Below are 56911 nucleotides of genomic sequence, written 5' to 3' on the forward strand. Positions count from 1 at the left end.
CCGGCATCACTTCCTGCCCGAAACAACGGGCAGGAAAACCTCCCTTCTCATGCCCGCCCTCCAGCCCAAGCTGACAATAAGCTGAACTAAACGCGAGGATTTTTCATCCGCTGTTTTTTATCGGCTAAAGTTCGCCTCGCACTTGCCTCAACGATAAAAACGAAACTCCGGGAATAACCTCCCGAAGCCATCTGACGTGCATAACCGGATAACAAAGCAGCGTTCGGGCCAACAACCTGAACAAAGGCTGTCCGGTTTTAAAAGAACTGCCGTCGCCCATTCGTTTTTTTCACATTGCTTTCACTCTTCGCCCACCTGGCCCGACCTAAATTGGCCCCCAGTTGCAGTGCGGGCTCCAGTGGCTGCATGTCGTTCGTCTTCAGCGCACCAGTTCCAACCCGAACAACCAACACTCGGCAAAAACCTACTCAGGTACACCACGTGCTCAACACCGCTGAATCCGGCACTGGCAACAAGCCCCCCCGAACCTGGCGAATCGTCGGCGGCGTCTGTGCGGCGGCCCTGGCAATCCTGGTCAGCGGCTTTGTCCTGTGGCCCGTCACGCCTCGCGACCTGGGGGTCGGCAACCAGATGCAGCAGGCCAACATCTACCGTCACTGGCAAGGGGGCGAAGTGATAGTCCTGGTCCGCCATGCCGAGCGTTGTGACCGCTCCGCCACCCCCTGCCTGGGGCCCGCCGATGGCATTACCCAGCTCGGAAGCCACAGCGCCAGCGACCTGGGACGAGCCTTTCGCACCCTGGGCATGGCCGCCACCGATGTCATCAGCAGCCCCGCAACCCGTACCCGGCAAACGACGGAATTCATGTTCAACGGTGCGGCGCAGACCCAGGACTGGCTGGCCACCTGTGACGAGCATTTCCAGCAGACGATCAAGGCGCACAAATCACTCAAGCGCAATCTGATCCTGATAACCCACAGCGACTGCATCAGCAGCCTGGAACGCCAGCTGGGCTACCCGCACGCCCTGGCCAGCGAATACACCAGCTCGCTGTTTATCACCCTGGATCCGCAAGGCCACATGCAAGTACTGGGAACCCTGGATGCGGGCAGCTGGCAGCACGTACTTGATCAACCCCTTGAGTAACTTGTAACTATTTTTAACAACATGCCAACAGACTTTATTAGGGGAAGCGACACACTTGCCGGCTAATTAATTGACTTAACAAGTTTCTGTACTAATAAGAAACGGACAGCCGCATTTATGAAAAAACTTCTCAAACAAATGAATGCTGCCCGCTGAAACTTCGCGAACTTGGAAAAGCCAGCAGTTCCACAAAATTGACGCTTTGTCAGCAACCCCCAGCAAATAACGAAATCGCTATCGGCCAATGACTTCGAGGATACAAATGCACCGCACTTCGCCGCCTCCCGCTTATGGAACAAGCGCCCCGCCGTCCGGCTTTACCCTCGGCGCAAGTACAACCAGCACTCTCCAGCGCTGGGCACTTCCTCTGTTGCTCGTGGCCTTCGGCCTGTTCTACCTGCTACCTCTGACCAGCCACGGCCTGTGGATTCCCGACGAGACCCGCTACGCCCAGATCAGCCAGGAAATGCTGCTCAGTGGCGACTGGGTGGCGCCACACTTCATGGGCATCCGCTACTTCGAGAAGCCCATCGCCGGCTATTGGTTGATCGCCATCGGCCAGGCGGTCTTTGGCGACAACCTGTTCGGCGTGCGCATTGCCTCGGCCCTGAGCACCGGCCTGAGCGTACTGCTGGCCTACCTGATCACCCGCCGCATGTGGAACGACCCGCGCAAGAGCTTCGCCGCCGCCCTGCTTTATATGAGCTTCGGCCTGATTGCCGGGCAAGCCGGATACTCCAACCTTGATCCGCAGTTCACCTTATGGGTCAACCTGAGTCTGGTAGCCCTGTGGTTCGCCCTGGACGGCCGAACCACCCGCGAACGCCTGCTGGCATGGGCCGGGCTGGGCGTCGCCTGTGGCATGGGCTTCATGACCAAGGGTTTCCTGGCCTGGCTGTTGCCGGTACTCATCGCCCTGCCCTACATGATCTGGCAACGCCGTCTGGGCGAACTGCTGCGCTACGGGCTGGTGGCCGTGCTGGTAGCGATCGGCATCAGCCTGCCCTGGGTATTGAGCATTCACGCCCACGAGCCCGACTTCTGGCGCTTCTTCTTCTGGCACGAGCACATTCGCCGCTTCGCCGCCGACAACGCCCAACATACCCGCCCCTGGTGGTTCTACCTGCCGCTGCTGGTGGCCTCCAGCCTGCCCTGGGCAGCCCTGTTGCCGGGCACATTCATGCAAGCCTGGAAAGACAAGCGCCAGGCCCCGACCGGTTTCCTGCTGCTGTGGCTCCTGCTGCCCCTGGCGTTCTTCAGCCTGAGCCGCGGCAAGCTGCCAACCTACATCATGCCGTGCCTGCTGCCGCTGGCCGTGCTCATGGGCAGCGCCCTGATCGACCGTATCAACGCCAGCCAGGGCCGGAGCATCCGCATCAACAGCCTGCTCAACCTGCTGATCGGCGTGGCGGCCATGGTGGCCCTGCTGTACATCCAGCTCACCCGGCCGGTCTACGGCCACAACGAGATGCTCGGCCTGTCCTTGGTGTTCATCATGCTGATGGGCTGGATCATCGCCAACCTGCTGCCGGCCGCCCGGCCGCTGCAGTACTGGGCGGCCCCGGCCCTGGGCATCTGGTTGCTGGTGGCCCTGCTGCCGGCGGGCATGCCGGGGTTCATCGTGCATAACCAGATGCCGGACCAGTTCATCAAGGAACATCTCGAGGAGCTCAGGCAGACCAAGACGCTGCTGAGCAATGACCTGGGCGCCGCCTCGGCCCTGGCCTGGCGCCTGCAACGCCCGGAGGTGACGCTGTACAACACCGAGGGCGAATTGAAATATGGCCTGGCTTATGCTGATTCGGCGCAGCGCAAGGTAAGCATGGCCGAGGTCGGGCAGTGGGTCAGCGAGGCCCGCAAACAGGGTTCGGTGGGTGTGGTGATGCGGGTCAAGGACGTGGTGGAAAGCGAGGAAGTGGCGCTGCTGCCGCCCGGAGGCAAGCGCTATGAGGAAGGCAATATGCTGGTCCTGATCCTGCCACAAATCCAACCCTGACCCTGGGTACCCTTGTAACGACAGCGCCGACCAAGGTTGGCGCTGGCTTTTCTTCACGCTTCGATGCCCTGGATGGCTGCGACTTTTCCCACCGCCGCTCTGGAAATCCATCTATGAATCTGTTTCGCAGCGAACGCAGGGCCCTGGCCCTGCTGCTCGGCGTGTCTGCCTTGATCCTGCTGCTGGGCCTGGGCTCCCGTGAACTCTGGGGGCCGGAGACCCGCTGGGCCAACATCGCCTTGCAGATGTTGCAGAGTGGCGACTATTTCGACCCTTACCTCAAGGGCGCTCCCTACTACGACAAGCCGCTGCCCTCCTACTGGCTGATTACCGCCAGCGCCTGGCTGATGGGGGGCCTGGGGCACTGGTCGCTGCGCCTGTCCTCGGTGATCGCCGCATGGCTGAGCATCTGGCTGGTTTACCTGATCGGCGAACGGCTGTTCCACAAAGGCACTGGGCTGATCGCCGGCTGGATGCTGGCCACCACCTTCTATTTCGCCTTCTGGGCGCGGGTGGCCACGGCCGACATCCTGACCGTCTGTGGCGTATTGGCTGCAGTGTGGTGGTACTGGCGCGGCCCGGAAGATACCCGCCTGGGCCGCTATACGGTGTTCTTCCTGATACTGGCGGCGACCTCGCTGCTCAAGGGGCTGATCGGCTTCGTCCTGCCGGGGCTGATCCTGTTGCCACACCTGCTGAGCCAGGGGCGCTGGAAACGCCACCTCAACCTGCGCCTGTTGCTGGCCTTGAGCATCGCCGCGCTGTTCTACATGGTGCCCTTCGTTCTCTCGCACCTGTACGGCGCTCCCAGCTACGGGGAAAGCGGCCTGAGCCTGGTGTTTCGCGAGAATGTGGTGCGTTTCTTCAACCCCTTCGACCATGTCGGGCCGATCTACACCTACCTGATCTACCTGCCGGCCTATACCTTGCCCTGGGCGCCCTGCTGGATCCTCGGCCTATGGCTGGCGGCCCGGCACTGGCGCCAGTTGCAACCCAATGAACGCTGGCTGGTGTGGGCCCTGGGGCTGCTGTTCCTGTTCTTCACCGCCAGTGGCAGCCGGCGCAGCTATTACGTTCTGCCCCTGGTGCCCTTCGCTCAGTTGCTCGGTGCCTGGTGGCTCAACCGTCGGCTACAGCTACGCCAGGCCGCCGGCAAACCCGTTTCCCGTGGCTGGCCCCTCGGCTTCTCCTATGCGGCCCTGGTCATGCTGCTGGTGCTGGGGGTTGCCTACCCCTGGAGCAACAGCGGCGGGGGGGTGATGCAGTTCAGCGCCGATACCCGGGCCGCCGCGAGCCGGATCGCTCCCTGGAATCAATGGCGGATGGTCATGGTGGAAATCGATAACAAACTGCCGATGTACCTGCAGAACCAGGGCGCACCCTTCTACTACGTGGCAGAAACCGCGGATTTCCCGCGTAACGGCAGCAGCGCGGACTTCATGGCCTGGCTGGACAAGACCAGTGGCCAGCACTGGGACCCGCAGCGCACCCTGATCTTCGTCCAGCAGAGGCACGATGAACCGCTGATGCTGGGGTATCTGGGCGAGGATCATCAACTGGTCCGCACCACCCCGACCAACGGTGAGCGCCTGGCCAAGAAACCGGCGCAAGGCAGCGTGGCCTTCATTCCTCGCATGCCGGGGAACTGAATGACCGGGCTGCGCAAGCGCAGCCCGGATTCACCAGGATCGGATCAGAGGTTCACCACATTGACGAAACGCGGCGTGGCGCTGTCGTCGATGCGCAGACTGGTGAAGTCGAACAGATTGCGGTCCGCCAGTTGCGAGGGGATCACGTTCTGCAGGCCGCGGAAGATGCTTTCGGTACGCCCTGGAGTCTTGCGCTCCCATTCCTGAAGCATCTCCTTGACCACCTGGCGTTGCAGGTTCTCCTGGGAACCGCAGAGGTTGCACGGGATGATCGGGAACTGCTTGAGGTCGGAATAGGCCTGGATGTCCTTCTCGCTGCAGTAGGCCAGCGGGCGGATTACCACGTTGCGCCCATCATCGGCCAGCAGCTTGGGCGGCATGGCCTTGAGCGAACCGTTGTAGAACATGTTGAGGAAGAAGGTCTCGACGATATCGTCGCGGTGGTGACCCAAGGCCATCTTGGTGGCGCCTATTTCGTCGGCGAAGGTGTACAGGGTGCCGCGACGCAGGCGCGAGCACAGCGAGCAGGTGGTCTTGCCTTCCGGGATCAGCTCCTTGACCACCGAATAGGTGTCCTTCTCGACAATGTGGTACTCGATCCCCAGTTCCTTGAGGTAGGCCGGCAGCACGTGCTCGGGAAAGCCTGGCTGTTTCTGGTCCATGTTCACCGCGACGATCTCGAACTTGATCGGCGCCACCTTCTGCAGGTGCAGCAGCACGTCGAGCATGGTGTAGCTGTCCTTGCCGCCGGACAGGCAGACCATGACCTTGTCGCCCTCTTCGATCATGTTGAAATCGGCGACCGCCTCGCCCGCCTGGCGGCGAAGACGTTTCTGCAGTTTGTTCTGGTTGACCGTAAGAGTGCCCATGGCTCTTGAAATCCGCGAGGTATGTGACGAAAAGCCGGACATTTTACGCAAAAACCCCAGCCCCGTGAAAGCGCCGCAGAGCAGCGGTGCCGGGGCTGCAATGACAGATGCAGCAGCGATTAGCCCGGGGGTTTACAGCGCAATTTGCTCTAAAGGTGCGCACATCTGCGGAAAACTCCTCCCTATACTGCGACATAAGGTCGCATGCACATATAGACCTATACTGACTGTGCCACTTGGCTGTAAGCGCTCCGTTGGGGGGCGATGGCAACAATAAAGGAGTGACTGACCATGATTCATCATGTCGTAGGACTCTTCACCCACCCCGATCAGGAATGGCGAGACATCCGTGGCGATGCCGAGGAAAGCATCAGCCACATGTACCTCACCCATACGCTGATCCTCGCGGCAATCCCCGCCATTTCGGCTTTTATCGGCACCACCCAGGTCGGCTGGGTCATCGGCAATCGCGCGCCGGTGATGCTGACCATGGAAAGCGCCCTGTGGATGACCATCATGTCGTACCTGGCCATGCTCGGCGGCGTGGCGGTGATGGGCGCGTTCATCCACTGGATGGCCCGGACCTATGACGCCAGCCCGAGCCTGGCACGCTGCGTGGCCTTTGCCACCTACACCGCCACACCGCTGTTCGTCGGTGGCTTGGCGGCGCTGTACCCGCACATGTGGCTGGGCATGATCGTCGGCACTGCCGCCATCTGCTACACGGTCTACCTGCTGTATGTCGGGCTGCCGACCTTCATGAATATCCCGTCTGACGAGGGGTTCCTGTTTTCCAGCTCGGTGCTGGCAGTAGGCCTGGTGGTACTGGTCGCGATCATGGCCTTCACCGTGATTGTCTGGGGCCTGGGCGTCGGCCCCGTGTACACCAACTGACGCCGCACCAATAATAATCCTCTGTCTGCCAGCACAGGCCGCCGCAAGGCGGCCTTCTTATGGGCGCGGGGTGGATGACCATTCGGCGCCTGGGCGATTCGGAATCCCCCCTGTTTGCGGCATACTCACTCCCTCTGGAGAGCCGTTAAGCATGCCCGAGCAACTCAATACCCGCGTCGAAGATTGTTTCCAACTCGCTGAATCCTTTTTCAAACGTCCTTTCAAACGCCCGGTGGTCAGCCTCAAGTTGCGTGGCCAGAAAGCCGGTGTCGCCCATTTGCACGAGAACCTGCTGCGCTTCAACCCGCAGCTGTACCGGGAAAACACCGAGGACTTCCTCAAGCAGACCGTGGCCCACGAAGTGGCACACCTGATCGCCCACCAACTGTTTGGCGAACGTATCCAGCCCCACGGTGAAGAGTGGCAACTGATCATGCGCGGGGTGTACGAACTGCCGCCCAATCGTTGTCATACCTACGACGTCAAGCGTCGCAGCGTGACCCGTTATATCTACCGCTGCCCCTGCGCCGAGAGCGATTTCCCGTTCTCCGCCCAACGCCACAAACTGGTGGCCCAGGGGCGTCGCTATCTGTGCCGGCGTTGTCGGCAAACCCTGGTCTACAGCGGGGAAACCAGGGTCGAGTGACAGTTTTAAAGCACTGCCTCAGCAAACCCGCAGCTACGCGATGACCCGCTCGCGCCGCAGTGCCTCGATGCGCTCGGCGCTGTAGCCCAGTTCCTCCAGCACCTGATCGGAATGCGCCCCCAACCTGGCGCCAATATGCCGCGGCTCTGGCAGCCCCTCGGAAAACTTCAACGGGCAGGCCATCTGCGCCTGCCGGCTGCCGTCTTCACGGGGCACCTGGCTGACCAGTTGCCTGGCCTGCAACTGCGGATGTTCCAGGGCCTCGCCCAGGCTCAGCACCGGCTCGACGCAGGCATCGAAACCAGCGAACAGCTGGCACAACTCGGCGAAATCGTGTTTCTCGAATTCGACCTGCAAGGCCTGCTTCAGTGCCTGTTGCTGTTCGGGCAAGGGAGACAGGCCCTGGGCCGCCAGTTCCGGGCGGCCCAGGGCCTGACACAACTGCTGCATGAACACCGGCTCCAGACTGCCCACCGACAGCCAGCGCCCGTCCCGGCTGCGGTAGTAGTCATAAAAGCTGCCACCATTGAGCACCTGCTGCTCCATTCCGGGCTCGACCCCACAGGCCAGGTAGCCGGCACCGGCCATGGCGTTCAGACTGAACACGCAGTCGGTCATGCTCACGTCCAGGTACTGTCCCTGGCCGCTGTGCTGGCGCGCGATCACCGCCGCCAACAGGCCGATCACCCCATGCAGCGAGCCCCCGGCGATATCCGCGGCCTGGATGCCCAGGGGTAATGGTCCCTGATCGCGGCGGCCGGTCTGGCTGGCCAGCCCGGCCAGGGCCAGGTAGTTGATGTCATGCCCGGCGCGGTCCCGGTAGGGGCCGGTCTGGCCATAGCCGGTAATGGAGACGTAGATCAGCCGCGGGTTGATCGCCTTCAAGGCCTGGTAACCCAGCCCCAGGCGCTCCATCACGCCCGGGCGGAACTGTTCGAGAACAATGTCGTAGTCCTGCACCAGTTGCCGCACCACCTCCAGCGCTTCGGGACGCTTGAGGTCCAGGGCCAGGCTGCGCTTGTTGCGGTTGAGATAAGCGTGGCTGGCGGAAACCCCGGCATCGTGGGGCGGCAACACCCGCAACAGATCCATGCGGGTCGGCGACTCGATGCGCAGGACCTCGGCGCCCATGTCCGCCAGCAGCAACGAGGCGAAGGGCCCCGGCAGCAGGGTGGAGAAATCCAGTACCTTGAGTGACGCCAACGGCCCTTGCATAGCCCTCTCCTCTTGATCGGCAGCCCACAGAGTAGGCAGCCGCGACGCCCGCAACAATCACCGCAACAGTCAGCCGGGCTGACCGTTGCGCTCAATCGCCAGGCAATAAAAAACCCGCCGAAGCGGGTTCCTTATATAGCTCAAGGCTTACTTGATGCTCGGTGCCGGGCCTTCGGCCACACCCAGGTCATCGGTTTCACGGGTGTCGGTAATCGGCCGGCCACCGGAAGCCAGCTCGGATTGCAGCTTGTCTTCGTCCAGCTCCTTGACCCACTTGGCAACCACTACGGTAGCCACGGCGTTGCCCACCAGGTTGGTCAGGGCGCGAGCTTCGGACATGAAGCGGTCGATACCCAGGATCAGCGCCAGGCCGGCCACCGGCAGGTGACCCACGGCCGACAGGGTCGCGGCCAGGACGATGAAGCCACTGCCCGTCACACCGGCAGCGCCTTTGGAAGACAGCAGCAGCACCAGCAGCAGGGTGATCTGGTGAGTGATGTCCATGTGGGTATCAGTGGCCTGGGCAATGAACACCGCAGCCATGGTCAGGTAGATCGAAGTACCGTCGAGGTTGAACGAATAACCGGTAGGGATCACCAGGCCGACCACCGACTTCTTGGCGCCCAGGCGTTCCATCTTGATCAGCATGCGCGGCAGGGCCGATTCCGAGGAGGAAGTTCCCAGCACGATCAGCAGTTCTTCACGGATGTAGCGGATCAGCTTGATCACGCTGAAGCCGTGGGCGCGGCAGATTGCCCCCAGGACCACCAGCACGAACACCACGCAGGTGATGTAGAAGCAGATCATCAGTTGGCCCAGTTGCACCAGGGAACCCACACCGTAGGCACCGATGGTGAACGCCATGGCGCCCAGCGCACCCAGGGGCGCGAGCTTCATGATCATGTTGATGATGTTGAACATCACATGGGCGAAACGGTCGATGAAATCCAGCACCGGCTTGCCGTAGGCGCCCAGGCGATGCAGGGCGAAACCGAACACCACGGAGAACATCAGCACCTGCAGGATATCGCCATTGGCGAAGGCGCCGACGATGGTGGCCGGGATGATGTTGAGGATGAAGCCGACGATGCTCTGGTCATTACCGGCAGTCACGTAGGCTGCAACTTTCGAGGCGTCCAGGGTCGAAGCGTCGATGTGCATGCCGGCCCCCGGCTGCACCACGTTGACCACGATCAGACCGATCAGCAGGGCGATGGTGGAGACGATTTCGAAGTACAGCAGCGCATAGCCGCCGGTCTTGCCCACCGACTTCATGTTCTGCATGCCGGCGATACCACTCACCACGGTACAGAAAATGATCGGAGCGATGACCATCTTGATCAGTTTGATGAAGCCGTCACCCAGGGGCTTGAGAGCCACGCCGGTCTGAGGGTAGAAGTGGCCGAGCAGGATGCCGATGGCGATGGCAACGATCACCTGGAAATACAGGGATTTGTACAGTGGCTGACGAGTCGTCATTGCAAGTTTCCTCAAGAGCCCCGGCATGCACTTTCCGTCGATGCATGCGGTGCCTAAAGTGCGAACCCTCCTGCGCTGGAGGGATTTGTTGTGTCGAGCTGCGTGCTGGCAGATCTTCCGGCTCTATCGCAAAGCCCGTGCCACCTTGTGAAAAAGCCTTGCAGGCCTTTAGACATCAGGGGTGCGGGCTGATCCTTGCATCCGTTGCGCAGGCTGAAGCTGGCGGATTTCCGCCCACTCACCCTCTCTCGTCCTACAATTTGGCGGATATCCGCCTTGTTCCCTTCCTGGGGGCTGGCTAAGATCCGCCACTCAATGGACGGACCTGCCTGCATGCGCGAACGCACCATCGCCAGCCACTTTGCCCGTGCCGCCTTGGGCGGAGCACGCCGGCACGGCTATGACTACGCGCCCCTGCTGCATCAGTTGGGCATCAGCCCCGAACTGCTGAACCAGCCCAAGGCCCGTATCGCCCCCGAGCAATTCACCCGTCTGTTGCAGCAACTGTGGCTGGAGCTGGATGACGAGTACCTCGGGTTCGGCCATGGCCCCAGCAAGCGCGGGACCTTCGCCATGATGTGCCACGCGCTGATCCACTGCCGTACCTTGGAAAAAGCACTCAATCGCGGCTTATTATTTTATAGCCTGTTTCCGGAAGCCCCGCGTCTGAGTCTGACGCGTGAAGGAGAAATGGCCCGGCTGAGCCTGGATGATTCCGAGCTATGGGATCCCGAGCACTTTCTCAGCGAGAGCCTGCTGGTGATCTGGCATCGCCTCGGCAGTTGGTTGATCGGCCAGCGCATCCGCCTGGAGCAGGCCTGCTTCAGCTACCCCAAGCCCGATCACGGCGCGGAATACGACCTGCTTTTCCCTTGCCCGCTGCAATTCACCCAGGAGCGCAGCAGCCTGCTGTTCCACAGTCGCTACCTGGGCATGCCGCTGCTGCAGGACGAACGCACCCTCAAGCACTTCCTCGAACGCTCTCCCGCCGACCTGTTGTCGCGCCCGGATGAAGGCGACAGCCTCAGCAGCCAGCTGCGCCGCCTGCTCAGTCGCGACCGCGAGCACTGGCCCGACCTGGAAAGCGTCGCCCAGCACCTGCACGTCAGCCCGCAGACCCTGCGCCGGCATCTACGCGAAGAAGGTTCGAGCTTTCAGGAGCTGAAGGATGAGCTGCGCCGCGACATTGCCATCTACCACCTCGGCCGGGCCGACCTGTCATTGCAACAGATCGCCGAACAACTGGGTTTTTCCGAGCCCTCGGCCTTTCACCGGGCGTTCAAGAAATGGACCGGCCTGACCCCGGGCGCCTACCGCGCCCGGGAACAGTAGCCCCCTACAGGGCCGGAAAGTGAATCCGGAAGGCCGCCCCCCCCAGGGCCGAATCCCCCAGGGTCAGTTGCGCGCCGTAGCTCTCGATGATGTCCTTGACCACCGCCAGGCCGATGCCCTGCCCCGGGTGCTGGCGATCCAGGCGCTCACCGCGCTGCAGAATCCGCGCCCGCTGATCGGGTGGCACGCCGGGGCCGTCGTCTTCCACACACAACTCGGAGCCTTCCAGGGTCTCACGCACGCTGATGCGCACTGAGCTCAGGCACAGGCGATAAGCGTTCTCCAACAGGTTGCCGAGCAACTCCAGCAAAGCGCCGTGCTCGATCGGCAGGTAGCAGCGTTCCGGCAAGTCGAAGGACACCCGTACCTGCTTGTCGCGATAGACCTTGTCCAGGGTGTCGCAGAGGCTTTGCAGCACCGGCCGCAGCCGCACCTGGTGGCGCACCAGGCCGCTCTTGCGCAGGCTGGCGCGCTGCAACTGGTAACTGATCTGCTGGCTCATGCGCTCGATCTGCGCCTGCAGCACCCAGGCCTGCTCACGATCCTGGGGGCGTTGCGCCATGTCCTCGCTCACGCCCTGCAACACCGTCAACGGGGTTTTCAGGCTGTGGGCCAGGTCATCCAGGGAGTCACGATAGCGGCTGCGCTGCTCACGCTCGCTTTGCAGCAGGCGGTTCAACGAGCCCGTCAGGCGCAACAGCTCGCGCGGGTGCTCCTCACTAAGGCTCTGGCGGGTGCCGCTTTCGATCTGGTCCAGCTCCTGGCTCAAGCGTCGCAAGGCTTGCAAACCCCAGGTCAGGCCGAGCCAGAGCAGTGCCAGGAGCACCAGCAAGGCCGCGCCGAACCCCAGGTAGAGGTTTTCCCGAACGCCTTCCAGGGTTTGCTGGTACTCACGCACCGGCTGCAGCGCGACGATACTGAAGGCCGCGCTCTTGCCCCCCAGCAGCTTGATCTCGACGTCGTAGACGAAGAACTCCTGGCCGTTGGCTTCGCGGATCCTGGCGAACTCATTGCCACGCCCGTCGTACCGCGGCCGGTAGTTGATGTTCTCTTCCTGGGTCGCCCGCGAGCGCCAGACCAGGTGCCCTTCGCGATCGTAGATGTAGCCCAGCAGGCGGCTGTCGGCGAGGTTGAAGCGCTCGTCGGGCAATTGCGCCGGCATCTGCAGGCGGTTGTTCTCGATCCGCGCCGCACTGATCAGGGTGGTGACATCAGAAGCCAGGCGCTGCTCGATAGAGTCCTGCAACGCCAGGCTGAACGCCCCCTGCATGGCTGGCAGCAGGGCCAGCATGAACAGCACCGCCAGGGTCGTGGCGGCCAGCATCAGGCGCAGGCGCAGCGATCGAATCATCGGCAACGCTCGTTGAACAGGTAGCCCAGGCCACGCACCGTATCGATCGGCTTGAAGCCCGACGGCCCCTCAAGCTTGCGCCGCAAGCGGCCCACCAGCACTTCGATGACATTCGGATCGCGCTCGTCGTCGTCCGGGTACAACTGCTCCATGAGCCGGTCCTTGGCCACCACTTGCTGATGATGACGCATCAGGTATTCGAGAATCCGGTACTCATAGGCCGTCAGGGCCAGGGGCTGCTCATCCAGGGAGGCCTGCTTGCGATTCAGGTCCAGCAGCAGCGGCCCGGCAATGATGGTGGACTGGGTGAAGCCACTGGAGCGCCGCAGCAACGCATTCAGGCGCGCATCCAGCTCTTCGAACTGGAATGGCTTGACCACATAATCGTCCGCACCGGCCGCCAGGCCCTCGACCTTGTCCTGCCAGTTGCCACGGGCCGTGAGGATGAGGATCGGGAACGTCTTGCCACGGTTGCGCAACTGGCGGATCAGGTCAAGCCCGCCCATGCCGGGCAGGCCCAGGTCGATCACCGCCAGATCGTGGTTGAACTGCTCGGTCTGATACAGCGCCTCCTCGGCGTTGGCCACGGACTCGACGACATGACCGCTGTCGGTGAGGCGGGTTTGCAAATGATGACGCAACAGCGCCTCATCTTCGACGACCAGCAACTTCATAACGCTCTCCCAGGCAAAATTCGACATCTCCAGGGGCGCCCCTGCGCCCTGATGATTAATGCGCCAACGCCGGACCGTGCCCAAGGCACGATCCGGCGCGGTCCAGGCCAGGCCGCTTATCAGAAAGCGTAGTTGGCCGACAGGTAGGTCTGGGCGCTGCTGGTAAGGCTCAGCGAACCCTGCTTGCTGCCACCGCGCTCGCTCATCTCGGTCCCGGCATTGCTGCGCAGGTAACGGTAGCCGAGCTCCACCGAGGTGTTCTGTGAAACCTGTTGCAGGACGCCGGCCTGTACGCCCACCGCGTAACCAATGTCGCTGTCACGGCTGAAGCCCGGAGACTCCTGAGTCAGCTTGGTCAGGCCGGCCGTACCGCCGCCAAAGAGTTTGGTGCTGCTGGTCACCGGCAGGAACATATCGTAGCTGCCCAGCAGGTTCTGCTGGCGCAGTTTAATGCCGTTGTGGGAGCCAGACACATAATCGTAGGTAGCGTAGTAGCGACCCTGGTCATTCTGTTGACCGGCGCGTACACCCCAGGTGTTGTCCTTGCCGATCACGCCATCGGCGTTCGGATGGCCCAGGTTGCTGTTGAGCTGGCTGGACTTGTTGATCTTGTCGCTGGTCTGGCCGAAGGACAACCCAACGAAGTTGCTGTCAGCGGCTTGGGCGGCGGCGCTGGCGCCGAAGACGGTAAAGGCCAGGAACAGTTTTTTCAATGAAGTCATAGGAAGTTTCCTTTGCGCTATTGGCTTTTTGGGTACGGGGCTAGAGTAAACAGCCCGCCCTGAACTCCCCCTGAACACACCCTTAACCTCGCCTGAACCAGATCGACTAGGCTGTGCTGACATCTTTTCAACCGGAGTGCCCCTCATGCGCATGCTCGTCGCATTGGTCCTGTTAACCCTCGGCGGCCTCAGCCAGGCCGCCATCAAGACTCAGGAAATTCCCTATCGCAGTACCGACGGCACTCAGTTGATCGGCTACTACGCCTACGACGACGCCCTACAGGGCCCGCGCCCGGGCATCGTGGTGGTGCATGAATGGTGGGGCCTCAACGACTACGCCAAGCGCCGGGCCCGGGACCTTGCCGCCCTTGGCTACAGTGCCCTGGCCATCGACATGTACGGCCAGGGCAAGCACACCGAACACCCGGCGGACGCCATGGCCTTCATGCAGGCCGCGCTGAAGGACAGTGCCGCTGCCAGTGCACGTTTCAACGCCGGCCTTGAGCTGTTGAGACAGCAACCGCAGACCGATCCGCAGAAACTCGCCGCCATCGGCTACTGCTTTGGCGGCAAGATTGTCCTGGACGCCGCGCGCCAGGGCCTGCCCCTGGCCGGCGTGGTGAGTTTCCACGGTGCCCTGGCCACCGCCACACCGGCTACCCCCGGCAGCGTCAAGGCCAAGATCCTGGTGGAACATGGGGCCCAGGACAGCATGGTGACGGCGGACAACGTCACCACCTTCAAAGCGGAAATGGACAAGGCCGGCGCCGACTACCGCTTCGTCAGCCTGGAGGGAGCCAAGCACGGCTTCAGCAACCCCGATGCCGACCGCCTGAGCCATGGCGAACACGGCGGGCCGGACATCGGCTACAACAAGGCCGCCGATGAGCGTTCCTGGGCCGACATGCAGGCATTCTTCAAAAAACTGTTTGGCTAGCCGCCGTACCTGGGTTGCCGTCAGTGCGCTGCGGCAGCCCTTTGCGCTTCACCCGACTACCCTCAAACGCAGCAACCCGGCACACTAGCGGCCATGAATGCTCTCCCCCCCCTCCCCGCTTGCTGCACCCCTCTGGACGCTGCCTGGCCGCTGCCGAACGTCCTGCCCCAAGCCCTCTGGCTAAGTACCCGGTTCGATCCAGGGCAACTTGCCGCGGATGATTTTCAGCGCAGCGGCATTGAGGCACCGCCGAGCATCCAGCGTTCGGTGGCCAAGCGTCAGGCCGAATTTCTCGCTGGACGCCTGTGTGCCCGAGCCGCCTTGCAGCAACTGCAACGACTGGACTGGGTACCGCCCATTGGCGATGACCGAGCGCCGATCTGGCCCGAACACATCTGCGGTTCGATCACCCACAGCAGCGGACGCGCCGCGGCCATCGTCGCCGACAAGCAACACTGGCGTGGCCTGGGAATGGACCTGGAACACCTGCTCAGTGCAGAACGTGCGGCCAAACTGGCGGAGCAGATCCTGACCCCGGCCGAATTGCAGCGCCGCGACCAGTTGCCGGCCGAGCTGCATGCACTGGCGGTAACCCTGACCTTCTCGATCAAGGAAAGCCTGTTCAAGGCCCTGTACCCGCTGGTGCACAAACGCTTCTATTTCGAACACGCCGAAGTCCTGGAATGGTCTGCCGAAGGGCCGGTGCGGATGCGCCTGCTGACCGATCTGGCCGAGGAATGGCAGCACGGCCGCGAACTGCAAGGGCAGTTCGCCGTGCAAGACGATCATCTGCTGAGCCTGGTGGCCATCAAGGCCTGAACCGGGGCCGCCCTCAGCGGGGTTCCTGATGCCGTGGCCAGCTCAGGCTGAAGCAGGCACCGCCCAGGTTCTTGCTCTTGCTGATCAGGGCGCGGCCCTCGTGCCAATGGATGATCCGCCGCACAATCGACAGCCCCAGCCCATGCCCGCCGGAAGCCCGGGTGCGGCTGTCATCCAGGCGCAGGAATGGGGTGAAGATCTTTTCCCAGGCATGTTCCGGCACGCCAGGACCGTCATCTTCCACATCCACCCGGCAGCGCAACTGCCCTACCTGATAGCTGACCGTCACCTGGGACTCGGCATGACGCATGGCGTTGCCCACCAGGTTCTGCAAGGCCCGGTGCAGGTAGCGCGGCTCGGCCTCGACCCACGCACCGTCACACTCGGCGGCAGACAGGCACAGGCCACGCCGGACCTTGAGATTGGCCCGCAACGGCGCCAGTTCGCTGATCACCTGGTTGATCAGCGCATCCAGGTCGATACGCTGGAAATTCAGGGCCGGCGAGCCCTGCTCCAGACGGGCGTAGGTCAGCATTTCGTCCACCAGCCGGTCGAGGTCCTGAATGTCGTTGTCCATGCCGTCCAGGTACTTCTGCCGGGCCTGATCGGTGCTCGCCGAAGCAATCATCTCCAGGCCGAAACGCAGCCGCGCCACGGGTGTGCGCAACTCATGGGACACCGCACGTACCAGCTCGCGCTGAATCGCCAACAGGCGCTGCAAGTGCTCGGCCATGCCATTGAAGGCCGCCGCCAGGCGCCCCACCGAGTCCGCGCCACGGGCCGGCACGCGGGTTTCCAGGCTGCCCTTGGCGATTCGCGTGGCCGCCGACTCCAGGCCGCTGAGGCGCCGCTCCAGCTGGCGCACCAATAGATAGACGATCAGGCCGATCAGGCTCAGGCCCAGCACGGCAATCAGCACCAGCCATTGCGGCGGATAGGGATTCATCTGATACAGCGGGCCGATCTCCAGCACCCAGGGCGTGCCCACCAGGCCGGCGAAGACCCGGATCGAATCGCCACCCTTGCCCAGGGCCATCACCGTGTCGCCCTCGGCCACCCGGCGCCGCTGATCCTCGTCCATGTCGGCGGCGTCCAGAGTCGACAACTGCATATCGAAGCCAAACCCCTTGGCTTCCTTGAGTGCAGCCAGGCGCTGGGGTTGCTCTGCCACCGGATAACGCACCAGCTCATCCGCCAGCAGGTAGATAGTGGCCCGGGCCAACTGCTCGCTGATCTGCTGGACCTCGGCACTGAGCAGCAGCTGTTCCTTCTCGCTGACCAGGCGATAGACTCGGGCGGCGAAGGGGCCGGTCTGCTCCACCAGCGCCTGGCCGCGCAGCACCCGACCGCGCTGGCTACTGTCCAGGTCGGTCTGGCTGAAGGTCTTGAGACTCAGGGGAATGCCCAGCAAGCGCTCCCACACCGCCAGCGCCCGGCGACGCTCGATCTCGCTCATCGGCTGCAGGTTGTCCGCCATCAGCGAAAAAGTGCCGTGGGCCAGCCGCTCGCGGTACTGCTCGCTGCGCACCTGGTTCAACAGATGCAAGGCCAGGACCCCAAGCAACGCCACGAGGATCAGCGCGGCGCACATACCGCCGTAGATCCGCAGGAAGATCGAGTTCACGAGCGCATGTCGGCGGCGGCTTCGGGGACGAATAGGTAACCCTTGCTGCGAATGGTCTTGATCAGCCGCGGGTGCTCCGGGTCGTCACCGATCTTAGGGCGGATGCGCGAGATCCGCACATCGATGGAGCGGTCCTGGCCGTCATAGCCGATGCCGCGCAGGGCGGTGAAGATTTCTTCCCGGGACAGGATCCGCCCGGCATTGGCCACCAGCAGCCACAGCAGGTCGAACTCGGCACTGGTCAATTCGATCCCGGCATCGCTCAGCCAGGCCTCGCGCAGGGCATTGTCCACCACCAGCGGGCCGAACTGCAGGCGGCGGGTTTTCTCCACCGCCGGCTCCGGCGCTTCGCTACGGCGCAGCAGGGCCTGGATGCGTGCCAGCAGCAACCGCGGGCGCACCGGCTTGCAGACATAGTCGTCGGCACCCAGGTCCAGGCCCATGATCTGGTCCATGTCATCGGTACGGGCGGTGAGCATGAGGATCACTCCGTCATAACGATCCCGAACCTTGCGGCAGATGCTCAGGCCGTCTTCACCGGGCAGCATCAGGTCGAGGATCACCAGATCCGGCTGCTCGGCAATGATCCTGGCCGCGGCCCGGGCACCGTTGCCCTCGATCGCCACCTGCAGGCCATTGCTTTCGAGATATTCACGGGTCAACTCAGCCAGACGCTGGTCATCCTCGACAATCAGTACCTGCCAGGCTTCCTGTTCCACGCACGACCTCTTCTTGTTCTATTGCCAGTCCACCTTGAGCAGGAAAACCCCCGTCTTTCTGTCATGAAAAAGGCGGATAACACGCTCTGGGAAAGGTGGCTGGTTTGCCATGGGAAAGGCCGGGAAACCCCAGCCGATCGCTGCCGATTGTAGCAACCGGCACAGGCGCCGACACAAGCGGCTAAAACGACTCGGTCAGGGCGTTTTTTTGTGATAGGGTTCGCGCCCGCAAAAATCCGCCCAAGGCAATTTTCGACGGTAAAAAACAGTGACAAACGGTTCCATCCACTGGGACTGCGGGCTGCGTGAGTTTTACCCAGTCCATACACAATTTACGCACAACCTTATCCACAGGCAGTACGTTGCAATCAGCCCCCCAAACGCATTATCTTGTAGCCCGGCGGCTAAAAATCCCTATATCTAGGGTTTTGCGCAAAAAACCAAACACAATTCAGCCAAGAAACTCAAGCCCTTTTCTTGCCCCGTTTGGTGGAACCAATCGCTGTTTCAGAAGACCAAGACCGCGCGTGCGGATGGCATCGTTTTCCACCCTGTCCAGGAGAAAGCGGTACGGGTGTTGCAGCAACAAGACTGTCACCCACCAGGAATAAGGTGCCGAGCCCCGGCTCGGCACCCATGACTTCGGCATGGAAGCGGCGCCTATAGCCCCCTTCCTGAACTGTCCCGAAGTCGTTATGCCCGGCCTCTGCCGGCTGTAGTGCTTCAGGACGGAACGGTGGGCACCCAAACGGTGCCCAAACAAACATAGAGAACGTGGAGACACCCATGCAAACCGACACAACTCGCGAGAACTCGCAGGCCAATGCGCCGCAGGCCGCCGATTCCACTCAGGATCTGTCTGCTACCGCACCTGGCCAATTGCGCGTGATCAAGCGTAACGGCACTGTCGTTCCTTATACCGATGACAAGATCACCGTCGCGATCACCAAAGCGTTCCTCGCAGTTGAAGGCGGCACCGCCGCTGCCTCGTCGCGAATCCACGACACCGTGGCGCGCCTGACCGAACAGGTCACCGCAACCTTCAAGCGTCGCATGCCTTCGGGCGGCACCATCCACATCGAAGAGATCCAGGACCAGGTCGAACTGGCCCTGATGCGCGCCGGCGAGCAGAAAGTCGCCCGCGACTACGTGATCTACCGTGACTCCCGCGCCAAGGAACGGGCTACCCGCTCCACCAGCGAAGAGCCGGTACAAGCCCACCCTTCGATCCGCATCACCCGCACCGATGGCAGCTTCGCGCCCCTGGACATGGGCCGCCTGAACACCATCGTCAGCGAAGCCTGCGAAGGCCTGGAAGAAGTCGACGGCGACCTGATCCAGCGCGAAACCCTGAAGAACCTCTACGACGGCGTGGCACTCAAAGACGTCAACACCGCCCTGGTGATGACCGCCCGCACCCTGGTCGAGCGCGAGCCGAACTACTCGTTCGTGACTGCCCGCCTGCTGATGGACACCCTGCGTGCCGAAGGCCTGGGCTTCCTCGAAGTAGCCGAAAGCGCCACCCACCACGAAATGGCCGACCTGTACGCCAAGGCGCTGCCTGCCTACGTCGCCAAGGGTATCGAGTTCGAATTGCTGAACCCGGTACTGGCTGAGTTCGATCTGGAAAAACTCGGCAAGGCGATCAACCACGAGCGCGACCAGCAGTTCACCTACCTGGGCCTGCAGACCCTGTACGACCGCTACTTCATCCACAAGGATGGCGTGCGTTTCGAACTGCCACAGATCTTCTTCATGCGCGTGGCCATGGGCCTGGCAATCGAAGAGAAACAGCGTGAAGACCGCGCCATCGAGTTCTACAACCTGTTGTCGTCCTTCGACTACATGGCTTCGACCCCGACCCTGTTCAACGCCGGCACCCTGCGTCCACAGCTGTCGAGCTGCTACCTGACCACCGTTCCGGACGACCTGTCGGGCATCTACGGCGCCATCCACGACAACGCCATGCTGTCGAAATTCGCCGGTGGCCTGGGCAACGACTGGACTCCGGTACGTGCACTGGGCTCCTATATCAAGGGCACCAACGGCAAATCCCAGGGCGTCGTGCCTTTCCTGAAAGTGGTCAACGACACCGCGGTAGCCGTGAACCAGGGTGGCAAGCGCAAGGGCGCTGTCTGTGCCTACCTGGAAACCTGGCACATGGACATCGAAGAGTTCATCGAGCTGCGCAAGAACACCGGTGATGACCGCCGTCGTACCCACGACATGAACACCGCCAACTGGATCCCCGACCTGTTCATGAAGCGCGTCTTCGACGACGGCAAGTGGACCCTGTTCTCGCCATCGGAAGTGCCTGATCTGCACGACCTGACCGGCAAGGCCTTCGAGGAGCGCTACGAGTACTACGAAGCCCTGACCGAGTACAACAAGATCAAGCTGTTCAAGACCGTCCAGGCCAAAGACCTGTGGCGCAAGATGCTGTCCATGCTCTTCGAGACCGGCCACCCATGGCTGACCTTCAAGGACCCGTGCAACCTGCGCAGCCCGCAGCAGCACGTGGGCGTGGTCCACAGCTCGAACCTGTGCACCGAGATCACCCTGAACACCAACAAGGACGAGATCGCAGTCTGCAACCTGGGCTCGATCAACCTGCCGAACCACATCGTCGACGGCAAGCTGGATACCGCCAAGCTGCAACGCACCGTGAACACTGCCGTGCGCATGCTCGACAACGTGATCGACATCAACTACTACTCGGTGCCACAGGCGAAGAACTCCAACTTCAAGCACCGTCCGGTCGGCCTGGGCATCATGGGCTTCCAGGATGCGCTGTACCTGCAGCACATCGCCTACGGTTCCGACGCAGCCGTCGAGTTCGCCGACAAGTCCATGGAAGCGGTCAGCTACTACGCAATCCAGGCTTCCTGCGACCTGGCCGACGAGCGCGGCGCCTACGAGACCTTCCAGGGTTCGCTGTGGTCCAAGGGCATCCTGCCGCTGGATTCGCAACAGATCCTGATCGAAGCCCGTGGCCAGAAGTACATCGATGTGGACCTCAACGAATCCCTGGACTGGGCACCGGTTCGCGCCCGTGTACAGAAAGGCATTCGTAACTCCAACATCATGGCCATCGCACCGACCGCCACTATCGCCAACATCACCGGCGTGTCGCAGTCGATCGAACCGACCTATCAGAACCTCTATGTGAAATCCAACCTGTCGGGCGAATTCACCGTGATCAACCCGTACCTGGTTCGCGACCTGAAGGCTCGCGGTCTGTGGGACTCGGTCATGATCAACGACCTGAAGTACTACGACGGTTCGGTACAGCAGATCGAGCGCATCCCGCAGGAGCTCAAGGAGCTCTACGCGACTGCCTTCGAAGTGGAAACCAAGTGGATCGTCGACGCCGCCAGCCGTCGCCAGAAGTGGATCGACCAGGCTCAGTCGCTGAACCTGTACATCGCCGGCGCTTCGGGCAAGAAGCTGGACGTGACCTACCGCATGGCTTGGTACCGTGGCCTGAAAACCACCTACTACCTCCGCGCCCTGGCCGCCACCAGCACCGAGAAGTCCACCATCAACACCGGCAAGCTGAACGCTGTTTCCAGCGGCGGCAACCACGGTGACGACTCGGTCCTCGCGGCTCCAGCCGGCCCAGCTCCTGTACCTAAGGCTTGCGCCATCGACGAGCCGGATTGCGAAGCTTGCCAATAAGCTGAGCCGACAGGTGCCTGCGGGCACCTGCCCCAACCCCCGATAGACCTCCGGTTTATCGGGGGTTTTCTTTTGCCCGCAACAAAGCTGCAGGAGCCTGCCTGCCAGCGAAGAGGCCCGAAGCCTTGCACTGCACCGAGAGCGCCTTCGCTGGCAAGCCAGCCCCTGCGGCAGCGGTTCTTGCAGAGCGAACAGCACTATCGAACAGGCACAAAAAAGCCCCTCGAGGAGGGGCTTTTCGTAAAGCGCTTCAGCCAACCAGCATCAGGTCATCTGGATGATGGTCTGCATGATGGTGCTCTGGGTGGAGATGGTCTTGGCGTTCGCCTGATAGTTGCTCTGGGCCTTGATCAGGTTTACCAGTTCATTGGTCAGGTTGACGTTGGACTCTTCCAGGGAGTTGGACTGAATCGCTCCCAGGGTGCCGGTCTTCGGTGCGTCATAACCAGGAATACCGGACGAGTAGGTCTCTTTCCACTGAGTGCCGCCTACTGGCTGCAGGCCCTGCTCGTTGGTGAAGCTGGCCAGGGAGATCTGACCGATCGGCTTGGTCTGCTCGTTGCTGAAGTTGGCCAGCATCACACCGGTGCCATCGATGGTCAGGCTGCTGATCTGGCCAGTGGAGTAGCCGTTCTGCGCGATCACCGAGCGGGTGCTTTCGCCAAACACCGAACCGGTTTTGGTCATGTCGATGCTGACACCGTTAGGTGCAGGCTTGGCGCCATTGGGAGTGAACACGCCGTTAGTGACGGTACCCGGGGTCCAGGCCGCAGCCGACATGACAATGCTGTTACCGGTAATGGTATACGGCGTGGTCCCAGGCGCAGCTGGCGGGGTCATGCTGCTGAGCTTGCCCGACGAGTCGAACTTCATGGTGATCGGCGACTGGTTGGCCATGGTGAATGCAGTACCGTCCGGGTTGCGACCATCAATCAGCGTGTAGGTTTGCCACTCATTGGCGTTCGGCGTCTTGATCATGTACTGATCCATGACGTGCTTGTTGCCCTGGGTGTCATACACAGGCGTGCTGAACTGCTTGGTGTAGGTGGTGTTGTCGGTCGGATTGAACACATAGGCCGGAGTGGTCGCACCCACATCGATCGGCGTCGAATCGGAGTTCAGGTTGATCGTCGAGGAGATCGAGTCGGTTGGCTTTGGCGCCAGGTTCGAAGTATCGATCCGCAGGTCGGTCAGCACACCGTTGATGATCTTGCCGTTGGCATCGACCGCATAACCTTGCAGGCGGGCAGTGCCGTCACTGTTGGTGATGTAGCCTTCCTTGTCGGTCTTGAAGGTACCGGCGCGGGTGTAGGTCAGGGAGCCGTTGGTGCTCAGCACGAAGAAGCCCTGGCCCTGGATGCCCATGTCCAGCACATTACCGGTGTTGTTGATATCACCGTTGGTGAACTGCTGGGAAACGTTGGCCAGGCGCACACCGTTACCAATCACCTGGGTACCGCTGCCCAGCTTGGTGGCCGAATAGACGTCGGCGAATTCCGCACGGGAGGATTTGAAGCCGGTGGTAGCGACGTTGGCGATGTTGTTGCCGGTAACGTCCAGCTGTTTGTTGGCAGCGTAGAGACCGCTAAGGCCGATATTGAAAGACATATTCCACTCCTTGTGCCGGTTAGTCGGCTCTAGATACCAATGGTTTGTACTTTGGACAGGGCAATCGGGCTGCTCATGCCGGCGAGGTTCAACATCAACTCGCCGCCGGTTTGGCTGATGGTCACGCTATTGACCGTGGCCGGCAGGTAGGTGATCAGATCAGTGCCCTTGCCATCGATGGTGGTGCTGGCCTTGAAGGTGTAGTTGCCCGGATCCGCCTTGGTGCCGTCAGTCTTGGTGCCATCCCAGACAAAGCTGGCGTTGCCGGCCTTCTGGCTGCCCATGTCGATGGTCTTGACGGTATTGCCGTCCTTGTCGGTGACGGTCACGGTGACCGAGTTCACGCTGGATGGCACGGTGACCGAACCGGTCATGCTCTTGCTGGTGTCGACCTGGGTGGTGCCGGTCTGCACGATGACCGAGCGCCCCACCAGGGACGAAGCCTGCAAGGCCTGGGAAGACTTGTAGTTACCCGTGATCGCATTCACCGAGGAGTTGAGGGTGGTGATGCCTTCCAGGGTGGAGAACTGCGCCAACTGGGCAACGAACGCACTGTTGTCCTGCGGATCCAGCGGGTTCTGGTTGTTCAGCTGGGTTACCAGCAGCTTGAGGAATGCGTCCTTGCCCAGGCTCTGTTTGCCGGTGGCGCTGTTGGTCGCCGCGGCCAGGCCGTCGGCGCTGGTATTGCTCGTCGTTTTCGACGAATTCGCCAGGATATCCTTGAGGGATGGGGCGTTGGTGGTATCAGTAACGCTCATGGTCTTCGCCCCTTATCACTGACCCAGGGTCAGGACCTTCTGCATCATGGTTTTGGCGGTGTTCATCATTTCAGCGTTGGTCTGGAACGAACGACTGGCAGAAATCATGTCGGCCATTTCTTCCACCACGTTGACGTTGGGGTAGTAGACATAACCCTTGGCATCAGCGGCGGGATGGTTCGGCTCGTAACGAGCTTCGAGGTTGCTCTGGTCTTCGACCACACCCAGTACCTGCACGCCCTGGCCGGCAGCGTCCTGGTTCTGGAACAGCGAGTCGCTGCCGCCGCTTTGCGCACCCTGGAACATGGTGGCAAACACCGGGTGACGAGCGCGGTAGGTCTGGTCGATGCTCGACGAGACGCTCTCGGCGTTGGCGATGTTACTGGCGACGGTGTTCAGACGGGTGGTCTGGGCGCTCATGCCACTACCGGCAATATTGAAAACACTGGCGAGGGACATGGATTACTCTCCGCGCAGGGCTGCTACCAGCCCTTTGAATTTGCTGTTGAGCAGCGTGAAGCTGGCCTGGAAATCCACCGAGTTCTGCGCGTAGCTCGATTGCTCCAGCTGGGCGTCCACGGTGTTCTGGTCGATCGAAGGTTGCATCGGGGTGCGATACAGCAGCGATTCATCACCACTGCTCAAGCCCTGGGCTTCGATATGCCGGTTGTTGGTCATGTTCAACGCGAAGGTACCGTTCTGGGCCTTCTGATTCTGCTCGGCAAGCACGGCAGAGAAGTCCAGGTCCCGAGCCTTGTAGTTCGGGGTATCGGCGTTGGCGATGTTGTTGGCCAGAACTTCGGCACGCTTGGCGCGAAAGCCAAGGGCCTGTTCGTGGATACCGAGCGCTTTATCGAAGCTGATGCTCATGGCGGAAACCTTTGGGTGACCTGATTTTTCGTAACTCGGATATAGCAAGCTGCGTGCCAAGTCATCAACCCCCGTATTTCAAGGGTTTGCCGGCGACGGCAAGGCGGCAATGCCAGAAAAGCGGCAATGGATTTCCGCGAAAAACCGGCAAAGCGGCAACCACCCTGCCGCTTTCAGCCGGCGCGCCAGATAATTGCAGGCACAAAAAAGGAGGCCCAATGGCCTCCTTTTTCGGTACGACGATCTGCTGGCTACTTGGCCTGGTAGATGATGCCCGGACTGCATTGCACCATCTGGTAATGATCCGGCAGCCCATTGAGGGCTTCGGAAGCCCCCAGGAACAGGTAGCCGCCAGGCTTCAGGGTGCTGTGAATGCGCATCAGGATGTCCTTCTTGACCTCCGCCGAGAAGTAGATCAACACATTGCGACAAAACACGATGTCGAACTTGCCGAGACTGGCGTAGCTGTCCAGCAGGTTGAACGAGCGGAACTCCACGCGGCTCTTGATCGGCGCCTTGACCACCCAGCGCCCCGGCCCCTTGGGGTCGAAGTAGCGCTGCAGGCGCTCGGCCGACAGGCCACGCCCAATTGCCAGGCTGTCATATTCACCGGTCTTGCAGTTGTTGAGCATGGTCCCGGACAGATCAGTGGCAACGATCTGCACCCCCATCTTCAACTGCCCCATGTTGCTACGCTCGAACTCATCGATGGACATCGACAGCGAGTAGGGCTCCTGCCCCGACGAACAGGCCGCCGACCAGATGCGCAAGCGCTGGTTGGGGCTGGCCTTGATGGCTTCGGGAAGCACCTTGTTCTTCAACACCTCGAATGGGTAGGTGTCGCGAAACCACAAGGTTTCGTTGGTCGTCATGGCATCCACGACCATCTCGCGCAAACCACTGCGGGGCTGGGTCTGAATCCGCTGGACCAGCTCACCCAAGGTTTTTATCCCTTGCTGCTCCATCAGTTTGTTGAGACGGCTCGAGACTAGATATTGCTTATTTTCCCCGAGCAAAATACCACAGGCTTTTTCCAGGAAGACCCGGAACTGTTCAAAATCCAAATTACCCGTAGACAATGCTGCCGCCTCTTAAATCTTATGTCCGCCAGGGCGAGCGCCCTTAGCTGTGATCTGCTGCTTTGATCCGGTCGACTACCCGGGATGCCAGGTCATCAGGGCGGAACTTGGCAAGGAAGTCATCGGCACCGACCTTCTTCACCATCGCCTGATTGAACACCCCTGACAACGAAGTATGCAGGATGATATGCAGCTTTTGCATGCGTGGATCATTACGTATCTCGGCCGTGAGGGTGTAACCGTCCATTTCGGGCATTTCGATGTCGGAAATCATCATGAGGAATTCCTCTTCCGGCTTCTTGCCCTCGTCCACCAGCTTGCGCAAGTAATCCAGCGCTTGCCGGCCATCATTCAATGCCACTACCTCGACACCTACGGTTTGCAGGCAACGGGTGACCTGCTTGCGTGCCACCGACGAGTCATCGACAGTCAGCACCCGCAGGGAAACAGCCTTGTGCTGGGTTTCGACATCCACCACTCCTGCCGAGATCGCCTCCGAGGTCGGCGCGACTTCCGCCAGGATCTTCTCCACGTCGATGATTTCCACCAACTGGTTGTCCACCCGAGTGACCGCCGTCAGGTAGTGATCACGTCCGGTCCCCTTGGGCGGCGGATGGATCTCTTCCCAGTTCATGTTGACGATGCGCTCCACCGAGCGCACCAGGAACCCCTGGGTCTTGGTGTTGTACTCAGTGATGATGACGAACGGATTGCTCTGGTCCTGCAGGCCACCAGAACCCGTGGCCATTGCCAGATCCAGGATCGGAATGGTCGCCCCTCGTATATTCGCGACACCGCACACCACAGGACTGGATTTGGGCATCAGGGTCAGCTTAGGGCATTGCAGCACCTCGCGAACCTTGAATACGTTGATCCCGTAGAGCTGTCCACCGTCCAGACGGAACAGCAACAACTCTAGTCGATTCTGCCCAACCAATTGCGTGCGCTGGTTCACCGAATCCATTACACCAGCCATGCCCAGACTCCCCAAAGCTTTAAGATCCGACGCACGCTCATTGCTAAACGGCACGGCGCTTGCTTTTTAACTGTTATGAACGCCAAAACGACATTTTTCCGACGCCTGACATCCCGCTACCGCACTTTGCTGTGCGGGCTGTCGGCTCTGTGCATTTTAAACCCCGGCAACCCTGCCGTTGCTGATTCGGTCACCCTGCCTGATCTTCTTATCGGCGTCACTCAAGGGTTTCTTGAATTCACGGTAGAAGACTACCTGGCCACCAGTCAAACGGAAGGTCGCTATGAAATCCAGGTCAACCAGCTGGACCCGCGCATGCGCATGCCCAATTGCGACAAGGAATTGACAGCCAACCTGGAAAGTCCGGCCCAACCGCTGGGGCGGGTCACCGTCAAAGTGCGCTGCGAAGGCGCCTCGCCATGGACGGTATTCGTGCCAGCGCAGGTCAAGCTGTTTCGCGAGGTGGTCACCACTGCACGCCCGCTCAAGCGCGCCGGCATCATCGAACCGGAAGACGTGGTGCTGCGCGAACGGGACATCAGCCAGAACAATCAGGGCTACCTCACCTCAGTGGACCAAGCCATTGGTCAGAAACTTGTCCGACCAATGGTCGCCGACCAGCTCGTTACCCTGGCCCATCTGGAGCAGGCGGAAGTCGTGCGCAAGGGCGATCAAGTGGTGATATCGGCACGCAGCGGCACATTGAATGTGCGAATGCCGGGCGAGGCGCTGTCCAACGGCGGCATGAGCGAACAGATCCGGGTCAAGAACCTCAATTCGCAACGGGTGATCAAGGCCCGCATCACGGCGCCAGGGCAAGTGGAAGTAGCCATGTAGATAGCTGGCGCTCAACCCGTGCGTTCCCTAAACTGTGGCCGATAAAGGGTCGCAGATACCTGACCTGGTTTGTCGACAATCGAGCCTAAAGTTTTTCAGGGTATGGCCGAAAACATGGCAAGCGTCCAAATACCCAGAGGTTTACTTCATCATGGTCATCGACTTCAGCCGTTTAAACAGCTCCCCTTCACTGACAGGCAGTACGCGTACCAGCACCAGCAAGGAAACCGGTGATGCCGGCAAATCCACGCCGCTGACAACCGCCGCCGAGACCAGCAAAAGCGGGGAATCGGTACACCTGAGCAATGAGGCTCAACAGTTGCAGAAAGTCACTGACAAGCTGCGCGATCAGCCTGCCGTCGACAAAGCCCGGGTGGCCGAGTTGAAGCAAGCGATTGCCGATGGCAGCTATAAGGTCGACAGCAACCGCGTAGCCAGCAAACTGCTTAACTTCGAAGCCCAGCGCTAGCCCCAGGCTTGCGCCAGGCTTTTGGACGCTTAATCCCCAAGGCCAGCCATGCACGACACCAACCTACTGCAATTGATCAACGATGACCTTGCTCCAGCGCAACACTTGCTGGAGCTGCTACGCGCCGAGTCTATTGCCCTCCACGGCCGCGACATGCCGCTACTGGAAGATATCCTGGCGCAGAAGCAAGCCTTGGTCATCTTGCTGGAACAGCATGGCCGTAAGCGCACGCAAATTCTTGCCAGCCTGAACCTGCCGACCAACCGCGAGGGGCTCGAGCAACTGGCCAGCCACTCCAGCCTGGGCGCGCAATTGCTCGAACAGAGCAATGTCCTGACCCAATTGCTTGCCGAGTGCCAAGCTGCCAACGAGCTCAATGGTCGCTCGATCCAGATCCAACAGGCCACCACCGCCAACCAGCTGAAAATCCTCAATGGTGGCGAACCTCCTGCCCTATACGACGCCCGCGGCTCTACCTCAATGCTTGCGAAGCCACGCCCACTCAGTCAGGCTTAAACCCAAAAAATGAGCGCGCGCTACCAAGCCGTGAAACATGCTGGCAAAATGCTGGCTCCTGCGTGTAGTTGTATTTTGTCTGGAGATTGATGAACCGTGTTCAACGCCTCAAATGCGGAAGATACTCCGCAGCCACCCAAGGTGCTCACCACTGCGTTGGAGATCTCTTCCAACCTGCGGTTGCTGCAAGAGAGCCATGACCCGCTGATCATCACTTTCCACGAGCGTAGCCAGCGCTTCCAAAGCTATCTGGTGGAAGTGGACCGCGATAGCAACATGATCGCCCTCGACGAAATGATCCCCCGCGACGGTGAACGCTTCCTGCTCGCAGGCGAGCCGTTTCGCGTTGAAGGCTTTCATGAAGGCGTACGCATCGCCTGGGAAAGCAACGGCTTGCCCACCCTCGACGAATCCAACGGCGGCCGCTGCTACCGCACAACCCTGCCGGACGAAGTGGTCTACCACCAGCGCCGCAACGCCTTTCGTGCCGCCCTGAAGCTGGCACAACTGGTAGACATCGAACTGAGCGGCGAAAAACTCAAGTCGCCCCTCAGCGGCAAGCTGCTGGACATTTCCGCCACCGGCTGCAAATTGCGTTTCGACGGCGATATTTCCTCACGCCTGCAACTGGGCCAGGTTTACGAGCGCTTTATCGCCGCCCTGCCCTTCGGCAGCATGACGGCCCCGGTGGAACTGCGTTACCTGCACCACGAAGAACGTATCGACACCACCTTTGCCGGCGTACGCTTCCACAACATGAGCGGCCTGGTACAGCGCCAGGTCGAACGCTTCGTCTATCAACTGCAGCGTGAAGCGCGGCGCTTCGATAAAGACGACCTCTGATTCAAAGGCATCAATGAAAACGGGCAGTGCCTTGCGGCAACTGCCCGTTTTTTTTGCGCCTAAGGCCTGGCCCCGCTGAGGTGTTCCCGGGCGCATTCCTCGGCAGGCGGTTCGTCCGCAGCCTGCGGGGTATCCGCTGCAGGCTCATCAGGCGCAGCTTCCGGCGCGGGCGCGCTCTGCATCTGGTCCTGAACCACCTGTTCGTCAACCCGCGGGTCCAGAGCCGCCACCAACGGTGAACTGGACATGCTGTCCGGCATCGCCACGTGATGCAGTGGCGCATCGTCGACCTGATGCAGATTGGTCACGGCCTTCGGCCGAATCCGCCAGACCAGCACCAGTGCAAAGAAACTGAAGAAGGCGTAGAGCATTTGGCTACCGAACAACTTCATCAGCACCCCTGCCGCCAAAGGACCAATACTCGCACCCACGCCATAGGTCACCAGCAGCATCGCCGTCAGCGAGACCCGTCGATCCCCTTCCACATGGTCATTGGAGAACGCCACCGCCAGTGGATAGAGACAGAACTGCACCAGGGAACACAGGAAGCCCAGAACAAACAGGACCTCCAGCGGCACCGAAGGCAGGATCGCCAGGGGCAGGGCCACCACTGCCAGGAACAAGGCAAAACAGCGGATCAGCAGCGCCCGGTCATAGCGGTCGGACAGCCAGCCCAGCGGCCACTGCACCACCAGCCCCGCGAAAATGCAGCTACCCATGAACAGACCCACCTGCTCGGTGCTCAAGCCCTGTTGCGAGGCATAGAGCGGCGCCAGGCCGTAGAACGAACCGACGATCAGCCCCGAACCCAGTACCGTGCTCAGCGATTGCGGTACACGCTTGATAAAGAAGCGCGGCTCCATGGGTGCAGGGCGCAAGGGTGCCGGGTGAATGCGCCGGGTCATGGCCACCGGCACCAGGCACAGGGCAAAGCACAGCGCCACCAGCATCAGCAGCTCCAGGCCCAGGGCCGGGTGCATGACCAGTATCAACTGCCCCAGCACCAGGCCCAGGTAAGAGGCAATCATGTAGCCGCTGAACACCAGCCCGCGCTGCTTGGCGTCGGCCTGCTCATTGAGCCAGCTTTCGATGACCATGTACTGGCACATCATCCCCAGGCCCACGATCATCCGCAGCACCAGCCAGGCCGGCAACCAGTCCACCAGACCGTGGCCCAGCACTGCCGCGCCGACAATCCCGGCACAGGTGGCGTAGGCACGGATATGCCCGACCCGGGCAATCAGTCGGTGCCCCAGCTTGCCCCCCAAAACCAGGCCGAAATAGTTGGCCGCCATCAAGGCCCCCACCCATAGCCCGTCGACATGATCGGCGGCCAGGCGCAGGGCCAGATAAGTGCTGAGCAGGCCAGAGCCGATCAGCATCATCAGCGACGCGAAATAAAGCGCTCGAAAGGATTTCCAGATTTGGCGCATCGGCGTTCCGAGCGGCTCCTTGAATGAGGTATCGAGCCCCGGCAAACCGGGGCCCGACCAGCGACGGTTCGGTTATGCCTGGGCCGCTAACACACGCCGCTCCCAGGGAGTAATTTCATCAAAGAAACTGGTCAACTCCATGGTCTTCGAAGCGATGTAGCCTTCGATGAACTCGTTGCCGAACAGTTCCCTGGCCAACTGGCTACGTTTCAGACGCTCCAGGGCCGCATGCAAGGTACAGGGCAACGAAAGATTGTCCGGCACTTCGAACTCACCCTGGATGGCAGCGGTTGGCTCCAACTCGTTCTCGATGCCATGCAAACCTGCTGCCAGGCTCGCGGCGATCGCCAGATAAGGATTGGCGTCCGCCCCCGGCAGACGGTTTTCCACCCGTCGCGCCACCGGTGAACTGGCCGGAATCCGCAGGCCAGCGGCCCGGTTGTCGTGGGACCAGCACGCATTGTTCGGCGAAGCGTAAGGATGACACAAGCGCTGATAGGAGTTCACATTGGGGGCGAACAAGGCGGTGAAGTCGGCGAGGCCGGCCTGCAGGCCGCCAATGAAATGCCGGAACATCGCCGTAGGTTGCCCGGCGTCGTCACTGAAAACGTTACGGCCGTTACCCATCTCCACCAGGCTCTGGTGTATATGCATCGAGCTGCCCGGCGTGCGAGCCAAGGGCTTGGCCATGCAGACCACGATCAGGCCGTGCTTGAGCGCCACCTCCTTGAGCAGGTGCTTGAACAGGAAGGTCTGGTCCGCCAACAACAGCGGGTCACCGTGCAACAGGTTGATTTCGAACTGGCTGACGCCCATCTCGTGCATGAAGGTATCGCGGGGCAGGCCCAGGGCGGCCATGCCTTCGTAGACCTCCTTGAAGAATGGTCGCAGACCATTGTTGGAACTCACGCTGAACGCCGAATAGCCTTCCTCCCGCCGCCCATCCAGACCGACCGGCGGCCGGAAGGGCTGCGCTGGGTCGTCATTGGCCGCGAACACGAAGAACTCGAGTTCGGTGGCCACCACCGGCGCCAGGCCCAGGGCGGCATAACGGGCGATTACCTGCTTGAGCTGCCCACGAGTGGAGAGCCGCGAACTCTCGCCGCTGAGCTCATCGGCGTCACAGATGGCCAGCGCTCTGGGCGTTTCGCTCCAGGGCAGGCGGTGGATCTGCCGGGGGTCGGCATTGAGCGCCAGGTCGCCGTCGTCGCTGCCGTAGAAACGTGCTGGCGGATAACCGCCCATGATGCATTGCAGCAGCACCCCCCGCGCCATCTGCAAGCGCCGCCCTTCGAGGAACCCCTCGGCGGTCATTACCTTGCCCCGCGGCACGCCATTGAGATCCGCGGTGACACATTCGATCTCATCAATGCCCGTCAATCGCTCGGCGAGTGAACTGTGGCCATCGGTTGTCATGACTCAATCCTTGTTGTTATACGAGCCGCGAACGGCGACCCGTACAAAATACGCACCACCCGTTCAGGATTTCAAGCAGGCGCGAGTAAAATCCCCGGCCCTGCCCCCACTGGCGGGGCAAGCAGGCCGCCAGCCTTGTTACAGGTCCATGGTGTCCATCAATCAGGACAAGGGAGTAGGCTCGGCACGTCGCCTACGCCAACTTGAGGGAGCGCCCATGCTGGGAAGCCTTGCCGATATTGATTTGCGGATGCTGCGGGTGTTCTGCGCCATCGTTGATGCCGGCGGGTTCACCGCAGCCCAGGCACGGCTCAACACCAGCCTGTCGCGACTGAGCGTGGTGGTCCGCGACCTTGAGGAGCGCCTGGGCTACTCCCTGTGCAGGCGCGGTAGCAGCGGATTTCAGCTGACCGATCAGGGCCAGGAGCTGTTCGAGGCAGCACAGTTGCTGTTCGCCGACATCGAGCGCTTTCGCCAGCACGCCAACCGCCTCGGCCCCATCACCCGCGAGCAGTTGCAGATCGGCAGTGTCGACAGCCTGATCAGCCTGCCCTATGCCCCCCTGTCCCTGGCCCTGGGCCATCTGCGCCGGCGCCTGCCCCAGGTACGGCCGAACCTGCACCTGATGCGCCCCGACGAACTGGAACAGGCCGTGCTCGACGAACGCCTGCACCTGGCCATCGGCGCTTTCCACCATCAACTGTCGGGGTTGCACTATCAGCACCTGTTCGAGGAGGAACAGAACCTCTACTGCGCCCACGGCCATCCGCTGTTCCCGCGCACCGACGAAACACTGACCCTGGAAGAGATCTGCGCCGCCGACTATGTGAGCCGGGGCTACATGGCAGAGCACCAGCGCCCCCATGACCTGCACTTCAACCAGAGCGTCAGCGCCTACGCCATGGAGGCCATCGCCACGCTGATTTTCTCCGGCACCTACCTGGGTTACCTGCCCAGCCACTATGCAGCGGCCTGGGTAGCCAAGGGCCAACTGCGCGCCTTGCTACCCGAGCGCCTGGCCTACCGCTCGCACTTTCACTGCATCACCCGCCAGGGCCAGGAACCCAAGGTCGCACTGGCAACCTTTCTGGAATGCCTGGCCCTGGCCGGGCGGCAACTGGGCGAGGCACACCTTCAACCACTCGCGGCTCAGGGCAAGTAGAGCTTGAACAACCCGCCGCCCAATGGGCCGCCGTTGCTGATCCGGGTGTGGCCGCACACGCCATTGCGCTGATGCAATTCGGCAATGCGCCCGGCAAAGTACAGGCCCAGCCCGGTGCTGCCGCTGCTTTGATTGATGCCCTGCACATAGTCGGCCTGACGCTCGATCATCCCTTGGGGATAGCCTTCGCCATCGTCGTTGATGGACAGCACCACCTGCCCTTCCTCATCACTGACGCTGATCAGCAGGGCATGACGTGCATGGCGAATGGAATTGTTGATGCAATTGGCCAATACCGAGGCGATCAGCTCACGATCGAAGAACCCCAGGGGGCTTAGCGGATCGACTTCATAGGCGGCGGAAATGCCACGGCTCTTGAACACGTCCTGGTGGCTCACCAGTTGCGCTTCGATGAAGTCATCCAGTTCGTGGTAGGCCGGCTGCAACGGCAGCTGGTTGATCCCCAGCTTGTACAGCCCCAGCAGTTGCACCAGCATGCCGTTGAGGTGGGCGAACTGATAGTCGATCACCCCCTGCTCTGGCGCATTCTGCTGCTCGGGCAAGCGCGCCAGCCACTGGGCGTGAGCCTGCATCAGCATGGCCAGGGAGTTCTTCATGTCATGTACGGTGGAGGCGATCACCGTGGAAAAGTCGAGCGCCTGTTGCTTTTCGATCATTGGCCAAACGCCTTGCTTCGCAGCTTCTGATAGCGCGGATAACGCGCGTCGGTATCGGGCATCATGCCCACCAATTTAAGGCACGCCCGGCATTCTTCCAGGAGTGCCGCGTCCGGATTGGCGTCGGCGCCGTGCAGCAGCGACTGGGCCATGTTCAGGGCAATACTGATGTTCTTCGGTTGCATGGCCAGGGCCTTGCGGAACAACTCCCGCGCTTCCGCGAGGTTGCCGCCCTTGTAGCTGCGCACGCCCTGACGGTTGATATCGGCGGCGGCATTGGAAGAACTGAGGATAGTCGGGTCGTCGGTCAGCTTGGCGATGTTCTGCATGACCTTCGGATCATCACCATAGATCTCCGCACAGTTCTTGAGCATCGAAGCACCGGCACTGGCCTGCCCCAGCATCTGCAGTTGCTTGGCCACCAGCAGCGCCGCTTCGGGGCTCATGAACTGCTCCATGCCGTCCAGGCGCAGCAACGCCTGCTCGGTGAGTTTTTCCGCGGTCTCGGCATCATTGAGCAACAGGCTCGTGGCCTTCATCAGCCGCGCGCGAATCTGCAGGCCCGGGTCAGTGGGATTCTCCTTGGCCACGGCACTCAGGGTCTGGTTGATTTCCAGCCGGGTGCGCGTGTCCAGGCCCCTCTCGCTGCCCTTGCTGATCAGGGCATGGGCCAGCCCGAGGTTGCTTTCCGGGTCCTTGAAACGCGACTGCGCGCCCTGGGACACCGCCTGGCGATAAGCCCGGGAGGCGCTGTCAAAGTCTTCGTTGGCCATGGCCAGCTTGCCCAGCAATGCCTGGCGCCGCACGGCCAGGGGAGAAAGGCGCACCGCCTCTTCCAGCACGTTCTGGGCCCGCTGGGTATCGCCTTCGGCTACCAGCACCTCTGCCAGCCCGTCGTAGAGGCCCGGCATCATCGGAAAGGCCTTCAAGGCCTTTTCATAAACCGCCTTGGCCTCGCCAACCTGCCCGCGCTTGAACAGCAGGCGCCCCAGCCCGACGTAAGCCCAGGGCAGCGGCCGGTCCGCCAGGATGCTGTTGTACAGGCGCTCCAGGGCCTCGTTCTGATGCATGTCGCGCAGGGCATCGGCGCGGTAGCGCAGGCACAACGGCGCATAACGCGGGTCCTGCTTGCACAGGGCGATGCAGGCGTTGAGCACCTCCACCGGCTTGCCCCGGTCAAGGGCCTGGAGAATGGGTTTGAGCAACGTCTTGCGCTGCTGCAGGCGCTCCAGGCGCTGGGCCAGACCGGAGCGGTTGAAAGGCTTGGTCAGGTAGGCATCGGGCTCATGCTCCAGGGCACTGAGCACCATGGCCTGGCTGCTCTCGGCGGTGACCATGAGGAACACGCTCTCATGGCTGATGAGCTTTTCCAGCATCAGGTCTTCGAGCACCTGCTGGCCGTTTTTCTTGCCGTCGCCCAGGTGATAGTCCTGGAGGATGAAGTCGTAGCGCTTCTGCGCGCACATGCGCAGGGCCTGCTCGCCAGTGTCGGCGGTGTCTACATCCTTGACGCCCAGCTCACGCAGCATCGAACGCACCGAACTGCGGAAGTCCGAGAAATCATCGACGATCAAAAAGCTCTTTTGGTGGTACGCCAGCATCGAAGATTCCAGGCAAGTAAGAAGATCAATCCAAAGACAGCAGGACCCACCCGGCTTCGCAGCCTGTTTTTGGCGCGCAGATAATAGCTGCTGGCCACGGGCTATCAAGCACTTTCCGGTCGGCCTGTGATCCAGGCCGCCACTTGGGAACACAATTGTCCACTGAGGTTATCGGCCGGATTACGCATTCCCTTATAGCCGACGGGCGGCATTTCACCGCGGATTGCACAAGTCTCGACCAGCCCGTGTACTCGGCCGTAAAAGAGGCCCGTTTGCACGCTCAAACCTTGGATTCTGAAACATCACCTGATAGCGTGCAGCGCCTCACAGCCTCGATCGTTTCTTGCCGGAAATGCCCCTGCATTGCAGAGGGTCTGCCGCGCAATAAAGGGTCCATCAGTCGCAAGCGTCGCAGGCTTGCGAACCGGGTGTCGAAGGATCGGCATGACACCCCACGGCGGTACCAACGACGAGGAAGTGCCGGTCTGCCAGGCAGTGCATCACGTGATGCGCAGGTCATTATCAAATGGAGTTAACGATGGCGCATAACAGCAGTGCGATAACCGGCATTGAACTGGAACAGTTCATGGACCGCCTGGAGGCGCAACAGCAAGAACAGGAAACCGATGCCCTGCTGGCTCAGTTGCAGGCACAACCGCTGCAGGCCGACTCCCTGGCGTCCATCGACCGCCTGCACACCCTGTGGATGCAGGCCGGTGATTCAGCGGCAGCCCGGGCCGTCATCGATCGGGATGGCGACGCTCTTGTACAAGCCGCCCCAGAGTCGGCCCGCGCCGAGCTGATGATGAACCTGGCTATCCTGCGCCTGCGGGTCGCCAACTACCTCGATGACGAGCCAACCCTGATCGAAGTGCTCGGACAGCTCGAACAGATGGCCACGCAAACCCTGGATTTCAATGTCGAGCATTACCGCCGCTATCGGATCTTCGACGATCTGGAACGCGCTAGTTGTGAAATAGCACTGAAAACCATCGAAGTGCGCTACGCCCTGACCCTGGGCAACCCTGCCCGCGCGGCCCTGCGTGCCTGGGATGCCGCCGATCAGTATCAGCGCCGCGCCCGAGTCCTGGCCTACCACGACCGCAATGAAGAGGCCCGTAGTGCAGCCCTGGAGGCGGTCAACGCCGTACGTACCGCCGGCCCGGACCAGGATATCGATGAAGGCGACTGGCTGTGGCTGGGCAACTCGCTGATCGAGATCATTCCGCTGCGCCTGGCACTGTTCGAGCAACCCATCGCGCAACTGACCGCTGGCCGCTCCCTGCCCCAGCGCCGCGAATGGGAAGTGCGCACTGCACGCTTGGCGGCCCGCGCCCTGCACGCCCAGGGCGACCTGGCCGGCGCCCTGAAGATCTGCAATGCCGCAGCCCTGAGCCTGGATTCCGACGGGGGCAACAACTTTATCGAATACGAATTGCCCTGGCTGATGGAAGCTGGCCGCATCGACGAAGCCGGATTTCGCGCATTCATCGATGTCTATGACAGGCAAACCGAGCTATGGCCAGCCACCGCCCGCCTGGTACTCGATCGCCTGCAGGACCCTGATGAGCGCAGTGCCTGGTGGCCGATTTGCGTGATGCGTGCCTGTATCACCGAGGAAGTGCTGCAGAGCTTCCTGCAAGCACTGCCAAGTATCGAAACCAGCGAGTCTGCCACCACGCCACTGCTGGCCGCCCTCTCCCTGGCCATGGAGGACCTGCAAGCTGGCGACGCGCTGTATACCGAAGCTCGTGCAGAAGCGGTGCGTCGTGCGCCCGATCACCCCTGGATCACCCGCCTGGCAGCCGTGCATGACGCTGAGCACGGCCTGATCGATGCGGCCACTGAAGTCAGCCTGCTGCAAACCGCCATCCAGGCGGGCCGCATGCAAGACAACCGCAGTGTGTTTTCGCTGTTTGCCGCTCGGATCAACAGCCAGGGGATTATCGAGGCACTCAAAGCGCCCAAGCCCGTCCTGTCCTGCGGCAAGCACGCCTACAACTACGCACTGGGCATTGAAGATCTGGCCGAAGCAGAAGCCGACAAATTGCCCCCGGACGCCCGGGACCAGGCCTATGCGTTGCTGCGCGAAGCCCAGAGAGATGCCTACGAGCAGGGCCAGGCCCATATGGAGCGCTATTTCGCCAGCGGCAGCGGCCACCCCTACGATGCCTGCGCGCACCTGTATTCCATGCTCTGCAACAACCTGGCGATCAACTACCGCTACTACAACCCGATTCGCTACGAAGACGCCATCGAACTGCATACACGGGGCATCGCCGCCAGCCCGTTCGCCGAACACTACAACGGGCTGCTCAGTGCGCGTATCAGCCTGGAGGATCTGCCCGGCATTATCGATGCCGCGGAACAGCTTTGGCATTATTCGGCCGAGTTCGGCTACAGCCGCCACAACCCGGATGAATACGTAGCCTCGGTGGCGTACGCCCTGTACAAGCTCGATCGCGACAATGAGATCCTCATCTGGCTCGAACGCCTGCTCAAGTGGCAGGAAGAGCAAGGCGTCAGCGATCAGCAACTGGACAGCTCGGCGCTGTTTGCCCGGATCCAGGTCGCACGCTACCTGGCTCATGCCCATCCGGACAACGCCGACAGCCTCTGGCAGCGTTACCAGCCGGCGGTACTGTCCCTGAACGAGGTCTCGGTCATGTCCGCCTCGGTGGACTTCCTCAAGGCCCGGGGGCGGGCCGCCGAAGCTATTGACTACTGCGCACGCACCCTGGCCCTGTGTGCCCCGGACGATGACTACGACATCCGGTGCCGTGCCCGGATCGAGCAAATCCTGAGCGAGCTGCAAGCCCCGGCTCAACCGGCCGGCAAGAAAAACTGGTGGCAGATATGGAAGTAAGCGCCGACAAGCGCAGCCCCAGCTACGCCCCGCGCAACCTGCTCAATGCCGATGAACTGAAACGCGGTATCACCCAGCGCAGCCAGCAGCGCAGGGACGAGCACGCAGTGCAGGGCTGGCTGTTGAACCACTTCTATCGCCATCTGGTAGGCAACTTCGAACCGGCACGGCGCATCCAGTCCCTGGATGACGCCTGTACGGCCCTGGGTAGCGACTCGGTGCCGGCCTGGGTGAACGGCTATTTCGAGCGCGCTGCCAAGGCGCAATCCGAAGACCCCGCCAAAGCCCTGGCGCCCCTGGTCTGGATCGACCCGCAGGACCCGCAGCTGCTGCACCAGGAAGCCCAACTGGTGGAGTTCCTGACCTCACGCAAAGGCACGGCTCTTGAGGGCAAGCTGGATCGCATCACTTGCCCGCAAGCGCTGGCATTGTGGGAAAGGGAGCATGCACAAATGGCGGCCCGGGTCGACCAGGGGTGGCGCCAGAGCTCTGCCGAAGCCCTGAACGTGACCCTCACCTGTGCCGAGCACACCTGGGTCGAACTGCGCCCGCAAAGCCCGCTGTTGCGTGCCGAGATGGCTTTTGAAAGCTACGTGATGCGCCATTGCCTCGGGCAGTTCGCCAACCGTCGGGCCCTGACCGGCGGCTACGGAGAGCGTTACGCCGAAGCGGTGGAACAGCAGAGCATGCGCGTGTTCAGCCTGCGCGATGCTCAAGGCCAACCCCACATCACCATCAGCCTGATCATCCAGGACGACGGTGCACTGACGGTGGAGCAGGTCAAAGGCAAGCAGAACCGCCCGCCCATCGAACGTTATTTCCACGACCTGCTGCGCTTTCTCAACACCCTGGGTACCGACCAACAGACCCCGGCCGACTGCATTGCCATCGGCATAGTACGTACCGAGGCGGGTTGGCTGCGTATCGAAGAAGTCAGTGATCCTCAAACCCAGACCCGTCTGGTAGCCCGTTACCCACAGTTGTTCCGACGGCTGGAAGCCCCTTCGGCCATGGTCGAGTGGCTGGTCGCGGCACGCCAGTCCGACCTGCTGCTGGAGGTCGCGCCCCAGGCGCCGACCGTCAAGTACGCCACCCGTCACATCTTCAAGAAAACCCCCTTGCCACCACGTCAGGCCGAGGACCCGCAGTATCGGACCGAAGGCGTGCCCTGGTCAGATATGTCCCCATCCCTGGCCGAAGAAATCAGCACATGGCAAAACAGAAGCAGGTAATACGCAGATGATGACGGTAATTGTCGTGCTATTCGGCGCCTGGCTGGGCTGGCGTCACTTTCGCCGCCCGTCGGGAACATCCCTGGTGGTATTCACACCACGCAAGCGTTGGGCACTGACACTGGCACAACCCATGGTCGATGCCACCGGAATGACCGGTTTCTACGACCCCGATACCACCCACTTCATGGATCAGGCGAAAAGCACCCTACGGGCCTCGTTGCTGCACCAGATCGGTTTTCGCAGCAACGCCACCGACGACGAAGTCTGCGTCCACCTCAATGGCACCCTGGAGCGCCAGTGGTTTCGTATTGACCTGCATGGCCTGAATCCCAGTGATGACCCGCGAGCAGCCATGGCCTTCGCCTGCGTGCGCAGCGCATTTTTTGTCCGTTGCGCCATGTTGATGAGCTGGCTCGAACCTGAAACAGGGTGGCGCATCATGCTGCTCAACGCCCAGCGGGCCCAGGACTGCTTCAACGATTGGGAAGACTTCGGCAAGGCCTTCATGCTGGGCCGCCAGCAATGGATAGCCGCATTCAGGGCCGATTCGCTGGGAACTTCATTCAATGAAGCGAAGCTGAGCCAGTTGCTTGCACCCGGCAGCGGAGTGTGGGCAAGCGTCGACTGGAAGGGATTGCCGGCGCTCTGTCCGGTAGCGGATTGATATTTCTGGCCCTGGCGACAAGCAGCCAGATCAGCAAAACAACGTGAATCCTTGCAGGCCATCAAAAACACTCACTGTGGCCCTATTCACAAGCACGTAGCCCCACACTGGTCAGGCTGTCACCAATACAAGAAAAAGAGCCCGTTGTTTAACGTGCCCCTCGGATAGACGAAAACAAAAAAGCCCCGCCCGAGGATCGCCCGGTGGGGCTTTTCTTTATTCTTTCGCTCCGGGGTCCAAGAACAGATCAACCGCGCAGGGATCAGCCCAGAAAGATACGAATTATATGGTGTCCCAGGGCAGGTTCGAACTGCCAACCTTCCCCTTAGGAGGGGGATGCTCTATCCAATTGAGCTACTGAGACAAAACAGCGAGCGCCATTGCGGCACGGCTTGGAGGACGGCGTGCATGTTAACGGCCAAGGCCGCATTTGTCATGTGATCCATAGGGCTTTTTGCAGGAAGCATCAGGCTCGCCCCGTGGCTTCGATGCCGCGTCGTGCAAATTGCATCACTGCAAAAAGCCATCATTGCAAAATGCAATTCAAGAGACTTTAAAAATCAGCTCAACATATTGTTTTTAAAGACTTTATCGCCAGGGAAACTCTTGGCACGCAGGCTGCTTAATCAGTGGATAAACACTGAGGAGATGCCGCCCATGAATAGCGCTCTGTTGCTCTTGAATGCGATTGCCATCGCCGTATTGGCGGCCTTTCACTTTCAACCTGCAGATGACGCTGCCCCTGGCGGGTCATCCTTCGCCCATTACCAGCAACGCCTGGCACCCCAGCTGGCAGTCATGAACACCCAGATTGAGCCTGGCTCAGTGACCCGGGTTACCCAGGGAAAAGCCTCGCAACAGCCAGGCGCCGCACCCACTGAACGCTGGGTATTTTGAGACCGAGACTACAGGAGCCATTTATGTCCACCGCCGCCAAAAGCCTGCTTGTTCTGACGCTACTCAGCGCCATTGCCGCTGTGTTCCTGCCTGAAGAACCTCTGGGCAGCGCGCCACTGATCATCAGCGGCTCACTGTTCGGCCTGTTTCTGCTGGCACTGCTGGCTGGCCGCAGGATCAAGTTCGACCCTGTATTGCGCTGATACCGTGCTCTTGCAATATGCCTAAGAGGCGCCTCAAGGTAACCTGCAATTCGGCAGAATTATCCAGGCGAACCACTCCCTCCTCATCCAGCCAGCCGGCATGGGCAAACTGTTCATTACGCTGCAGGCGCTCTTCTATCTCCGGCAGGCTTTCCCTGGCCCGACGCAGCAAGCGACGGCGTAATACTTCGTTATCAACCGTCAGAACTATCGGAATCAGATCGGGATACCGAGCTCGCGCCCTGGACAGATAGCCTCTGGACCCGTTGACCAGGACATTGCGCCCCTGCGCCAACCAGCTATCGATCACCACGGGAATCCCATAACCCAGGCCATTGGCCTGCCAGAACAAAGCGAAATCCCCCCGGCCTACTCGTCCCGCGAACTCCTCGGCGGTGACCTCAATCGCCTCCTCTCCCACCGACTCGGCAGAGCGCGTGATCACCCTTCTTGCCACTTCACAGCCCAACGCACTTAAAGGCTGCCGGGCCGCATCAATCAGGCTATCCTTGCCGGCCCCTGAAGGCCCCATCAAGTAGATCAACCTACCCGGCATGGGTGGCTGCTCCGCAGAGCACAACTAGTAAATCGGCCATTTGCCACTATCCTCTGACAGGTGGGGATTACACTTTCACCCGCATAGCATGCACCTTCGTCGGTGCACTGACACTCCCGCAGGATGGGAGAATGCGGCCAGCAACGCGGACCCGACGAACTTTTCAAACCAGTCCGCATTTCTGATAATTGGTGCTGGCATAACGCCTTTATCCAGTTCAATATTTGTCACAGAATTGACGCCAAGGATCTGGCAATTTTGAGGCATGATGCGGGCCTCTTAACAATTCAGGTTGAACATTTGGCATTCAGGCTTGTCCTAAAAGACAGCCCGCGGCCAATTCCGAGAACCGCTCCCCCTGAACTAACCGGTTAAATATATGCGCCCATTGAAACAGGCAATTTATTCCAGCCGTACGGCTGACAAGTTCGTCGTACGTCTACCCGACGGGATGCGTGAACGCATTGCCGAGGTGGCTCGCAATCATCACCGCAGCATGAACTCCGAAATCATCGCGCGCCTGGAACAGAGTCTTATTCAGGAAGGCGCCTTGGGTGAAGAGCTGAGCATGCGCCTGGACAGCCCCGAACTGTCCTTGCATGAGCGCGAACTGCTTCAACGTTTCCGCCAACTCTCACATCGCCAGCAAAACGCTTTGGTTTCGCTGATCGCCCATGACGCTGAAATGGCCGCAGACGCCACCTGATTGCATCTCGCAAGCTCAAGCCAGCCTAGTCGCTGGCTTTTTTTTGCCCCGCTAAAAGCAGCGAAGCGCCATTTAGGCGCTTCGTCGATAACCAACAGGGAAGAACGGATCAAAGCAGGAAAATGGTCGCCAGGCCGAGAAAGATGAAAAAGCCGCCACTGTCAGTCATGGCGGTGATCATCACGCTAGCGCCCATCGCCGGATCACGCCCCAGGCGCGCCAGGGTCATGGGGATCAGAACCCCCATCAGCGCCGCCAGCAGCAGGTTCAAGGTCATGGCAGCGGTCATGACCACCCCCAGCGACCAGCTCCCGTAGAGCATGTACGCCACGACACCGATCACCCCACCCCAGACCAGGCCATTGATCAGGGCTACGGCCAGCTCTTTACGCATCAAGCGCGAGGTGTTGCCAGTGCTCACCTGGTCCAGGGCCATTGCCCGGACAATCATGGTGATAGTCTGATTACCCGAGTTGCCACCGATACCCGCAACGATGGGCATCAGGGCCGCCAAAGCCACCAGCTTTTCAATCGAGCCCTCGAACAACCCAATCACCCGGGACGCGACAAACGCGGTAATCAGATTGATCGCCAGCCAGGCCCAACGGTTGCGCAGGGATTTCCAGACCGAGGCGAAGATGTCTTCCTCTTCCCGCAGACCGGCCATGTTGAGGACTTCGGTCTCACTTTCCTCACGAATCAGGTCGACCATTTCGTCGATGGTCAAACGGCCGATCAACTTGTCGTTCTTGTCGACCACAGGGGCCGAAATCAGGTCATAACGCTCAAACGCCTGAGCCGCGTCGTAGGCATCTTCATCCGGATGAAAACTCACCGGATCACTGGCCATGACCTCGGCGACCTGCTTGTCCGGGTCATTGACCAGCAGACGCTTGATCGGCAGCACCCCTTTGAGCACGCCGTCGTAGTCCACCACGAACAGTTTGTCGGTGTGGCTTGGCAATTCTTTCAGACGACGCAGATAACGCAGGACCACTTCCAGGCTGACATCCTCGCGGATGGTCACCATCTCGAAGTCCATCAGCGCACCGACCTGCTCCTCATCATAGGACAGCGCGGAGCGAACGCGCTCACGCTGCTGGCCGTCGAGAGCCTCCATCAGCTCATGGACGACGTCTCGCGGCAGCTCGGGGGCCAGGTCAGCAAGTTCGTCAGCGTCCATCTCCTTGGCGGCAGCCAGGAGCTCGTGATCGTCCATGTCGGCGATCAGGGTTTCACGTACGGAATCGGATACTTCGAGGAGGATGTCGCCGTCACGCTCGGCCTTGACCAACTGCCAGACGGTCAGACGCTCTTCCAGAGGCAAGGCTTCAAGGATGTAGGCAACGTCAGCAGAGTGCAGATCATCGAGCTTGCGTTGCAACTCGACGAGGTTCTGCCGATGGACCAGGTTCTCGACCCGGTCATGATGATGGCCTTCCTGACGGTGCGTCAGGTCTTCAACTACCCGCTGGCGCTGCAGCAGCTCGACGACTTGAGCCAGGCGGTCTTGCAGGCTTTCCTGCGTTTTCTTTACTTCTACTTCGGTCATAGGCGAACTCCACTCCCAGCAGAGGAGCACGCCGGAAGGATCAATCAGTCAGTTCATGATTGTTAAAACGGGATACTGAGTAACTACTGGGTAAGTCCATGGAGGTATTCCACAAGCCCCGGCGGGGCTGACGGGCGCAATCATACACCGCTTGACGGTTTTAAACGTTAAAAAATCGCGGCAAGAACAAGCGCTTGCGGCATAAAGCTGAGCAACGTCCGAATCTATGAGACTGCGACGCCTCGACAGAAAAAGAAAACACACAGCACAGGAAAAAAGTCGGAGAGACAGACTCACAGGCATTGCATTCGACTTCCGCCGGGCAAAGCCGTTCCAGCCCAGGAGGGCAAAAGAGATAAAGGAGGATAAAAAAGGCAGAAAGCAAAAAGCCCGCATCTTTCGATGCGGGCTTCCTGATGTATGGTGGCACTCGACAGGATTCGAACCTGTGACCGCTCGGTTCGTAGCCGAGTACTCTATCCAGCTGAGCTACGAGTGCATTTTGTGTTTTTAGACCAGACCACAACTGGTTGAAGCCAAGTCAACTACATAACTGTAACTAACTCTTAAATGGTGCACTCGACAGGATTCGAACCTGTGACCGCTCGGTTCGTAGCCGAGTACTCTATCCAGCTGAGCTACGAGTGCATTTGTTGCCGCGCATTATAGGCCGTTAAATCTTTTTGTAAAGCACTTTTTCTAGTAATTTCAACAACTTACAGAAGAAGCCAGATTACAACGTACTAAGCAAATAATGGCGGAGAACGGGGGATTCGAACCCCCGACACCCTTTTGAGGTGTACTCCCTTAGCAGGGGAGCGCCTTCGGCCACTCGGCCAGCTCTCCGCAACACGGGGCGTATATTAACCAGCTTTCTCCCCGTTTGCAAACAAAAAAAACGATAAAAATTAATGGCTTGGTTCTTCGTCCTTCTCTTTCTTAATCCGCAGGTAAATTTCCTCACGGTGAACCGCCACTTCTTTGGGGGCGTTGACACCAATACGCACTTGATTACCTTTGACGCCGAGCACGGTCACAGTGATCTCGCCATCACCAATGATCAGGCTTTCTGCGCACCGACGAGTCAGAATCAGCATACCTTTCTCCTCACGCATTACATTTTCAGGGACTACAGTCTGCAAAAAAAAGGGTGTTGGCCTACAACCGGGTCGGCTGCAGTCCTACACGCCTAAGTATTGACTAGCACGGGCAAAAGAACAGTTTTCTCCCGTGCCGATCAAAAACACAAAGGGCGCGGTCAGACCGCGCCCTTTCAAACACGCATCACTCGCCCTGTCGGGCCGGAGCGTCGAGCTCGAAAGCGGTGTGCAGCGCACGTACCGCCAACTCCAGGTACTTCTCCTCGATCACCACCGAAACCTTGATTTCAGAAGTGGAGATCATCTGGATGTTGATGCTCTCTTTAGCCAGGGCCTCGAACATGCGGCTGGCAACGCCCGCGTGGGAGCGCATGCCAACACCAACGATCGATACCTTGGCAATGTCTGTGTCGCCTACCACTTCGCGGGCACCGATTTCACGTGCGGTGTTTTCCAGCACGGTCTGGGCCGCCAGGTAGTCATTGCGGTGCACGGTGAAGGTGAAGTCGGTGGTGTTATCGTGCGAAACGTTCTGCACGATCATGTCGACTTCAATGTTCGCCGCGCTGATCGGGCCAAGGATCTTGAAGGCCACGCCAGGATTGTCTGGCACGCCACGGATAGTCAGCTTGGCTTCATCGCGGTTGAAAGCGATGCCGGAAATGATCGGCTGTTCCATGGATTCCTCTTCATCAATAGTAATGAGGGTGCCCGGACCCTCCTGAAAGCTGTGCAGAACGCGCAGCGGAACGTTGTACTTGCCAGCAAACTCGACCGCACGGATCTGCAGCACCTTGGAACCGAGACTGGCCATTTCCAGCATCTCTTCGAAGGTGATCTTGTCCAGGCGCTGAGCCTTGGGCACAACCCGCGGATCGGTGGTGTAGACGCCGTCGACATCGGTATAGATCTGGCACTCATCGGCCTTCAGAGCTGCCGCCAGCGCCACACCGGTGGTGTCGGAACCACCACGACCCAGGGTGGTGATGTTGCCGTGCTCGTCAACGCCCTGGAAACCAGCAACCACTACCACACGACCGGCTTTCAGATCGCCACGAATCTTCTGATCATCAATCTGCAGGATTCGCGCTTTATTGTGAGCGCTGTCGGTGAGGATTCGCACCTGGTTACCGGTATAGGACACCGCCGGAACACCGCGCTTGATCAACGCCATGGCCAGCAACGCGATAGTCACTTGCTCGCCGGTGGAGACGATCACATCCAGCTCACGGGGAACCGGTTTGGCTTCGCCACTGATCTGCTTGGCCAGATCGATCAGGCGGTTGGTTTCGCCACTCATCGCCGACAGCACGATCACCAGGTCATCGCCGGCTTCGCGGAACTTCTTCACCTTGTCGGCGACCTGCTCGATCCGCTCGACAGAGCCGACCGAGGTGCCTCCAAATTTCTGTACGATCAAAGCCATTTTCTAAGCCGCCTCAGCCCGTAAAGGGGCGCCCGTTAAACAATCAAACTGCACAGCGCAAGGACCCGCCACTAGACGACGGGCCCGGCTCGGCGCCTTAAATACCCTGCTCGACAAATGGCACGGTCAGGGCCAGCGCGGCATCCAGTGCAGCGGCATCAACACCGCCGCCCTGCGCCATGTCTGGACGACCACCGCCCTTCCCGCCCACTGCCGCAGCGGCTTGCTTCATCAAATCACCGGCTTTGAGTTGGCCAGTCAGGTCCTTGGTTACACCGGCAACCAGTACGACCTTTTCCTCATGGACACTGCCGAGCAGGATCACTGCGCGGCCGAGTTTGTTTTTCAACTGATCCACCAGCGCCAGCAGCGCCTTGCCGTCCTGGCCGTCAAGACGCGCAGCCAGCACTTTCACGCCCTTGACGTCTGCCGCCTGAGCGGACAGATCATCGCCCGCGGCGCTTGCAGCCTTGGCCTGCAACTGCTCGAGTTGCTTCTCCAGCAAGCGGTTGCGTTCCAGCACTGCCGACAGCTTGTCGATCAGGTTGTCGCGGCTACCCTTGACCAGGGTCGCCGCTTCCTTGAGTTGTTCTTCCGCCGCATTCAGGTACGCCAGGGCCGCAGCACCAGTCACTGCCTCGATACGACGCACGCCGGAAGCCACACCGCCTTCGCTGGTGATTTTCAGCAAGCCGATATCGCCGGTACGATTGGCGTGGATACCGCCACACAGCTCTACCGAGAAGTCGCCGCCCATGCTCAGTACGCGCACGCTGTCGCCGTACTTCTCGCCGAACAGCGCCATGGCGCCCTTCTTCTTGGCGGTATCGATATCAGTTTCTTCGGTTTCCACCGGGGTGTTCTTGCGAATCTCGGCGTTGACGATGTCTTCCAGCGCCTTGATCTGCTCGGGCTTGATCGCCTCGAAGTGGCTGAAGTCGAAACGCAGGCGCTGGCTGTCCACCAGCGAGCCCTTCTGCTGTACGTGTTCGCCCAATACCTGGCGCAGCGCAGCGTGCAGCAAGTGGGTGGCCGAGTGGTTCAGCGAGGTCGCGTGGCGCACTTGCGCGTCGACCTGGGTTTCAACCGGCGCACCAACAGTCAGGCTACCCTTGGCCAGCACGCCATGGTGCAGGAAGGCACCGCCGGTCTTGGTGGTGTCGCGCACGTCGAAACGCGCGTTGCCAGCCTGAAGATAACCGCAGTCACCGATCTGGCCGCCGGATTCGGCATAGAACGGGGTCTGGTCAAGAACCACCACACCCTCTTCGCCTTCGCTCAGCACGTCGACCGATTGCCCTTCCTTATAAAGAGCAACCACTTTCGCCGAACCGCTGGTGGCGTGGTAACCGGTGAACTCGGTGGCCACGTCGACCTTGACCAGGCTGTTGTAGTCCATGCCGAAAGAACTGGCGGAGCGGGCACGCACACGCTGGGCTTCCATTTCGCGCTCGAAGCCTTCCTCGTCGAGAGTCAGGTTGCGCTCGCGGGCGATATCGCCAGTCAGGTCCATCGGGAAACCGTAGGTGTCGTACAGCTTGAACACCACGTCGCCCGGCACCACCGAGCCCTTGAGCTCGGCCAGGTCCTGCTCGAGGATCTTCAAGCCCTGCTCCAGGGTCTTGGCGAACTGCTCTTCTTCGGCTTTGAGCACACGCTCGATGTGCGCCTGCTGGGACTTCAGCTCCGGGAAGGCTTCGCCCATCTCGGCAACCAGGGCGGCAACGATCTGATAGAAGAAGCTGCCCTTGGCGCCCAGTTTGTTGCCGTGACGGCAAGCGCGGCGAATGATCCGGCGCAGCACATAGCCACGGCCTTCGTTGGACGGCAGTACGCCGTCGGCAATCAGGAAGCCGCAGGAACGAATATGGTCCGCCACCACTTTCAGCGAAGCCTGGGCATCGTTGGTGCAGCCGATGGCCTTGGCTGCCGCATCCAGCAAGCTCTGGAACAGGTCGATCTCATAGTTCGAGTGCACGTGCTGCAGCACCGCGCTGATCCGCTCCAGGCCCATGCCGGTGTCCACCGACGGCGCGGGCAGCGGGTGCAACACGCCATCGGCGGTGCGGTTGAACTGCATGAACACGTTGTTCCAGATTTCGATGTAACGGTCGCCGTCCTCTTCCGGCGAGCCGGGCGGGCCGCCCCAGATATCGGCGCCGTGATCGTAGAAAATCTCGGTGCAAGGGCCGCACGGGCCGGTATCGCCCATGGTCCAGAAGTTGTCGGACGCGTAAGGCGCGCCCTTGTTGTCGCCGATACGCACCATGCGCTCGGCGGGTACGCCGACTTCCTTGGTCCAGATGTCGTAGGCCTCGTCGTCGGTGGCATACACCGTGACCCAGAGCTTTTCCTTGGGCAGGTTGAGCCACTTGTCGGAGGTCAGGAAGGTCCAGGCGAAGGTGATCGCATCACGCTTGAAGTAGTCACCGAAGCTGAAGTTGCCCAGCATTTCGAAGAAGGTGTGGTGACGAGCGGTGTAACCGACGTTTTCCAGGTCGTTGTGCTTGCCGCCGGCGCGGACGCACTTCTGGCTGCTGACAGCGCGGGTATAGGCGCGCTTTTCCTGCCCCAGGAAGCAATCCTTGAACTGGTTCATCCCCGCGTTGGTGAACAGCAGGGTGGGGTCGTTGCCTGGGATCAAGGAGCTGGAGGCTACACGGGTGTGGCCTTGCTCTTCGAAGAAGCGGAGGAAGGCTTCACGGATTTCTGCGCTTTTCATTAGGTTCTTCCACGGAGACTGCGGCCAAAGGCCTGTGCGCAACGTCAACAGACGAAACGACGGCAAAGGGCCGCATTATATCGGCGTTAATCACTAGGTACAGCGTGTTTGTACGATACAAACAGTCAATTGGACGGAGAACACTGTCAGTTACGGGAAAACTCGGCAAAAGTGCTCAGCACGTGCTCGATTAGCCCGGCGCTGACGTCCAGATGAGTGACCAGACGCAGCCGTGATGCGGCGCTGAGCTTGATCCCGCGCTCGGCGGCGAACGCCTTGAGCGCCTCGGCCCGATCTCCCATCTCTACATACACCATGTTGGTCTGCACCGGCTCGACACTGTAGCCCAACCGCCGCAGGCCATCGGCCAGCAATTGTGCATGGGCGTGGTCGTCGGCCAGACGCTGTACCTGATGGTCCAGGGCATACAGCCCCGCTGCCGCCAAACCGCCTGCCTGGCGCATGCCGCCACCGACCATCTTGCGCAGGCGCCGGGCCTTGGCGATCAGTTCCACCGAGCCACACAGCACCGAGCCCACCGGCGCACCTAGACCTTTGGACAGGCACACCGACACCGAATCGAAATGCTCGGCAATCACCCGTGCATCCACCCCCAGCTTGACCGCTGCGTTGTACAGCCGCGCGCCATCCAGATGCAGGGCCAGCCCGTGTTCCCGGGTAAAGGCCCGAGCCTGGGCCAGGTAGGCCAAGGGCAGCACCTTGCCCTGCATGGTGTTTTCCAGGGCCAGCAGGCGGGTGCGGGCAAAATGAAAGTCATCGGGCTTGATGGCCGCAGCCACCTGGACAAGGTCCAGCGAACCGTCAGCCTGCAATTCCAGTGGCTGGGGCTGGATAGAGCCGAGTACCGCCGCGCCCCCGCCTTCATATTTATAGGTATGGGCCTGTTGCCCGACGATGTACTCGTCGCCCCGCTCACAGTGAGCCATCAAGGCCAGCAGGTTGCTCATGGTGCCCGAGGGCACGAACAGCGCCGCAGCAAAACCCAGGCGCCGCGCCAATTCACCTTCCAACCGATTGACTGTCGGATCTTCGCCGTACACATCATCCCCGGTGGGCGCACTGGCCATGGCATCGAGCATGCCAGGGGTCGGCTGGGTCACGGTGTCACTACGAAGATCGATCACGCTCATCACATCTGGCCTCGGCTGTGGGACCTGCAAGGTCCGCTCTTGAACAGGGGGAACTCCCTTTCGAAACGAAACTGCGGCCATGGCCGGCAATAATCAAGCAACAACTGTAGAAAAGCCTGAGTCTGGCGTTGAAAAATCCGATGAGAATTATCCAAAAGGTGCGATGCGTCTCGCGAGGATCTGTGTTAAAAACTCACCGCCCGCGAAAAATTGCGGGCAAACGTTCTCAGGGCGGGGTGCAATTCCCCACCGGCGGTAATTGCGTGCAATGCGCATAGCCCGCGAGCGCTTGGCGAGACCGGTGGCTTGGCCACAGGTAACGACAAGGTCAGCAGACCCGGTGTGATTCCGGGGCCGACGGTCATAGTCCGGATGAAGAGAGAACGGGATTGGCGCCAAAGGGCCGTTGCCGGGCAGTTCGTGGGAAATCCACGACCGTTCTGCGCGCACCCTTAAATCCCATTCGATTCATATATGCCCTGTTTTTCACACAAACAGGAGTCAGAACAGATGCAACCCACTGCAATCGATAGCAAAAGCAAACACCACCCCAACGAGCGCGTCGCCTTTATCCAGGCCTGCTGGCACAAGGAAATCGTCGATCAGAGCCGTCAGGGCTTCGTCACTGAAATGCTCGCCCAGGGCTATCAGGAATCCGATATCGACTTCTTCGAAGTCGGCGGCGCCTTCGAAATCCCGCTGCACGCCAAACTGCTGGCCAAATCCGGTCGTTATACCGGGATCGTTGCTGCCGGCCTGGTGGTGGACGGTGGCATCTACCGTCACGAGTTCGTCGCCCAGTCGGTCATCAGCGGCCTGATGCAAGTGCAACTGGAAACCGAAGTGCCTGTCTTTTCGGTGGTGCTGACCCCGCATCATTTCCATGCGGGTGAAGAGCATCAGAAGTTCTTCTTCGAGCACTTCGTGCACAAAGGCCAGGAAGCGGCGAGAACCTGTGCCGACACCCTGCAGAAGGTCCGCGCCCTGCGCCGTAACGAGCAGCGTGCGGTAGCGGTTTAAGCGTTAGCGGTATCGCCGGCAAGCCGGCTCCTGCGGGGGCCCGGCTTGCCGGCGAACCTCAGGCCAGGCCGTCGGCCGTGGCCGGCACAATCAGAATCCCTGCGCGCAAACCGTTCTTCACCTTGGGATTGGGGAAAATGATCCGTGCCCCCGTCTCCTCGATGACCCAGCGGGTCTGGGCGATATCCTCGGCCAGCAGGTAACCCACTTCCAGCTCGGAAAAGTTCTCGATGTCTGCCGGCAGATGCAGGTGGAAGCTGTCGCTGTGCTTGATGACTTCCCGAGCCACGCTGAACAACTGCAACCCGTCGAGGCTGTCCTGCTCCGCAGGTGGTTCGCTACCGTCGATGATCTGCTTGAGCCGGGTTTCCAGGCGTTCGACATTGACCCCCTGGTTCTGCCCGAATGGCCGTGCCTTGCCCAACTCCAGGGTGAAGGACTCGGCCCCCAGCTGATCGTAGGTGTAGGCACTGAAGACGATGGAGGGCTTGTTCTGCAACAGCACCGCTTCCATACCGGCAGCCCGCAGGCGTGCCAGCTCACGGCGTGAATGCTGACGCCCGTCCTTCCATGGGTACAGGGCAAACTGCTCGATCTTCGAGCCGCGGATTGCCGTGTGCAGGTCGTAGTGCAGGCGCTGGCGATCGGGCTGGCTGAAGAAGCTCGCCGCCAGTCGCTCCAGTTCACAAGCGCGCAGGGCTTCGAAACCACTGCTCGATTCATGCCGGCCATTGAATAGCCGGTTGACGTCCTGTTCGACAAAACGCTCGCCGCGGCGCATGGCCTCGGGGTTGCCGAACAGGAACAGGATACGTGCGCGGGGCTTCAGATCGCCCCGGGCGATGTCATGCAACAAGCGGTCGAGCAGCTCGATGGGAGCCGTCTCGTTGCCATGGATTCCCGCTGACAGCAGCAGGTCCAGGCCGTTATCGCGAGCCTCGGGCGGCCGCACTTCCAGCGCCCCCTCGCTCAGCCAGCGCATGCGCACGCCGTCGACAGTCAGTTGAGTCTTCTCCGCCGGTTCACGGCCGGCGAGGGTCAGTTCAAGCAGTTTGCCGAGGGCGAGCATAGAGCGGACTTCCTTAGTGAGCGTGGCCGCAGTCAGGGCCGTGCACGTGATCATCGTCACCGGCGTCGGCCGGCTCCATTTCCAGTTGCAGGCTGACCAGGTTGGTCGCCAGCGGGCGCAGCAGCAGGCTGGCGTATTCCGCATCACCTTCTTCCACATCCACGCCGATCAGCAGCTGGCCGCGGCCGTCCTGCTGGATCCACACTTCCTTGCCCTGCCACAGCACGGCGAAACGGGTGCAGGACGTTTCCAGCTGAGTGCCGTCGGTGTCTTCAAGGATCAGCTGCAAGGTATCGCTCATGGGTCAGTTCTCATCTGGGGTAAAGCTGCGCGCCCGGGATCGCCGGGCGCTGGCTTTCAATTGATCTGGAAGGGATAAACCGCGCCCAGTTTAAGGATTTGCGTCAGTTCATCCAGTGCCGTCCGGCACTCAAGCAGCAGTTGCGGGTCCGCCAGGTCGCTTTCGCTCAGGCGGTCGCGATAGTGCTTGCCGACCCATTGGGTCAGGGTGTCGTACAACGGCGCGGTCATGATAACCCCAGGATTGACCGCCGCCAGCTCGGTTTCCTTGAGCGCTACGCGCAAGCGCAGGCACGCCGGGCCACCGCCGTTCTGCATGCTCTGCTTGAGGTCGAAGACCTTCACTTCACGAATCAGCCCGCCAGAGCTGGTGAGGCTTTGCAGGTACTGCCAGACCCGCTCGTTGCCGCGGCATTCCTCGGGCACGATCAGCAGCATCGAGCCGTCGGCGCGTGACAGCAACTGGCTGTTGAACAGGTAGGAGCGCACGGCATCTTCCACCGTCACCTGCGAACGCGGCACGCAGATCGACTGGAAGTTGCCGCCGCGCTTGCCCAGCTTGCCCTGCAACTCGGCGAGCATCTTATCGGTCTCGAGGAAGGCGTCCTCGTGATAGAACAACACCTCGCCATTGCCCACCGCGATCACGTCGTTGTGGAACACGCCCTGGTCGATCACCGAAGGGTTCTGCTGGGCATAGACCACCCCTTCCTCGCTCAGGCCATGCAACCTGGCGACGGCCTGGGAAGCTTCCAGGGTCTGGCGCGCCGGGTACTTCTGCGGTGCCGGGTAGCGAGTATCGAAAGCACTGCGACCGAAGACGAAGAACTCCACGCCGGCCTGCCCATAGTCACGGCAGAAGCGCGTGTGGTTGGCGGCGCCTTCGTCGCCGAACTGCGCTACCGCCGGCAGGGCCGCGTGATGGGCGAAGTGCTTCTGGTCAGCGAACATGGCCCCCAGCACGCGACTGGTGGTGGGGTGCTCGATGCTGCGGTGGTATTTGCAGTTGAGGTTGGCGGCAGTGAAGTGCACACGGCCATCGGCGGTGTCGGCACTGGGGCTGACCGTGGCGGCGTTGGCCACCCACATGCTCGATGCCGAGCAACTGGCGACCAGCAATGGCATCGCCTGCTTGGCGGCCTGCTGGATGACTTGGGCGTCTGTTCCGGCAAAACCCAGGTTGCGCAGGGCGGCCACGTCCGGGCGCTCTTGCGGGGCGAGCACGCCTTGCTGAAAGCCCATTTCCATCAGCGCTTTCATTTTCGCCAGGCCTTGCAGCGCCGCTTCCCTGGGATTGGAGCCCTGCTGGCTGTTGCTCTGGGAGGCAACGTTGCCGTAGGACAGGCCGCCGTAGTTATGGGTCGGCCCCACTAGCCCGTCAAAATTGACTTCATAGGATTTCATCAGCGAGGCTCCACGAATCTGTTTGTTATAGGCAATCGATATCTACACATGGCGAACGCGGTGAGCTCGTTCGCCGGCAAGTCGGCTCCTGCACAGATCTGCAGGAGCCGGCTTGCCGGCGAAAAGGCCACGCCAATCAGGACAGGCGCACACCCGGCGTCAACGCGCTCGGCAGCACCAGGCTCGGGGTTTCCAGGGAAGCCACCGGGTACGCGCAGTAGTCCGCCGCGTAATAGGCACTGGCCCGATGGTTGCCCGAGGCCCCCACGCCACCGAATGGCGCGCTGCTGGCGGCGCCGGTCAACTGCTTGTTCCAGTTGACGATACCTGCTCGACTTTCCAGCCAGAACTGCTGGTAGCGCTCGGCGGAGTCCGACAACAGACCGGCCGCCAAGCCGTACTGAGTGTTGTTGGCCTCGGCGATCGCGTCATCGAAATCAGCGTAGCGGATCACTTGCAGCAACGGCCCGAACAGCTCCTCATCAAGGCGCTCGGCCACGGCGCTAACGTCCAGGATGCCCGGGGTCAGCAAGGCGGCCTGGGCCTGGGGCTGGGTCATTTCCAGCAAGGCTACGGCGCCGTTGGCCAACAGCTGCTGCTGCGCATCCATCAGTGCGCGGGCGGCGCCCAGGGAGATCACCGAGCCCATGAACGGCGCAGGCTGCTGGTCAAACGCGCCGACCTCGATGGTTGCGCTGACCGCCACCAGGCGCGCCAACAACGTGTCACCCCAGGCGCCTTGCGGCACCAGCAAGCGCCGCGCGCAGGTGCAACGCTGGCCAGCCGAGATAAAGGCCGACTGGATGATGGTGTACACCGCAGCGTCCAGGTCGGCGACCTGCTCCACCACCAGGGGGTTGTTGCCGCCCATTTCCAGGGCCAGGATCTTGTCCGGGCGCCCGGCGAACTGCTGGTGCAGGTGATTGCCGGTACGGCTGGAACCGGTGAAGAACAACCCATCGATACCCGGATTGGCCGCCAGGGCGATGCCGGTTTCCCGAGCGCCTTGCAGCAGGTTCAGCACACCGGCCGGCAGGCCGGCTTCGATCCAGCACTGCACCGTCAGCTCGGCGACTTTCGGCGTCAGCTCGCTGGGTTTGAACAGCACGCTGTTACCGGCCAGCAAAGCGGGAACGATGTGCCCGTTAGGCAGGTGGCCAGGGAAGTTGTAGGGGCCGAACACCGCCACCACACCGTGGGGCTTGTGCCGCAGCACGGCGGTGGCGTCGCCCAGCGGGCCGCTCTTCTCGCCGGTACGTTCGCGGTAGCTCTGCACCGAGATGGCGATCTTGTTGACCATGCTGGTGACTTCGGTGGCAGCTTCCCACAGCGGCTTGCCGGTTTCCTCGCCAATGCAGCGGGCCAGTTCGTCGGCACGGCTCTTCAGGCTGGCGGCAAAGGCTTCGAGCACGCTGATGCGCTCTTCCAGGGAACGCTTGGCCCAGGCCGGAAACGCCTGGCGGGCAGCCTGCACGGCGCTCTCCACTTGTGCGGCAGTGGCACCGTTACCCGACCAGATGACCGCCTGGGTCACCGGATTGACCGAGGTGAAGGCCTCGCCCTGACCGGCCAGCCATTGGCCGGCAATGTACAGCGTGCTCATTATTTCGACTCCCGAGAAGCAGACAGCGGAACCGCGCGGACCTGGTCGCCGGCGTTGAGTTGCAGGCGCTTGGCGGTCAGGGGATCGACCACCAGGGTGCCGGCGGCAAAGCGCGCCGGTGCCGCGGTGATGCGGCAGTCCTCGCGCTTGCGGTTGTGGATCAGGAACGGCGTGGCGTCGTCGCCCGGGGTGCCGATGGCCAGCACCAGCGCCTGGCTGTCACGCACTGCGCGGATCTTGCTGGTCTCGCACTCCACCGCCGGGCCGGCGTCGAAGATGTCGACATAGCCCTGGTAGCTGAAGCCTTCGCTCTTGAGCATGGCCAGCGCCGGCTCGGTGTCGGTGTGGACCTTGGCGATGACGTTGCGCGCATCTTCGGACAGGAAACAGGTATAGAGCGGGAACTTGGGCATCAGCTCGGCGATGAAGGCCTTGTTGCCGACACCGGTCAGGTAGTCGGCCTGGCTGAACTCCATCTTGA

Annotated in this window: 50 protein-coding genes, 4 tRNA genes and 1 riboswitch (1 of these 55 running past the window's edge); of the genes, 21 read left to right on the plus strand and 33 right to left on the minus strand. The window is 61.0% G+C overall.

The window, feature by feature from the left end; all coding sequences use genetic code 11:
- Positions 1-441 precede the first annotated feature (441 nt).
- The 3 genes from pmrG (at position 442) to AC1RCO_RS17060 (ending at position 4752) form a co-directional block, all read left to right on the plus strand.
- Positions 442-1107: a lipopolysaccharide core heptose(II)-phosphate phosphatase PmrG gene (pmrG, locus tag AC1RCO_RS17050; protein ID WP_492617888.1), complete on the plus strand. Its 666-nt coding sequence runs from the start codon at positions 442-444 to the stop codon at positions 1105-1107.
- 244 nt (positions 1108-1351) lie between these two features.
- Positions 1352-3103 (plus strand): lipid IV(A) 4-amino-4-deoxy-L-arabinosyltransferase, encoded by a 1752-nt coding sequence (gene arnT / locus AC1RCO_RS17055; protein WP_492617889.1) that lies wholly within the window; start codon positions 1352-1354, stop codon positions 3101-3103.
- Positions 3104-3216: 113 nt separating this feature from the next.
- Complete coding sequence (locus tag AC1RCO_RS17060) at positions 3217-4752, plus strand: ArnT family glycosyltransferase (RefSeq protein WP_492617890.1); 1536 nt, start codon at positions 3217-3219, stop codon at positions 4750-4752.
- A gap of 44 nt (positions 4753-4796) precedes the next feature.
- On the opposite strand, the gene ttcA is transcribed toward AC1RCO_RS17060, so the two are convergent.
- On the minus strand, positions 4797-5621 hold the full coding sequence (ttcA, locus tag AC1RCO_RS17065) for a tRNA 2-thiocytidine(32) synthetase TtcA (protein WP_011062726.1): 825 nt from the start codon (positions 5619-5621) through the stop codon (positions 4797-4799).
- A gap of 291 nt (positions 5622-5912) precedes the next feature.
- On the opposite strand from ttcA, the gene AC1RCO_RS17070 reads away from it, so the two are divergent.
- Entirely contained in the window at positions 5913-6515 is a 603-nt protein-coding gene (locus tag AC1RCO_RS17070; protein WP_011062727.1) for a Yip1 family protein, read from the plus strand.
- A gap of 151 nt (positions 6516-6666) precedes the next feature.
- Positions 6667-7161, plus strand: coding sequence for a SprT family zinc-dependent metalloprotease (locus AC1RCO_RS17075; RefSeq protein ID WP_011062728.1), 495 nt, complete (start codon positions 6667-6669; stop codon positions 7159-7161).
- 33 nt (positions 7162-7194) lie between these two features.
- Here AC1RCO_RS17075 and AC1RCO_RS17080 read toward each other — a convergent pair whose 3' ends face one another.
- Complete coding sequence (locus tag AC1RCO_RS17080; RefSeq protein WP_019094596.1) at positions 7195-8376, minus strand: CaiB/BaiF CoA transferase family protein; 1182 nt, start codon at positions 8374-8376, stop codon at positions 7195-7197.
- Positions 8377-8523: 147 nt separating this feature from the next.
- Positions 8524-9855 (minus strand): dicarboxylate/amino acid:cation symporter, encoded by a 1332-nt coding sequence (locus AC1RCO_RS17085; RefSeq protein WP_011062730.1) that lies wholly within the window; start codon positions 9853-9855, stop codon positions 8524-8526.
- Positions 9856-10188: 333 nt separating this feature from the next.
- Here AC1RCO_RS17085 and AC1RCO_RS17090 point away from each other — a divergent pair, with 333 nt between their 5' ends.
- The gene (locus tag AC1RCO_RS17090) at positions 10189-11187 is read left to right on the plus strand and encodes an AraC family transcriptional regulator (RefSeq protein ID WP_041752486.1); all 999 of its coding nucleotides are present in this window, start codon (positions 10189-10191) and stop codon (positions 11185-11187) included.
- A gap of 4 nt (positions 11188-11191) precedes the next feature.
- On the opposite strand, the gene AC1RCO_RS17095 is transcribed toward AC1RCO_RS17090, so the two are convergent.
- From AC1RCO_RS17095 to AC1RCO_RS17105, 3 genes are all read right to left on the minus strand, one after another.
- Positions 11192-12538, minus strand: a complete 1347-nt coding sequence (locus tag AC1RCO_RS17095; RefSeq protein WP_011062732.1) for an ATP-binding protein — start codon at positions 12536-12538, stop codon at positions 11192-11194.
- A complete protein-coding gene (locus AC1RCO_RS17100; RefSeq protein WP_011062733.1) occupies positions 12535-13212 on the minus strand; it encodes a response regulator in 678 nt (225 codons plus the stop codon). The genes AC1RCO_RS17095 and AC1RCO_RS17100 overlap by 4 nt, the downstream gene beginning before the upstream one ends.
- Before the next feature lie 119 nt (positions 13213-13331).
- A complete protein-coding gene (locus AC1RCO_RS17105; protein WP_011062734.1) occupies positions 13332-13934 on the minus strand; it encodes an outer membrane beta-barrel protein in 603 nt (200 codons plus the stop codon).
- 145 nt (positions 13935-14079) lie between these two features.
- Between AC1RCO_RS17105 and AC1RCO_RS17110 the strand changes: the two genes are divergently transcribed.
- Together AC1RCO_RS17110 and AC1RCO_RS17115 are read left to right on the plus strand one after the other, a co-directional pair.
- On the plus strand, positions 14080-14871 hold the full coding sequence (locus tag AC1RCO_RS17110; RefSeq protein ID WP_011062735.1) for a dienelactone hydrolase family protein: 792 nt from the start codon (positions 14080-14082) through the stop codon (positions 14869-14871).
- Between the two features lie 93 nt (positions 14872-14964).
- Complete coding sequence (locus AC1RCO_RS17115) at positions 14965-15690, plus strand: 4'-phosphopantetheinyl transferase family protein (RefSeq protein WP_220223123.1); 726 nt, start codon at positions 14965-14967, stop codon at positions 15688-15690.
- Positions 15691-15703: 13 nt separating this feature from the next.
- Here the strand turns inward: AC1RCO_RS17115 and AC1RCO_RS17120 are convergent, their stop codons facing one another.
- Complete coding sequence (locus tag AC1RCO_RS17120; protein WP_011062737.1) at positions 15704-17314, minus strand: ATP-binding protein; 1611 nt, start codon at positions 17312-17314, stop codon at positions 15704-15706.
- Positions 17311-18033 carry a response regulator gene (locus AC1RCO_RS17125; RefSeq protein WP_011062738.1) on the minus strand — a complete coding sequence of 241 codons (723 nt, stop codon included), beginning with the start codon at positions 18031-18033 and terminating at the stop codon, positions 17311-17313. The genes AC1RCO_RS17120 and AC1RCO_RS17125 overlap by 4 nt, the downstream gene beginning before the upstream one ends.
- A gap of 786 nt (positions 18034-18819) precedes the next feature.
- Between AC1RCO_RS17125 and AC1RCO_RS17130 the strand changes: the two genes are divergently transcribed.
- Positions 18820-21711: a ribonucleoside-diphosphate reductase subunit alpha gene (locus tag AC1RCO_RS17130; protein WP_015636664.1), complete on the plus strand. Its 2892-nt coding sequence runs from the start codon at positions 18820-18822 to the stop codon at positions 21709-21711.
- A gap of 264 nt (positions 21712-21975) precedes the next feature.
- Here the strand turns inward: AC1RCO_RS17130 and flgE are convergent, their stop codons facing one another.
- The 6 genes from flgE to AC1RCO_RS17160 form a co-directional block, all read right to left on the minus strand.
- Positions 21976-23319, minus strand: coding sequence for a flagellar hook protein FlgE (gene flgE, locus AC1RCO_RS17135; protein WP_011062740.1), 1344 nt, complete (start codon positions 23317-23319; stop codon positions 21976-21978).
- A 29-nt stretch (positions 23320-23348) separates the two neighbouring features.
- Complete coding sequence (gene flgD, locus AC1RCO_RS17140) at positions 23349-24077, minus strand: flagellar hook assembly protein FlgD (protein ID WP_011062741.1); 729 nt, start codon at positions 24075-24077, stop codon at positions 23349-23351.
- Between the two features lie 15 nt (positions 24078-24092).
- A complete protein-coding gene (gene flgC, locus AC1RCO_RS17145) occupies positions 24093-24536 on the minus strand; it encodes a flagellar basal body rod protein FlgC (protein WP_011062742.1) in 444 nt (147 codons plus the stop codon).
- A 3-nt stretch (positions 24537-24539) separates the two neighbouring features.
- Positions 24540-24947 (minus strand): flagellar basal body rod protein FlgB, encoded by a 408-nt coding sequence (gene flgB, locus AC1RCO_RS17150; RefSeq protein WP_011062743.1) that lies wholly within the window; start codon positions 24945-24947, stop codon positions 24540-24542.
- A 251-nt stretch (positions 24948-25198) separates the two neighbouring features.
- Positions 25199-26026 carry a protein-glutamate O-methyltransferase CheR gene (gene cheR / locus AC1RCO_RS17155; protein ID WP_011062744.1) on the minus strand — a complete coding sequence of 276 codons (828 nt, stop codon included), beginning with the start codon at positions 26024-26026 and terminating at the stop codon, positions 25199-25201.
- 43 nt (positions 26027-26069) lie between these two features.
- Complete coding sequence (locus tag AC1RCO_RS17160) at positions 26070-27002, minus strand: chemotaxis protein CheV (protein WP_011062745.1); 933 nt, start codon at positions 27000-27002, stop codon at positions 26070-26072.
- Between the two features lie 75 nt (positions 27003-27077).
- Here AC1RCO_RS17160 and flgA point away from each other — a divergent pair, with 75 nt between their 5' ends.
- From flgA to AC1RCO_RS17180, 4 genes are all read left to right on the plus strand, one after another.
- Positions 27078-27839, plus strand: coding sequence for a flagellar basal body P-ring formation chaperone FlgA (gene flgA / locus AC1RCO_RS17165; RefSeq protein WP_011062746.1), 762 nt, complete (start codon positions 27078-27080; stop codon positions 27837-27839).
- A gap of 151 nt (positions 27840-27990) precedes the next feature.
- Complete coding sequence (flgM, locus tag AC1RCO_RS17170; protein ID WP_011062747.1) at positions 27991-28308, plus strand: flagellar biosynthesis anti-sigma factor FlgM; 318 nt, start codon at positions 27991-27993, stop codon at positions 28306-28308.
- Positions 28309-28356: 48 nt separating this feature from the next.
- On the plus strand, positions 28357-28824 hold the full coding sequence (locus AC1RCO_RS17175; protein ID WP_011062748.1) for a flagella synthesis protein FlgN: 468 nt from the start codon (positions 28357-28359) through the stop codon (positions 28822-28824).
- Positions 28825-28920: 96 nt separating this feature from the next.
- The gene (locus AC1RCO_RS17180) at positions 28921-29667 is read left to right on the plus strand and encodes a flagellar brake protein (protein WP_011062749.1); all 747 of its coding nucleotides are present in this window, start codon (positions 28921-28923) and stop codon (positions 29665-29667) included.
- A gap of 59 nt (positions 29668-29726) precedes the next feature.
- On the opposite strand, the gene AC1RCO_RS17185 is transcribed toward AC1RCO_RS17180, so the two are convergent.
- Together AC1RCO_RS17185 and AC1RCO_RS17190 are read right to left on the minus strand one after the other, a co-directional pair.
- Entirely contained in the window at positions 29727-31100 is a 1374-nt protein-coding gene (locus AC1RCO_RS17185) for an MFS transporter (RefSeq protein ID WP_019092800.1), read from the minus strand.
- 72 nt (positions 31101-31172) lie between these two features.
- Positions 31173-32414: a glutamine synthetase family protein gene (locus AC1RCO_RS17190; protein ID WP_492617991.1), complete on the minus strand. Its 1242-nt coding sequence runs from the start codon at positions 32412-32414 to the stop codon at positions 31173-31175.
- Between the two features lie 319 nt (positions 32415-32733).
- Here AC1RCO_RS17190 and AC1RCO_RS17195 point away from each other — a divergent pair, with 319 nt between their 5' ends.
- Complete coding sequence (locus tag AC1RCO_RS17195; protein ID WP_065365409.1) at positions 32734-33678, plus strand: LysR family transcriptional regulator; 945 nt, start codon at positions 32734-32736, stop codon at positions 33676-33678.
- Here AC1RCO_RS17195 and AC1RCO_RS17200 read toward each other — a convergent pair.
- On the minus strand, positions 33666-34355 hold the full coding sequence (locus AC1RCO_RS17200; RefSeq protein ID WP_011062753.1) for a sensor histidine kinase: 690 nt from the start codon (positions 34353-34355) through the stop codon (positions 33666-33668). The genes AC1RCO_RS17195 and AC1RCO_RS17200 overlap by 13 nt on opposite strands.
- Complete coding sequence (locus AC1RCO_RS17205; RefSeq protein WP_015636670.1) at positions 34352-35956, minus strand: tetratricopeptide repeat-containing response regulator; 1605 nt, start codon at positions 35954-35956, stop codon at positions 34352-34354. The genes AC1RCO_RS17200 and AC1RCO_RS17205 overlap by 4 nt, the downstream gene beginning before the upstream one ends.
- 538 nt (positions 35957-36494) lie before the next feature.
- Here AC1RCO_RS17205 and AC1RCO_RS17210 point away from each other — a divergent pair.
- From AC1RCO_RS17210 to AC1RCO_RS17220, 3 genes are read left to right on the plus strand one after another with little or no spacing between them, the layout of a single operon-like run.
- The gene (locus tag AC1RCO_RS17210) at positions 36495-38822 is read left to right on the plus strand and encodes a hypothetical protein (protein ID WP_492617891.1); all 2328 of its coding nucleotides are present in this window, start codon (positions 36495-36497) and stop codon (positions 38820-38822) included.
- Complete coding sequence (locus tag AC1RCO_RS17215) at positions 38813-40054, plus strand: hypothetical protein (protein ID WP_492617892.1); 1242 nt, start codon at positions 38813-38815, stop codon at positions 40052-40054. The genes AC1RCO_RS17210 and AC1RCO_RS17215 overlap by 10 nt, the downstream gene beginning before the upstream one ends.
- A 7-nt stretch (positions 40055-40061) precedes the next feature.
- Entirely contained in the window at positions 40062-40721 is a 660-nt protein-coding gene (locus tag AC1RCO_RS17220) for a DUF1266 domain-containing protein (protein ID WP_072442765.1), read from the plus strand.
- Positions 40722-41008: 287 nt separating this feature from the next.
- Here AC1RCO_RS17220 and AC1RCO_RS17225 read toward each other — a convergent pair.
- A tRNA-Arg gene (locus AC1RCO_RS17225) sits at positions 41009-41085 on the minus strand.
- 134 nt (positions 41086-41219) lie between these two features.
- Between AC1RCO_RS17225 and AC1RCO_RS17230 the strand changes: the two genes are divergently transcribed.
- Together AC1RCO_RS17230 and AC1RCO_RS17235 are read left to right on the plus strand one after the other, a co-directional pair.
- Positions 41220-41618: a hypothetical protein gene (locus AC1RCO_RS17230; protein ID WP_342400518.1), complete on the plus strand. Its 399-nt coding sequence runs from the start codon at positions 41220-41222 to the stop codon at positions 41616-41618.
- A gap of 23 nt (positions 41619-41641) precedes the next feature.
- Entirely contained in the window at positions 41642-41821 is a 180-nt protein-coding gene (locus AC1RCO_RS17235) for a PA3371 family protein (protein ID WP_011062759.1), read from the plus strand.
- Here the strand turns inward: AC1RCO_RS17235 and phnN are convergent.
- Positions 41796-42377: a phosphonate metabolism protein/1,5-bisphosphokinase (PRPP-forming) PhnN gene (gene phnN, locus AC1RCO_RS17240; protein WP_015636675.1), complete on the minus strand. Its 582-nt coding sequence runs from the start codon at positions 42375-42377 to the stop codon at positions 41796-41798. The two genes, AC1RCO_RS17235 and phnN, sit on opposite strands and share 26 nt — an antisense overlap.
- 379 nt (positions 42378-42756) lie before the next feature.
- Between phnN and AC1RCO_RS17245 the strand changes: the two genes are divergently transcribed.
- Positions 42757-43083, plus strand: a complete 327-nt coding sequence (locus AC1RCO_RS17245) for an Arc family DNA-binding protein (protein ID WP_003204761.1) — start codon at positions 42757-42759, stop codon at positions 43081-43083.
- 109 nt (positions 43084-43192) lie between these two features.
- Here the strand turns inward: AC1RCO_RS17245 and mgtE are convergent, their stop codons facing one another.
- The 8 genes from mgtE to ltaE form a co-directional block, all read right to left on the minus strand.
- Positions 43193-44635 carry a magnesium transporter gene (gene mgtE / locus AC1RCO_RS17250; protein ID WP_011062760.1) on the minus strand — a complete coding sequence of 481 codons (1443 nt, stop codon included), beginning with the start codon at positions 44633-44635 and terminating at the stop codon, positions 43193-43195.
- Between the two features lie 425 nt (positions 44636-45060).
- Positions 45061-45134, minus strand: a tRNA-Arg gene (locus AC1RCO_RS17255).
- 72 nt (positions 45135-45206) lie between these two features.
- Positions 45207-45283: transfer RNA gene (locus AC1RCO_RS17260), tRNA-Arg, on the minus strand.
- A 107-nt stretch (positions 45284-45390) separates the two neighbouring features.
- Positions 45391-45481, minus strand: a tRNA-Ser gene (locus tag AC1RCO_RS17265).
- A gap of 62 nt (positions 45482-45543) precedes the next feature.
- The gene (gene csrA / locus AC1RCO_RS17270) at positions 45544-45732 is read right to left on the minus strand and encodes a carbon storage regulator CsrA (protein WP_002554426.1); all 189 of its coding nucleotides are present in this window, start codon (positions 45730-45732) and stop codon (positions 45544-45546) included.
- A gap of 187 nt (positions 45733-45919) precedes the next feature.
- Complete coding sequence (locus AC1RCO_RS17275) at positions 45920-47161, minus strand: aspartate kinase (RefSeq protein ID WP_011062761.1); 1242 nt, start codon at positions 47159-47161, stop codon at positions 45920-45922.
- A 97-nt stretch (positions 47162-47258) separates the two neighbouring features.
- Positions 47259-49883, minus strand: coding sequence for an alanine--tRNA ligase (gene alaS / locus AC1RCO_RS17280; RefSeq protein WP_019093136.1), 2625 nt, complete (start codon positions 49881-49883; stop codon positions 47259-47261).
- 146 nt (positions 49884-50029) lie between these two features.
- A complete protein-coding gene (gene ltaE, locus AC1RCO_RS17285) occupies positions 50030-51034 on the minus strand; it encodes a low-specificity L-threonine aldolase (protein ID WP_492617893.1) in 1005 nt (334 codons plus the stop codon).
- A 218-nt stretch (positions 51035-51252) separates the two neighbouring features.
- A riboswitch (FMN riboswitch) is annotated at positions 51253-51423 on the plus strand.
- 121 nt (positions 51424-51544) lie between these two features.
- On the opposite strand from ltaE, the gene AC1RCO_RS17290 reads away from it, so the two are divergent.
- Positions 51545-52054, plus strand: a complete 510-nt coding sequence (locus AC1RCO_RS17290; protein ID WP_011062764.1) for a 6,7-dimethyl-8-ribityllumazine synthase — start codon at positions 51545-51547, stop codon at positions 52052-52054.
- Between the two features lie 58 nt (positions 52055-52112).
- Here the strand turns inward: AC1RCO_RS17290 and astE are convergent, their stop codons facing one another.
- The 5 genes from astE to astA all read right to left on the minus strand — a co-directional run.
- Positions 52113-53123: a succinylglutamate desuccinylase gene (gene astE, locus AC1RCO_RS17295; protein ID WP_011062765.1), complete on the minus strand. Its 1011-nt coding sequence runs from the start codon at positions 53121-53123 to the stop codon at positions 52113-52115.
- Positions 53124-53136: 13 nt separating this feature from the next.
- Entirely contained in the window at positions 53137-53424 is a 288-nt protein-coding gene (locus tag AC1RCO_RS17300) for a hypothetical protein (protein ID WP_011062766.1), read from the minus strand.
- Positions 53425-53480: 56 nt separating this feature from the next.
- Positions 53481-54827, minus strand: coding sequence for an N-succinylarginine dihydrolase (gene astB / locus AC1RCO_RS17305; protein ID WP_011062767.1), 1347 nt, complete (start codon positions 54825-54827; stop codon positions 53481-53483).
- 136 nt (positions 54828-54963) lie between these two features.
- Entirely contained in the window at positions 54964-56433 is a 1470-nt protein-coding gene (gene astD, locus AC1RCO_RS17310; RefSeq protein ID WP_492617992.1) for a succinylglutamate-semialdehyde dehydrogenase, read from the minus strand.
- Positions 56430-56911: the 3' portion of an arginine N-succinyltransferase gene (gene astA, locus AC1RCO_RS17315; RefSeq protein ID WP_015636679.1), read on the minus strand. Its footprint extends 544 nt past the window's final position; 482 of the gene's 1026 nt are visible here — the last part of the coding sequence; its start codon lies beyond the right edge, outside the window; it ends in the stop codon at positions 56430-56432. The genes astD and astA overlap by 4 nt, the downstream gene beginning before the upstream one ends.

It is taken from the genome of Pseudomonas sp. GW823-FHT03E05, from assembly GCF_058796855.1.

What these genes read in the sequence shown, in the direction of transcription:
- arnT (WP_492617889.1), top strand. Translation starts at nt 1,352, where the DNA reads ATGACTTCGAGGATACAAATGCACCGCACTTCGCCGCCTCCCGCTTAT.
- AC1RCO_RS17060 (WP_492617890.1), top strand. Translation starts at nt 3,217, where the DNA reads ATGAATCTGTTTCGCAGCGAACGCAGGGCCCTGGCCCTGCTGCTCGGC.
- ttcA (WP_011062726.1), bottom strand. Translation starts at nt 5,621, where the DNA reads ATGGGCACTCTTACGGTCAACCAGAACAAACTGCAGAAACGTCTTCGC.
- AC1RCO_RS17070 (WP_011062727.1), top strand. Translation starts at nt 5,913, where the DNA reads ATGATTCATCATGTCGTAGGACTCTTCACCCACCCCGATCAGGAATGG.
- AC1RCO_RS17075 (WP_011062728.1), top strand. Translation starts at nt 6,667, where the DNA reads ATGCCCGAGCAACTCAATACCCGCGTCGAAGATTGTTTCCAACTCGCT.
- AC1RCO_RS17080 (WP_019094596.1), bottom strand. Translation starts at nt 8,376, where the DNA reads ATGCAAGGGCCGTTGGCGTCACTCAAGGTACTGGATTTCTCCACCCTG.
- AC1RCO_RS17085 (WP_011062730.1), bottom strand. Translation starts at nt 9,855, where the DNA reads ATGACGACTCGTCAGCCACTGTACAAATCCCTGTATTTCCAGGTGATC.
- AC1RCO_RS17090 (WP_041752486.1), top strand. Translation starts at nt 10,189, where the DNA reads ATGCGCGAACGCACCATCGCCAGCCACTTTGCCCGTGCCGCCTTGGGC.
- AC1RCO_RS17095 (WP_011062732.1), bottom strand. Translation starts at nt 12,538, where the DNA reads ATGATTCGATCGCTGCGCCTGCGCCTGATGCTGGCCGCCACGACCCTG.
- AC1RCO_RS17100 (WP_011062733.1), bottom strand. Translation starts at nt 13,212, where the DNA reads ATGAAGTTGCTGGTCGTCGAAGATGAGGCGCTGTTGCGTCATCATTTG.
- AC1RCO_RS17105 (WP_011062734.1), bottom strand. Translation starts at nt 13,934, where the DNA reads ATGACTTCATTGAAAAAACTGTTCCTGGCCTTTACCGTCTTCGGCGCC.
- AC1RCO_RS17110 (WP_011062735.1), top strand. Translation starts at nt 14,080, where the DNA reads ATGCGCATGCTCGTCGCATTGGTCCTGTTAACCCTCGGCGGCCTCAGC.
- AC1RCO_RS17115 (WP_220223123.1), top strand. Translation starts at nt 14,965, where the DNA reads ATGAATGCTCTCCCCCCCCTCCCCGCTTGCTGCACCCCTCTGGACGCT.
- AC1RCO_RS17130 (WP_015636664.1), top strand. Translation starts at nt 18,820, where the DNA reads ATGCAAACCGACACAACTCGCGAGAACTCGCAGGCCAATGCGCCGCAG.
- flgE (WP_011062740.1), bottom strand. Translation starts at nt 23,319, where the DNA reads ATGTCTTTCAATATCGGCCTTAGCGGTCTCTACGCTGCCAACAAACAG.
- flgD (WP_011062741.1), bottom strand. Translation starts at nt 24,077, where the DNA reads ATGAGCGTTACTGATACCACCAACGCCCCATCCCTCAAGGATATCCTG.
- flgC (WP_011062742.1), bottom strand. Translation starts at nt 24,536, where the DNA reads ATGTCCCTCGCCAGTGTTTTCAATATTGCCGGTAGTGGCATGAGCGCC.
- flgB (WP_011062743.1), bottom strand. Translation starts at nt 24,947, where the DNA reads ATGAGCATCAGCTTCGATAAAGCGCTCGGTATCCACGAACAGGCCCTT.
- AC1RCO_RS17160 (WP_011062745.1), bottom strand. Translation starts at nt 27,002, where the DNA reads ATGGCTGGTGTAATGGATTCGGTGAACCAGCGCACGCAATTGGTTGGG.
- flgA (WP_011062746.1), top strand. Translation starts at nt 27,078, where the DNA reads ATGAACGCCAAAACGACATTTTTCCGACGCCTGACATCCCGCTACCGC.
- flgM (WP_011062747.1), top strand. Translation starts at nt 27,991, where the DNA reads ATGGTCATCGACTTCAGCCGTTTAAACAGCTCCCCTTCACTGACAGGC.
- AC1RCO_RS17175 (WP_011062748.1), top strand. Translation starts at nt 28,357, where the DNA reads ATGCACGACACCAACCTACTGCAATTGATCAACGATGACCTTGCTCCA.
- AC1RCO_RS17185 (WP_019092800.1), bottom strand. Translation starts at nt 31,100, where the DNA reads ATGCGCCAAATCTGGAAATCCTTTCGAGCGCTTTATTTCGCGTCGCTG.
- AC1RCO_RS17190 (WP_492617991.1), bottom strand. Translation starts at nt 32,414, where the DNA reads ATGACCGCCGAGGGGTTCCTCGAAGGGCGGCGCTTGCAGATGGCGCGG.
- AC1RCO_RS17195 (WP_065365409.1), top strand. Translation starts at nt 32,734, where the DNA reads ATGCTGGGAAGCCTTGCCGATATTGATTTGCGGATGCTGCGGGTGTTC.
- AC1RCO_RS17200 (WP_011062753.1), bottom strand. Translation starts at nt 34,355, where the DNA reads ATGATCGAAAAGCAACAGGCGCTCGACTTTTCCACGGTGATCGCCTCC.
- AC1RCO_RS17205 (WP_015636670.1), bottom strand. Translation starts at nt 35,956, where the DNA reads ATGCTGGCGTACCACCAAAAGAGCTTTTTGATCGTCGATGATTTCTCG.
- AC1RCO_RS17210 (WP_492617891.1), top strand. Translation starts at nt 36,495, where the DNA reads ATGGCGCATAACAGCAGTGCGATAACCGGCATTGAACTGGAACAGTTC.
- AC1RCO_RS17215 (WP_492617892.1), top strand. Translation starts at nt 38,813, where the DNA reads ATGGAAGTAAGCGCCGACAAGCGCAGCCCCAGCTACGCCCCGCGCAAC.
- AC1RCO_RS17220 (WP_072442765.1), top strand. Translation starts at nt 40,062, where the DNA reads ATGATGACGGTAATTGTCGTGCTATTCGGCGCCTGGCTGGGCTGGCGT.
- AC1RCO_RS17235 (WP_011062759.1), top strand. Translation starts at nt 41,642, where the DNA reads ATGTCCACCGCCGCCAAAAGCCTGCTTGTTCTGACGCTACTCAGCGCC.
- phnN (WP_015636675.1), bottom strand. Translation starts at nt 42,377, where the DNA reads ATGCCGGGTAGGTTGATCTACTTGATGGGGCCTTCAGGGGCCGGCAAG.
- AC1RCO_RS17245 (WP_003204761.1), top strand. Translation starts at nt 42,757, where the DNA reads ATGCGCCCATTGAAACAGGCAATTTATTCCAGCCGTACGGCTGACAAG.
- mgtE (WP_011062760.1), bottom strand. Translation starts at nt 44,635, where the DNA reads ATGACCGAAGTAGAAGTAAAGAAAACGCAGGAAAGCCTGCAAGACCGC.
- csrA (WP_002554426.1), bottom strand. Translation starts at nt 45,732, where the DNA reads ATGCTGATTCTGACTCGTCGGTGCGCAGAAAGCCTGATCATTGGTGAT.
- AC1RCO_RS17275 (WP_011062761.1), bottom strand. Translation starts at nt 47,161, where the DNA reads ATGGCTTTGATCGTACAGAAATTTGGAGGCACCTCGGTCGGCTCTGTC.
- alaS (WP_019093136.1), bottom strand. Translation starts at nt 49,883, where the DNA reads ATGAAAAGCGCAGAAATCCGTGAAGCCTTCCTCCGCTTCTTCGAAGAG.
- ltaE (WP_492617893.1), bottom strand. Translation starts at nt 51,034, where the DNA reads ATGAGCGTGATCGATCTTCGTAGTGACACCGTGACCCAGCCGACCCCT.
- AC1RCO_RS17290 (WP_011062764.1), top strand. Translation starts at nt 51,545, where the DNA reads ATGCAACCCACTGCAATCGATAGCAAAAGCAAACACCACCCCAACGAG.
- astE (WP_011062765.1), bottom strand. Translation starts at nt 53,123, where the DNA reads ATGCTCGCCCTCGGCAAACTGCTTGAACTGACCCTCGCCGGCCGTGAA.
- AC1RCO_RS17300 (WP_011062766.1), bottom strand. Translation starts at nt 53,424, where the DNA reads ATGAGCGATACCTTGCAGCTGATCCTTGAAGACACCGACGGCACTCAG.
- astB (WP_011062767.1), bottom strand. Translation starts at nt 54,827, where the DNA reads ATGAAATCCTATGAAGTCAATTTTGACGGGCTAGTGGGGCCGACCCAT.